The 56,660-nt window shown below is 72.0% G+C and carries 47 protein-coding genes (1 of these 47 cut by a window edge); 28 read left to right on the top strand and 19 right to left on the bottom strand.

Annotation, left to right across the window (positions count from 1 at the left end):
• On the bottom strand, positions 1-201 hold the 5' end (the start) of the coding sequence (locus tag ACWEN6_RS09545) for a sugar kinase (RefSeq protein WP_452569784.1). 768 nt of this gene lie to the left of the window's left edge; 201 of the gene's 969 nt are visible here — the first part of the coding sequence; the start codon lies at positions 199-201; its stop codon lies off the left edge, out of view.
• A 76-nt stretch (positions 202-277) separates the two neighbouring features.
• On the opposite strand from ACWEN6_RS09545, the gene ACWEN6_RS09540 reads away from it, so the two are divergent.
• Entirely contained in the window at positions 278-463 is a 186-nt protein-coding gene (locus ACWEN6_RS09540; RefSeq protein ID WP_354915542.1) for a tautomerase family protein, read from the top strand.
• A gap of 68 nt (positions 464-531) precedes the next feature.
• Here the strand turns inward: ACWEN6_RS09540 and ACWEN6_RS09535 are convergent, their stop codons facing one another.
• Positions 532-2,040, bottom strand: coding sequence for a sodium:solute symporter family protein (locus ACWEN6_RS09535; RefSeq protein WP_452569783.1), 1,509 nt, complete (start codon positions 2,038-2,040; stop codon positions 532-534).
• A gap of 165 nt (positions 2,041-2,205) precedes the next feature.
• Here ACWEN6_RS09535 and ACWEN6_RS09530 point away from each other — a divergent pair, with 165 nt between their 5' ends.
• The 6 genes from ACWEN6_RS09530 (at position 2,206) to ACWEN6_RS09505 (ending at position 8,858) form a co-directional block, all read left to right on the top strand.
• Positions 2,206-4,761, top strand: a complete 2,556-nt coding sequence (locus tag ACWEN6_RS09530; protein ID WP_452569782.1) for a DNA translocase FtsK 4TM domain-containing protein — start codon at positions 2,206-2,208, stop codon at positions 4,759-4,761.
• A gap of 99 nt (positions 4,762-4,860) precedes the next feature.
• Positions 4,861-5,604, top strand: a complete 744-nt coding sequence (locus ACWEN6_RS09525; RefSeq protein WP_452569781.1) for a helix-turn-helix domain-containing protein — start codon at positions 4,861-4,863, stop codon at positions 5,602-5,604.
• A 126-nt stretch (positions 5,605-5,730) separates the two neighbouring features.
• Positions 5,731-7,143: a 30S ribosomal protein S12 methylthiotransferase RimO gene (gene rimO, locus ACWEN6_RS09520; RefSeq protein WP_452569780.1), complete on the top strand. Its 1,413-nt coding sequence runs from the start codon at positions 5,731-5,733 to the stop codon at positions 7,141-7,143.
• Entirely contained in the window at positions 7,140-7,745 is a 606-nt protein-coding gene (pgsA, locus tag ACWEN6_RS09515; protein ID WP_354915529.1) for a CDP-diacylglycerol--glycerol-3-phosphate 3-phosphatidyltransferase, read from the top strand. The genes rimO and pgsA overlap by 4 nt, the downstream gene beginning before the upstream one ends.
• Positions 7,742-8,239 carry a CinA family protein gene (locus ACWEN6_RS09510; protein ID WP_452569779.1) on the top strand — a complete coding sequence of 166 codons (498 nt, stop codon included), beginning with the start codon at positions 7,742-7,744 and terminating at the stop codon, positions 8,237-8,239. The genes pgsA and ACWEN6_RS09510 overlap by 4 nt, the downstream gene beginning before the upstream one ends.
• 253 nt (positions 8,240-8,492) lie before the next feature.
• Complete coding sequence (locus ACWEN6_RS09505; RefSeq protein WP_354835180.1) at positions 8,493-8,858, top strand: helix-turn-helix domain-containing protein; 366 nt, start codon at positions 8,493-8,495, stop codon at positions 8,856-8,858.
• A 91-nt stretch (positions 8,859-8,949) separates the two neighbouring features.
• Here the strand turns inward: ACWEN6_RS09505 and ACWEN6_RS09500 are convergent, their stop codons facing one another.
• From ACWEN6_RS09500 to ACWEN6_RS09490, 3 genes are read right to left on the bottom strand one after another with little or no spacing between them, the layout of a single operon-like run.
• Complete coding sequence (locus ACWEN6_RS09500) at positions 8,950-9,741, bottom strand: DNA-formamidopyrimidine glycosylase family protein (RefSeq protein WP_452569778.1); 792 nt, start codon at positions 9,739-9,741, stop codon at positions 8,950-8,952.
• A 3-nt stretch (positions 9,742-9,744) separates the two neighbouring features.
• A complete protein-coding gene (locus ACWEN6_RS09495) occupies positions 9,745-10,194 on the bottom strand; it encodes an RrF2 family transcriptional regulator (RefSeq protein WP_354835176.1) in 450 nt (149 codons plus the stop codon).
• 20 nt (positions 10,195-10,214) lie between these two features.
• A complete protein-coding gene (locus ACWEN6_RS09490; RefSeq protein WP_452569777.1) occupies positions 10,215-12,110 on the bottom strand; it encodes an endonuclease/exonuclease/phosphatase family protein in 1,896 nt (631 codons plus the stop codon).
• A gap of 246 nt (positions 12,111-12,356) precedes the next feature.
• On the opposite strand from ACWEN6_RS09490, the gene ACWEN6_RS09485 reads away from it, so the two are divergent.
• Together ACWEN6_RS09485 and ACWEN6_RS09480 are read left to right on the top strand one after the other, a co-directional pair.
• Positions 12,357-13,535, top strand: a complete 1,179-nt coding sequence (locus ACWEN6_RS09485; RefSeq protein WP_452569776.1) for an ROK family transcriptional regulator — start codon at positions 12,357-12,359, stop codon at positions 13,533-13,535.
• A 117-nt stretch (positions 13,536-13,652) separates the two neighbouring features.
• Positions 13,653-14,765, top strand: a complete 1,113-nt coding sequence (locus ACWEN6_RS09480; RefSeq protein WP_452569775.1) for a hypothetical protein — start codon at positions 13,653-13,655, stop codon at positions 14,763-14,765.
• A 71-nt stretch (positions 14,766-14,836) separates the two neighbouring features.
• Here the strand turns inward: ACWEN6_RS09480 and ACWEN6_RS09475 are convergent, their stop codons facing one another.
• From ACWEN6_RS09475 to ACWEN6_RS09460, 4 genes are read right to left on the bottom strand one after another with little or no spacing between them, the layout of a single operon-like run.
• The gene (locus ACWEN6_RS09475; RefSeq protein WP_452569774.1) at positions 14,837-16,318 is read right to left on the bottom strand and encodes a glycoside hydrolase family 3 protein; all 1,482 of its coding nucleotides are present in this window, start codon (positions 16,316-16,318) and stop codon (positions 14,837-14,839) included.
• A 44-nt stretch (positions 16,319-16,362) separates the two neighbouring features.
• A complete protein-coding gene (locus ACWEN6_RS09470; protein ID WP_452569773.1) occupies positions 16,363-17,214 on the bottom strand; it encodes a carbohydrate ABC transporter permease in 852 nt (283 codons plus the stop codon).
• A complete protein-coding gene (locus ACWEN6_RS09465) occupies positions 17,211-18,227 on the bottom strand; it encodes a carbohydrate ABC transporter permease (protein ID WP_452569772.1) in 1,017 nt (338 codons plus the stop codon). The genes ACWEN6_RS09470 and ACWEN6_RS09465 overlap by 4 nt, the downstream gene beginning before the upstream one ends.
• A gap of 2 nt (positions 18,228-18,229) precedes the next feature.
• Positions 18,230-19,570 (bottom strand): extracellular solute-binding protein, encoded by a 1,341-nt coding sequence (locus tag ACWEN6_RS09460; protein WP_452569771.1) that lies wholly within the window; start codon positions 19,568-19,570, stop codon positions 18,230-18,232.
• Between the two features lie 221 nt (positions 19,571-19,791).
• Between ACWEN6_RS09460 and ACWEN6_RS09455 the strand changes: the two genes are divergently transcribed.
• Positions 19,792-21,006, top strand: coding sequence for an ROK family protein (locus ACWEN6_RS09455; RefSeq protein ID WP_452569770.1), 1,215 nt, complete (start codon positions 19,792-19,794; stop codon positions 21,004-21,006).
• A gap of 248 nt (positions 21,007-21,254) precedes the next feature.
• The gene (locus ACWEN6_RS09450; RefSeq protein ID WP_452569769.1) at positions 21,255-21,920 is read left to right on the top strand and encodes a M15 family metallopeptidase; all 666 of its coding nucleotides are present in this window, start codon (positions 21,255-21,257) and stop codon (positions 21,918-21,920) included.
• Positions 21,921-21,931: 11 nt separating this feature from the next.
• Here ACWEN6_RS09450 and ACWEN6_RS09445 read toward each other — a convergent pair whose 3' ends face one another.
• The gene (locus ACWEN6_RS09445) at positions 21,932-26,602 is read right to left on the bottom strand and encodes an ATP-dependent helicase (protein ID WP_452569891.1); all 4,671 of its coding nucleotides are present in this window, start codon (positions 26,600-26,602) and stop codon (positions 21,932-21,934) included.
• Positions 26,603-26,791: 189 nt separating this feature from the next.
• On the opposite strand from ACWEN6_RS09445, the gene ACWEN6_RS09440 reads away from it, so the two are divergent.
• The 5 genes from ACWEN6_RS09440 to ACWEN6_RS09420 all read left to right on the top strand — a co-directional run bounded on the left by ACWEN6_RS09440 (position 26,792) and on the right by ACWEN6_RS09420 (position 31,035).
• A complete protein-coding gene (locus ACWEN6_RS09440) occupies positions 26,792-27,280 on the top strand; it encodes a VOC family protein (protein WP_354835153.1) in 489 nt (162 codons plus the stop codon).
• A gap of 397 nt (positions 27,281-27,677) precedes the next feature.
• Positions 27,678-27,872, top strand: coding sequence for a DUF3046 domain-containing protein (locus ACWEN6_RS09435; protein ID WP_452569768.1), 195 nt, complete (start codon positions 27,678-27,680; stop codon positions 27,870-27,872).
• Between the two features lie 834 nt (positions 27,873-28,706).
• Positions 28,707-29,798, top strand: coding sequence for a recombinase RecA (gene recA, locus ACWEN6_RS09430; RefSeq protein WP_452569767.1), 1,092 nt, complete (start codon positions 28,707-28,709; stop codon positions 29,796-29,798).
• Positions 29,799-29,903: 105 nt separating this feature from the next.
• Positions 29,904-30,815 (top strand): recombination regulator RecX, encoded by a 912-nt coding sequence (gene recX, locus ACWEN6_RS09425; RefSeq protein WP_452569766.1) that lies wholly within the window; start codon positions 29,904-29,906, stop codon positions 30,813-30,815.
• 79 nt (positions 30,816-30,894) lie between these two features.
• Positions 30,895-31,035, top strand: coding sequence for a hypothetical protein (locus ACWEN6_RS09420; protein WP_452569765.1), 141 nt, complete (start codon positions 30,895-30,897; stop codon positions 31,033-31,035).
• Here the strand turns inward: ACWEN6_RS09420 and ACWEN6_RS09415 are convergent.
• Positions 31,028-31,996 carry a TIGR03557 family F420-dependent LLM class oxidoreductase gene (locus ACWEN6_RS09415; protein WP_452569764.1) on the bottom strand — a complete coding sequence of 323 codons (969 nt, stop codon included), beginning with the start codon at positions 31,994-31,996 and terminating at the stop codon, positions 31,028-31,030. The genes ACWEN6_RS09420 and ACWEN6_RS09415 overlap by 8 nt on opposite strands.
• Positions 31,997-32,451: 455 nt before the next feature.
• On the opposite strand from ACWEN6_RS09415, the gene rny reads away from it, so the two are divergent.
• Positions 32,452-34,071 (top strand): ribonuclease Y, encoded by a 1,620-nt coding sequence (rny, locus tag ACWEN6_RS09410; protein ID WP_452569763.1) that lies wholly within the window; start codon positions 32,452-32,454, stop codon positions 34,069-34,071.
• Positions 34,072-34,216: 145 nt separating this feature from the next.
• Here rny and ACWEN6_RS09405 read toward each other — a convergent pair whose 3' ends face one another.
• From ACWEN6_RS09405 to ACWEN6_RS09385, 5 genes are all read right to left on the bottom strand, one after another.
• On the bottom strand, positions 34,217-36,118 hold the full coding sequence (locus ACWEN6_RS09405; protein ID WP_452569762.1) for a S9 family peptidase: 1,902 nt from the start codon (positions 36,116-36,118) through the stop codon (positions 34,217-34,219).
• A gap of 175 nt (positions 36,119-36,293) precedes the next feature.
• On the bottom strand, positions 36,294-37,172 hold the full coding sequence (locus tag ACWEN6_RS09400) for an amino acid ABC transporter permease (protein ID WP_452569761.1): 879 nt from the start codon (positions 37,170-37,172) through the stop codon (positions 36,294-36,296).
• Positions 37,169-37,852, bottom strand: a complete 684-nt coding sequence (locus ACWEN6_RS09395) for an amino acid ABC transporter permease (RefSeq protein ID WP_452569760.1) — start codon at positions 37,850-37,852, stop codon at positions 37,169-37,171. Before ACWEN6_RS09395 ends, ACWEN6_RS09400 begins: the two co-directional genes overlap by 4 nt.
• Positions 37,853-37,913: 61 nt before the next feature.
• On the bottom strand, positions 37,914-38,771 hold the full coding sequence (locus ACWEN6_RS09390; RefSeq protein WP_452569759.1) for a glutamate ABC transporter substrate-binding protein: 858 nt from the start codon (positions 38,769-38,771) through the stop codon (positions 37,914-37,916).
• 328 nt (positions 38,772-39,099) lie between these two features.
• On the bottom strand, positions 39,100-39,855 hold the full coding sequence (locus tag ACWEN6_RS09385) for an amino acid ABC transporter ATP-binding protein (RefSeq protein WP_354835133.1): 756 nt from the start codon (positions 39,853-39,855) through the stop codon (positions 39,100-39,102).
• A 194-nt stretch (positions 39,856-40,049) separates the two neighbouring features.
• Here ACWEN6_RS09385 and miaB point away from each other — a divergent pair, with 194 nt between their 5' ends.
• The 8 genes from miaB (at position 40,050) to ACWEN6_RS09345 (ending at position 50,676) form a co-directional block, all read left to right on the top strand.
• Positions 40,050-41,543 (top strand): tRNA (N6-isopentenyl adenosine(37)-C2)-methylthiotransferase MiaB, encoded by a 1,494-nt coding sequence (gene miaB / locus ACWEN6_RS09380; protein ID WP_452569758.1) that lies wholly within the window; start codon positions 40,050-40,052, stop codon positions 41,541-41,543.
• 1,012 nt (positions 41,544-42,555) lie between these two features.
• On the top strand, positions 42,556-43,731 hold the full coding sequence (locus ACWEN6_RS09375; RefSeq protein ID WP_452569757.1) for a CAP domain-containing protein: 1,176 nt from the start codon (positions 42,556-42,558) through the stop codon (positions 43,729-43,731).
• A 138-nt stretch (positions 43,732-43,869) separates the two neighbouring features.
• The gene (locus ACWEN6_RS09370; RefSeq protein WP_452569756.1) at positions 43,870-44,568 is read left to right on the top strand and encodes a hypothetical protein; all 699 of its coding nucleotides are present in this window, start codon (positions 43,870-43,872) and stop codon (positions 44,566-44,568) included.
• Positions 44,569-44,677: 109 nt separating this feature from the next.
• Positions 44,678-45,205: a methylated-DNA--[protein]-cysteine S-methyltransferase gene (locus tag ACWEN6_RS09365; RefSeq protein WP_452569755.1), complete on the top strand. Its 528-nt coding sequence runs from the start codon at positions 44,678-44,680 to the stop codon at positions 45,203-45,205.
• A complete protein-coding gene (gene miaA, locus ACWEN6_RS09360; RefSeq protein ID WP_452569754.1) occupies positions 45,205-46,128 on the top strand; it encodes a tRNA (adenosine(37)-N6)-dimethylallyltransferase MiaA in 924 nt (307 codons plus the stop codon). Before ACWEN6_RS09365 ends, miaA begins: the two co-directional genes overlap by 1 nt.
• An 11-nt stretch (positions 46,129-46,139) precedes the next feature.
• The gene (gene dapF / locus ACWEN6_RS09355; RefSeq protein WP_452569753.1) at positions 46,140-46,988 is read left to right on the top strand and encodes a diaminopimelate epimerase; all 849 of its coding nucleotides are present in this window, start codon (positions 46,140-46,142) and stop codon (positions 46,986-46,988) included.
• Positions 46,989-47,085: 97 nt separating this feature from the next.
• Positions 47,086-49,374, top strand: coding sequence for a tetratricopeptide repeat protein (locus ACWEN6_RS09350; RefSeq protein WP_452569752.1), 2,289 nt, complete (start codon positions 47,086-47,088; stop codon positions 49,372-49,374).
• Positions 49,375-49,959: 585 nt separating this feature from the next.
• On the top strand, positions 49,960-50,676 hold the full coding sequence (locus ACWEN6_RS09345; protein ID WP_452569751.1) for an HNH endonuclease family protein: 717 nt from the start codon (positions 49,960-49,962) through the stop codon (positions 50,674-50,676).
• A gap of 269 nt (positions 50,677-50,945) precedes the next feature.
• Here ACWEN6_RS09345 and ACWEN6_RS09340 read toward each other — a convergent pair whose 3' ends face one another.
• From ACWEN6_RS09340 to ACWEN6_RS09330, 3 genes are all read right to left on the bottom strand, one after another.
• On the bottom strand, positions 50,946-51,404 hold the full coding sequence (locus ACWEN6_RS09340; protein ID WP_452569750.1) for a PepSY domain-containing protein: 459 nt from the start codon (positions 51,402-51,404) through the stop codon (positions 50,946-50,948).
• Positions 51,405-51,606: 202 nt separating this feature from the next.
• Positions 51,607-52,902, bottom strand: coding sequence for a sensor histidine kinase (locus tag ACWEN6_RS09335; protein WP_452569749.1), 1,296 nt, complete (start codon positions 52,900-52,902; stop codon positions 51,607-51,609).
• Positions 52,899-53,579, bottom strand: coding sequence for a response regulator transcription factor (locus tag ACWEN6_RS09330; protein ID WP_452569748.1), 681 nt, complete (start codon positions 53,577-53,579; stop codon positions 52,899-52,901). Before ACWEN6_RS09330 ends, ACWEN6_RS09335 begins: the two co-directional genes overlap by 4 nt.
• Before the next feature lie 176 nt (positions 53,580-53,755).
• On the opposite strand from ACWEN6_RS09330, the gene ACWEN6_RS09325 reads away from it, so the two are divergent.
• The 3 genes from ACWEN6_RS09325 (at position 53,756) to ACWEN6_RS09315 (ending at position 56,388) form a co-directional block, all read left to right on the top strand.
• Positions 53,756-54,340 (top strand): hypothetical protein, encoded by a 585-nt coding sequence (locus tag ACWEN6_RS09325; protein WP_452569747.1) that lies wholly within the window; start codon positions 53,756-53,758, stop codon positions 54,338-54,340.
• A 149-nt stretch (positions 54,341-54,489) separates the two neighbouring features.
• A complete protein-coding gene (locus tag ACWEN6_RS09320; RefSeq protein ID WP_452569746.1) occupies positions 54,490-55,440 on the top strand; it encodes an SPFH domain-containing protein in 951 nt (316 codons plus the stop codon).
• A 135-nt stretch (positions 55,441-55,575) separates the two neighbouring features.
• Positions 55,576-56,388 (top strand): VOC family protein, encoded by an 813-nt coding sequence (locus ACWEN6_RS09315; RefSeq protein WP_354835105.1) that lies wholly within the window; start codon positions 55,576-55,578, stop codon positions 56,386-56,388.
• Positions 56,389-56,660 lie beyond the last annotated feature (272 nt).

Below are 56,660 nucleotides of genomic sequence, written 5' to 3'. Positions count from 1 at the left end.
GGCCGCGAACCGGATCAGCCGTTCCCCGAACTCGTCCTCGCCCACCCGCGTCACCAGGGCGACGTGCGCGCCCGCGGCCGCCGCCGCCACGGCGGCGTTCAGGGCGTCCCCGGAGAACGACAGGCGGAAGGTGTCCGCCTCGGTGAGGGGAGCGGACGCCGAGAACTCGACCAGAGGCTCGCCGATCACTATCACGTCCACGCCGGCTTTCTCCTTCTTGGTTCATGTAGTGGAATCTGATTTCATGTGATGCAACACATGGAACCCGGAGGGCATCATGCCGAACATCACTGTGGAACTGCTGTCGGGGCGGACGATGGACCAGCGCCGCGAGTTCGTGGCGGCGGTGACCGACGCCGCCGTGGGCATCCTCAAGGCCCGGCCCGAGGCCGTGCGCATCGTGTTCACCGAGATCGAGAAGTCCGACGTCGCCAACGGCGGCATCCTGGAGTCGGACAAATAGTCCTGCACGTCACGGTACAAGCCGGTGGGCGGGGTGAGAGATCCTCTCACCCCGCCCACCGGCGCGCGTCACGCGAGGGTGGCGGTCGGCCGATCGGGAGACGCCGAAGGAAGATCGGTGTTCAGTGAGTCGACCAGTTCGTCGCGGGACGGGGTGTTCTCCGGGCGCAGGAGCCCGATGACGACGTAGAGGATCAAGGACGTCACCAGCGGGGCGGCCACGACCAGCGTCTGATTCGTCGAGGCGATCACCCATTTGATCAGCGCCCACACCGCGAGGCCCGCCGCCCACGAGGTGATGGCCGCGGTGGGCCCGCTGCGCTTGAACCAGGGGAGCAGGCCGAGCATCAGCGGGATCGAGATCGGTCCCATCGTGGCGGCGACCACGTCCACGACGATCTTCAGCACCACGCCCTGTCCCTGGGTCGTGATCGCGATGGTCATGCTGACGACGACGAAGACGAAGGTGGTCACCCGGGCCAGCCGCAGCGCGCCCGCGGCCGGCAGCTCGCGCAGCCGGCGGACGAAGACCGGCAGGATGTCGCGGGTGATCACCGCCGAGATCACGTTGGCGTCGGAGGAGACCATGGCCATGGTGTGGGAGAAGAACCCGGCGAGCACCAGGCCGATGAGGCCGGTCGGCAGCAGTTCCTGCGCGAGCCGCACGTAGGACTGGTCGGAGTTGGTCAGGCCCGGGACGATGAGCGGCGCGGCGAACATCGGGATGAACAGCACCAGCGGCCAGAGCAGCCACAGGGCGCTGGACAGCAGCGCCGCCCGCTTGGCCTGCGAGCCCGACGGGGCGCCCATGTAGCGCTGGGCGAGGTTCCACATCCCGCCGTTGTACTCGAAGGTCTTGATCAGCAGGAAGGCGAAGAAGTACGTCGTGGTGTAGGGCCCGCTCAGCGGGTCGCCGTGCCCCTCGGGCAGATCGCCCCACATGGTCCACAGCGCCGAGATCCCGCCGAGGTGCCCGAGGACGGCCGCGAACATGACGACGCCGGCGACGGCCTGGATGACGAACTGGCCGAAGTCGGTGAGCACGTCGGCCCACAGTCCGCCGACCGTCACGTAGACCACGGTGACCGCGCCGGTGATGGCGATGCCGTACTGGATGGGGATGCCGGCGAAGCCCTTGAGCAGCACCGAGATGGCCACCCATTTGGCGGCGATGTCCACGACCTTCAAAAGCGCGCCGCTGTAGGCCATGACCTGCTGGGTGGGCAGGTTGTAGCGCCGGGTGAGGTACTCCAGCGGCGAGACCACGCCGTGCTTGGACCTGAGCCGGTTCCACCGCGCGGCGAACAGGAAGGCGCCGATGCCCACGCCGATGCCGATGGTCATCGCCCACCAGACGTAGACGGTGAGCCCGTAGTCGTAGGCGACGGCGGCGAACGCGACGAACATGACCGCGCTGTAACCCGACATGTGGTGGGAGATCCCCGACAGCCACCAGGGGATCTTCCCTCCGGCCGTGAAGTAGTCGATGACGGTCCTGATGCGGTTCTTCGACCACACGCCGATGACGATCATCACGGCGAAGTATGCGCCCAGCACGGTCCAGTCGAGTGCGGACATCACTTCTCCTTCCAACGTCCTGTTGGATGGAGGTTCCATTACATGAAACACGATGTCAATACATAAAACACAACTCCTGTGCAGACCAGGACGTTCCCCGACGATCACGACGGCCCCCGGCGCGCCTCCCCGCGGCGCCGTCGTCCCATGCGTACCCTCGGTACCATGGCCACCCGTACGTCGAAAAGCACCCCGAAGGGGTCGGCGAAGCGGTCCACGTCATCGCGCCCGTCCTCCGCCAAGCGGCCCGCCGCCGCGCGGTCCGCGAGCCCACGCGCCGGCGGGCGCCCACCCGCCCGGCGTCCCGCCGCCCAGCAGCCCGACCCGATCGGCTGGGTCTTCCTGGCCATCGGCAAGCTGTTCGTCGGCGTGTGGCTGCTGTTCGCCAACGGCATCGGCACCGCCGCACGGGCCTTCGGGCAGCAGGCGCGTGAACTGGACCCCGCCCACCGCCGCGACGGCCTCGGCCTGGCCGTGCTCGGCGGCGCCATCGTCCTGGCCGCCATGACATGGCGCACCACCAAGGGCGCCGCGGCCACCGTGGTCGACGCCGTGCTGCGCGGCGCGGTCGGCTCGCTGGCCTGGTCGGTGCCCGTCCTGCTGGCGCTGGTCGCCTGGCGCCTGCTGCGTCACCCCGACCAGAACGCCGACACCGGCCGCATGATCATCGGCTGGACCGCCCTGCTGGCCGGCCTGCTCGGCATCATCCACGTCGCGCACGCCACGCCCTACCCCTCGGGCCCGGCCGCCACCGACGGCATGGACAAGGTGTCGGCCGCCGGAGGCATGGTCGGCTTCATCGTCTCGGCGCCGCCCGCGAGCATCCTGCCGGCCTTCATCACCATCCCCCTGCTCCTGCTGCTGTCCGGCTTCGGGGTCCTGGTGGTCACGGCGACGCCGGTGCACCGCGTGCCCGAGCGCCTGGCCGAGATCCAGCACATGCTGTTCCAGAAGGGCTCCGCCGGCCCCGAGGCCACGCCGGGCGAGCGTCCCGCCCGGGCGCCCCGCGCCCCGCGCAAGAGCCGCACGCGGGGCCCCGGCAAGCACGGCGAGGCCGACGTCGAGGTCGGCGAGCACGTCAAGCCCTACGACACCCCGGTCATCGCGGACGGGGCCGGCAAGATGGCCGACCACTCGCCCGAGATCGTCCCCGGCCTGGTGGACGAGGAGCCCCCCGAGGCGCCCCGCCTGCCCGAGCCGCCCGAGCCCACCCCCGCCCCGCGCAAGGTCGAGCAGCTCGTCCTGTCGCCGCAGGCCGGCCCGTACGCCCTGCCCGACCTTCAGGTGCTGCGCGCCGGCACCCCGCCCAAGCCGCAGACCAAGGCCAACACCACCGTGGTCAACGCCCTCACCAGCGTGATGGAGCAGTTCGCCATCGACGCCCAGGTGATCGGCTTCACCCGCGGCCCGACGGTCACCCGGTACGAGATCGAGCTCGGCCCGGCGGTCAAGGTCGAGAAGGTCACCGCCCTCACCAAGAACATCGCCTACGCCGTGAAGTCGGCGGACGTGCGCATCCTGTCGCCGATCCCCGGCAAGTCGGCGATCGGCGTCGAGATCCCCAACACCGACAAGGACCTGGTCAGCCTCGGCGACGTGCTGCGCTCGCAGGTCGCCCAGGCCGACCACCACCCGATGATCGTCGGGCTGGGCAAGGACGTCGAGGGGCGCACAATAGTGGCCAACCTGGCCAAGATGCCCCACCTGCTCATCGCCGGCGCCACCGGCGCGGGCAAGTCGGTCTGCGTCAACGGGCTGATCTCCTCGGTGCTGATGCGCGCGACGCCCGACGAGGTGCGCATGGTGCTCGTCGACCCCAAGCGCGTCGAGCTCAACACCTACGAGGGCATCCCCCACCTGATCACCCCGATCATCACCAACCCGAAGAAGGCCGCCGAGGCCCTCGAATGGGTCGTGGGCGAGATGGACCGCCGCTACGACGACCTGGCCGCGAGCGGGTTCCGACACGTCGACGAGTTCAACAAGGCCGTGCGCGCCGGCAAGCTCGTGCCGCCGCCCGGCAGCGAGCGCGTCTACCAGCCCTACCCCTACCTGCTGGTGATCATCGACGAGCTCGCCGACCTGATGATGGTCGCCCCGCGCGACGTCGAGGACTCCATCGTCCGCATCACCCAGCTCGCCCGCGCCGCCGGCATCCACCTGGTCATCGCCACCCAGCGCCCGTCGGTCGACGTGGTCACCGGCCTGATCAAGGCCAACGTGCCGTCCCGGCTGGCCTTCGCCACCTCCTCCCTGGCAGACTCCCGGGTCATCCTCGACCAGCCCGGCGCCGAGAAGCTCGTGGGCCAGGGCGACGCGCTGTTCCTGCCGATGGGCGCCAGCAAGCCCATGCGCCTGCAGAACGCGTTCCTCTCCGAGAAGGAGATCAACGAGATCGTCGCCCACTGCAAGGCGCAGATGCAGGTGGAGTACCGCGACGACGTCGCCGCCGTGGCGAGCGCCAAGCGCGAGATCGACGAGGAGATCGGCGACGACCTCGACCTGCTCGTCCAGGCGGCCGAGCTGATCGTCACCACCCAGTTCGGCTCCACCTCGATGCTGCAGCGCAAACTGCGGGTGGGCTTCGCCAAGGCCGGCCGCCTGATGGACCTGCTCGAGAGCCGGAACGTCGTCGGGCCGAGCGAAGGGTCCAAGGCCCGCGAAGTGATGGTGAAACCCGACGAACTGCCCGGCCTGCTCGCCGACTTGCGGGGAGAGTGACCCCTCCGCGACCGACCCCCTCGGTTACTGGTTGAATGTGAATGACTACGCATCGTCGGATTACGGGCGCGTAGCGCAGGTGCACGGCGAGGGGGACGTATGAGCATTGGAGTGACGCTGGCCGCGGCACGGAACGCGGCGGGGATGACGGTCGCTCAGCTGAGCGGCCGCACGCGGATAAGGGAGACGGTCATCTACGCCATCGAGCGGGACGACTTCTCGCTCTGTGGGGGCGACTTCTACGCCAGGGGTCACGTCCGCAACATCGCCAAGACGGTGGGGCTCGACCCCGACGCCGTGGTGCACCAATTCGACGAGGAACACGGCGGCGTCCCCCTCCCCGTGCGGGCCGCGGCCGTCTTCCAGGCCGAGAGCCAGATCAAGCTGCGCGAGCGCCGCAGCCCCAACTGGTCCACCGCGATGGCGATCGCGCTGGCCATCGTCGCGGTCTTCGGGGTCACCCGGGTCATGAGCCGGCCGGGCGAGAACCTCGCCACCGGCGCCGAGCTCAAGAACCCGCCCGCGCCCAAGCCCACCGCCACGGTCAGGGCCTCCACCCATCCCAATGCGGCCCGACCGGCGAGCGACCTGGTGACGCTGCGGGTGAAGGCCAACAAGCCGTCCTGGGTGGAGGTCAGCGACGACAAGGGCAAGGCGATGTTCCGCGGCACCATGCGCGCGGGCGACGCCTCGACGTGGAAGACCCGCAAGCACATGCGGGTCACCATCGGCAACGCCGGCGGCGTCGACCTGGAGGTCAACGGCAAGCACCTCGGCGTCCCCGGCAAGCCCGGCGAGCTCGTGCGCAAGTCCTTCGGCCCGGAGGAACCGGGGTCGCGGTGACCGGCGCCGCCCGCCACGGACGCGCCCCGGAGTGAGGCCCCGGGGCGCCGCGCGCGACGGTCCGGCGGGGAAGTACGGGGGGAGTGCGTCACGCGGTGGCCAACTCCCGATACCGTAGAGCCCATCATGTCTTCCCGCCGAACCGCATCGCTGATCACACTGGGTTGCGCGCGCAACGAGGTCGACTCCGAGGAGCTCGCCGCGCGCATGGAGGCTGCCGGGTGGCGGCTCGACGACGGCGACCCCGACGTCGTCATCGTCAACACCTGCGGCTTCATCGACTCGGCGAAGAAGGACTCCATCGACACGCTGCTCGCGGCCGCCGACTCCGGCGCCAAGGTCGTCGCCGCGGGCTGCATGGCCGAGCGTTATGGCAAAGAGCTGGCCGAGGCGCTGCCCGAGGCCTCCGCCGTCATCTCCTTCGACGACTACACCGACATCGGGGCCCGGCTGGACGACGTGCTGTCCGGCCGGCCGCTGGTGCCGCACAGCCCGCGCGACCGGCGCACGCTGCTGCCGATCTCGCCGGTGGAGCGGTCCGCGGGCGGGGCGCACGCCCACATCCCCGGCCACGGCGAGCTGCCCGAGGGCCTGGCCCCGGCCAGCGGCCCCCGGACGCTGCGCAAGCGGCTGTCCGGCGGCCCGGTGGCCTCGCTGAAGCTCGCCTCCGGCTGTGACCGCAGGTGCACGTTCTGCGCCATCCCGGCCTTCCGCGGCGCGTACGTCTCGCGCGGGCCCGAGGAGATCCTCGCCGAGGCGGCCTGGCTCGCCGGCGAGGGGGTGCGCGAGCTGGTGCTCGTCAGCGAGAACTCCACCTCCTACGGCAAGGACCTCGGCGACCTGCGCGCCCTGGAGAAGCTGCTGCCGCGGCTCGCGGCCACCGACGGCATCGAGCGGGTCCGGGTGAGCTATCTCCAGCCCGCCGAGCTGCGTCCCGGTCTCATCGAGGTGATCGCCGGCACGCCGGGCGTCGCCCCGTACTTCGACCTTTCCTTCCAGCACGCCAGCGGCCCGGTGCTGCGCCGCATGCGCCGCTTCGGCGACCCGCGGCGCTTCCTGGACCTGCTCCAGAGCATTCGTGAGCTCGCCCCGGAGGCCGGTGTGCGCTCCAACTTCATCGTCGGCTTCCCCGGCGAGACCGAGGCCGAGTTCGGCGAGCTGGCCGGTTTCCTGGAGGAGGCCCGCCTGGACGTCATCGGCGTCTTCGGGTACTCCGACGAGGACGGCACCGAGGCCGCCAAGATGGGCGGCAAGCTCGACCAGGACACCGTGGACGAGCGGGTGGCGGCGCTCACCGAGCTGGCCGAGGAGCTCACCGCGCAGCGCGCCGAGGAGCGCATCGGCGCCGACATCGAGGTGCTGGTCGAGGACGACCTCGGCGACGGCGGCTACGAGGGACGGGCCGCCCACCAGGGCCCCGAGGTGGACGGCTCGGTGACCGTCCAGGGCATCGGTCTCGCGCCGGGGCAGATCGTGCGGGCGACCGTCGTCGACGCCGAGGGGGTCGACCTGATCGCCCGCATCAAGGCCGGACCATGACGAACACGCCGGAGACCGGGACCGAGCCGGTGACCACGCCCGTGGTCCGGCGGGTCAGCCCGTGGAACATCGCCAACGTGCTCACCGTCCTCCGGCTGGTGGTCGTCCCGTTCTTCGTCGCCTGCATGCTCGTCGACGGGACGGGCTGGCGGTACGCGGCCCTGGTGGTGTTCCTGCTCGCCTCGCTGACCGACCAGCTCGACGGCTGGCTCGCCCGGCGGTACGGGCTGATCACCGACTTCGGCAAGATCGCCGACCCGATCGCCGACAAGGCGCTCATCGGCGCGGCGCTGGTCACGCTGTCGGCGGCGGGGGAGCTGCCCTGGTGGGTGACCTGCACCATCCTCGGCAGGGAGGTCGGTGTCACGGCGCTGCGGGTGGCGGTGATCCGCCACGGCGTCATCCCGGCCAGCTACGGCGGCAAGGTCAAAACGGTCCTGCAGATCGCGGCGATCGCGCTCTACATCCTGCCGGGGGTGCCGCAGTCGCTGAGGTGGGGGCTGATCGGCCTCGCCCTCGCGGTGACCGTGGTGACCGGGCTCGACTACGTCATCCGCGCCATGCGGCTGCGCAAGGTCGCGGAGAAGGCCCGCGGCGGGTGAGCGCCGGGCTCGCCGCCGAGGTGCTGGCCCTCCTGGTGCGCGGGCGGGCCACGGTGGCCGTGGCCGAGTCGCTGACCGCGGGGCTGATCGGCGCCACGCTCACCGTCCCGGGGGGAGCCTCCGCCGCGTTCCGCGGCGGCGTGATCGTCTACGCGACCGATCTGAAGGCGCGCCTGCTCGGGGTCCCCGAAGATCTCCTCGATCGGGAAGGGGCCGTCCATCCGGACGTCGCCGCGGCCATGGCGGCCGGCGTGCGGCGAGTGACCGGCTCGTCGTATGGGCTCGCGGTGACCGGAGTGGCCGGTCCGGACGAGCAGGACGGCCGGCCCGTGGGCACCGTCCATCTCGCCGTCGCCGGTCCGGATGGCGACATATGGCACCGAGACGTACTTTTACCTGGTTCACGGGAAGACATCCGCAGAAGCACCGTTACGGAGGGTTTGGATCTCCTGAGAGGTGTGCTGGAGGCGTATGTGGGGGAACAATCAGGATGATTACCGCGTTACGTCACCAGCGAACATGCTCCCCATGGTCTGCCGCCCCGTTGGCCTATGCAGGTACGGTGGAGCTGTGAGTGAGGTTCGTGACCCATCGGTGAGGAGCAGGTCCGGCGTACGCCCGGCAAAGGGGCCGAGCGAACCAATGATGACGGCGAGGAGTATGTACGAAGGGCACCCGAAGAACGGGCGATACGAACCGACCGCGCGGAGCGCCGTGAAAGCTCCCGCGCCTGGGAGGGAGCGACAGATGGTCCTGCTGCGTCAGCTGCTCGGTGACGTACTGCGGCGGCTGCGGGTGCGGCAGGCGCGCACCTTGCGTGAGGTCTCCACGCTGGCACGTGTCTCCCTTGGCTACCTGTCCGAGGTTGAGCGTGGCCAGAAGGAGGCGTCGTCGGAGCTGCTCGCCTCGATTTGCGGCGCCCTGGGCGTTCCGCTGTCGCAGGTGCTCCGGGAGGTCTCCGACCAGTTCGCGCTGGCCGAGCTTCAACACGCACCCGTGCTGGCCGATGCGCCCGAGCACGAGCGTCTGCCCATGGCCGAGACCGTGTCCACCACGATCTCCGGTCCCGAGTTCGACGGCTTCCCCGAAGTCAAGGACATGGTCGCCGCGTAGGTCACGCCCGCAGCGTTCCCGTCCTGAAGTTCGGACCGTCACGCACTCCGCGTGATGGTCTGTGTCATCGCGCTGCCTGTGACCGGGCCCGCTAGCGGGGCTGGCACACCGGGCAGTAGAAGATCGCTCTCTCGTATGGCTGCGCCCCGAGCTCATCGCCGATCACCTTGTTGCCGCAGCGAAGACAGGGCCGCCCGGCCCGGCCGTACGCCCACAGGCGCCGTCCTGGGCGTCTGTCGCCGGTGGTGACCGGACCGCCGGACTGGTTCTTTCCCGCGTCCATCAGCCGGTGGGCCAGCCCCATCATTCCCGCGAGGTCGTCCACCTCCCCGGCCGGCCGGTACGGCGAGACGCCCGACAGGAACAGCGTCTCGGCCCGCCAGATCGTGCCGATGCCTGCGACGTTGCGCTGATCGAGCAGAGCCTCCCCGATGGTCGTCCCCGGCCGCGCCGCGATGTTGCGCGCCGCCCGCGCCGCCTGCTCCTGGTCCCACTCCGGGTCGAGCAGATCGGGCCCCAGATGCCCGACCACCCGGTCCTCCTGGTCGGTGCGCAGCAGGTCGACCATGCCGAGCCGGACCCCGACCGCCTGCCATCGCTCGTTGGCGAGGACCAGCCGGATCAGATGCCCGGCCCGCAGCGGCGCCCCCGCCCGCTCCACGCGCCAGCTTCCGTCCATGCGCAGGTGGGTGTGGACGGTGAGCCCGCCCTCGACCCTGGTCAGCAGGTGCTTGCCGCGGGAGGCGGTCGTGAGCACGGCGCGGCCGGTCAGGTCGGCGGTGGCGTGCCGGGGGACGCGGAAGTCGGAGCGGGTCAGCACCCGTCCGTCGAGGGCGGCCCGCAGCCTGGCCGCGGCCCGGTAGATGGCGTCGCCCTCGGGCATGGGTCAGTCCCAGGCGGCGGGGTCGGCCGCCAGTTCCATCACGCGTTCGGGCAGGGCGTCGGAGGCGATCTGGTCCAGGGTGACCTCCTCCAGGATGGCGCGCTCGCTCGCCCGCAGGGCGATCCACACCTGCTGGAGCGAACGGGCCGCGCCCCGGTAGCCGACGTGCTCGGGCCGCTCGCCCCGGACGTTGGCCAGTGGCCCGTCCACGGCGCGGATGACGTCGGCCAGGGTGATCTCGGAGGCGGGCCGGGCGAGGACGTAGCCGCCCTCGGGGCCGCGCTGGCCGCGGACCAGCCCGGCCCGGCGCATCTGGAGCAGGATGTTCTCCAGGTACTTCGGAGGCATTTCCTGTTCCTTGGCCAGCTCGCCCACCGTGGTGGGGCCGCTGCCGGAGGCGGCCAGCTCGGCGGCGGCGCGAAGGGCGTAGTCGACACGGGCGGAGAGACGCATGTTGTCGATTATCCCGCCTGCTAAACCCCGGTTACACGCAACCTGACCACGAGTGGCCGATGATCTGAGAATTCCACCCCCGGCGCCCGTGCCGCCGTGACCGCCAGCCCCGGTCCCACGAGCACGTGGTCGATGCGCTCGACCGGCGCGTCGGCGGGGGAGGTGAGTGGGTCGCCCAGGGCCGTGAGCGGGTCGGACAGGCCCGCGGCCGACAGCACGCGCATCGAAGGGTCGCCCGGCCTGGTGTTGAGGTCACCGGCCAGCAGGACCGGCCTGCCGCCTCCCAGGTCGCGGACGACGGCGGCCACCTCGGGCGCCTGGCCGGGCGGCGCCTGCAGGTGGGTGCCGACGATCCCCACCTGCCTTCCCGCCACCTCGACGACGGCCGCCTGCGCCTGGGCGCCGGTCGGATAGTCGTGCCGGCCCAGCGGATGCGAGACGACCTGCCGGACCGGCAGGTTGGTGATGATCGCGTCGCCCCACAGCGGGTCGGCGGCGGGCGCGAAGTGGTAGCGCATGCCGAGCCCCCGCGCGATGCGCGCCAGGTCGTCGTGGCCGCCGTTGAGCAGCCATCCGCGGTCCACCTCGCTGAGCAGGACCACGTCGGGACGCTCGGCCCGGGCCCAGGCCGCGATGCGGTCAAGGTCCAGGGTGCCCTTCAGCCCGAACCCCATCCGGATGTTGTAGGCGATCAGCGTGAACTCGCTCCGCGGAATGGGCCGTGTCTCCGGCAGGGGACGCCAGGTGAGCGCGGCGACGGCGGCCGCCGTGACCAGCGCCGTGACGACGACCGTCCGGGGCCGGGGGCGGGCGAGGTGCTGGACGGCCCGCCCGCGCGCCGCCGCGGCGGCGATCGCGGCCACCGTGCCGGCGAGCAGCACGGGGACCACGCCGTTGGGGAAGCCGAGGTCGGCGTCGTAGGCGGCGTAGTACAGGAAGACGGCGACCAGGAACACCAGCGCGCCGCCGAGCAGCGCGATCCCGCCGCGCCGGGCCGTGCCGTGTGAGGAGGCGGGCGAGGTGCCGGGCAGGGCCGCCATGCCCAGGCAGCCGCCGAGCGCGACCGCGGCGAACAGGGCGAACGGAAGCGCCGACGAGACGGCCAGCGCCGCCACCGCCGCCGGGAGCAGGACGACGACGACCCAGCGCCGGTAGGGCGGGCGCGCGGCGTAGGAGACCATGACGAACTGGGCGCAGACCAGCGCCGCCGCGACGACGGCGATGCGCCACGGGCCGCCCTGCTCGCCTCCGGGATGCTCGGCCAGGCCCAGCGTCGCCAGATACATGCCGTGCAGCGCCAGCGCGGGGCCGAACGCGAACCACACCCCCGGTGGCGCGGGGTCGCCGGGCGCGGGCGCCGGCCACGCGAGCCGGAGGAAGGCGGCGCCGACGGCCAGGACGGGGAGCCAGGGCAGGACGCCGTCCCGCCAGACCAGGTCCACCTGGTCCAGCGCGAGATGGACGGTGGCCGAGGCGGCCATGCCGGTGGCCAGCCCGGCCGGGACGGTGCGGCGCGGCAGCCTCAGCGCGCATCCGTACAGGAAGACCAGGCCGAAGCCGACGCCGGCGCCGGCCAGGTAGAGCTGCGGCGCCCCTCCGTCGGCCGCCTGGAGCGCCAGCCGGTCGGCCACCAGCAGGGCCGCGCCGCCGAGCGTGACCGGCCGGGGTCCCCACCGCCGGGCGAGCGGCGCCGCGGCGAACGGCAGGAGGAACCACAGGGCCGCGAACAGGCCCATTCGCTCGGGGGGAGTGTCGCCCGCGCGGCCGAACAGCGTGATCAGCGACGGCAGCAGCACCCGCAGCACGTCGGTGAGCAACACGACGCCGAGGGCGAGGACGACCATCGATCTGTGGTGCGCGGCGAGCGGGCGGAGCGGGATCCGGAAGGCGGGGGAAGTGTCGGTGGCGGCGCCCATGAATGCTCCTCAGAAAGACATGAGTGATCCTCGGGTCAATGCGGGGCCAAACGCAAGACGGCCGGTGCGGCGAAGGCCGGGACAGCGGATGGCGGCCGGCGAACGGCGGAACCGGAGGTGCGGTGGCCTTTCGCGCGGGAACGCTGCCGCTAAACTGGCAGGAAGCTTTACTGAGTACTGGTTGTGTCACACCACGCGCGCGTTTTGTGATGAAACCAACGGGGACCGACGACAAGAAAGCCTGCGATGGAGCGACGTCCTGGCGTGCCCAGGTTGCTACGGGAGATCAACGACCGGGCCGCGCTGGAGCTGCTGCTCGCCTCCGGCCCGATGACCAGGGGCCAGATCGGGGAGATGACCGGCCTTTCCAAGGTCACCGCCTCCCAGACGCTGTCGCGGCTGGAAGAGCGCGGCCTGGTCGAGGTGGTCGGGGAGCAGGCCGGTAACCGGGGGCCCAATGCCGCCCTTTACGGGGTGATTCCGTCGTCGGCCTATGTGGCCGGGCTCGATGTCGGCCCGGAAACGGTGACCACCGCCATCGCCGATATCAATGGCGAAATGGTGGCCGAGGCCACCATTTCCCCCAATGGGCACGACGATCCGGTCGCGATGGTGCACAACGCGGTGGTGAAGGCCTGCCGCTCGGGCAAGGTCGCCCTTTCCCGCCTCAGGGCCATCGTGATCGGCACCCCCGGCGTGGTCGACCCGCGCTCGGGCGACGTCCGGTTCTCCTTCGACCTGCCGGGCTGGCATGAGGGCAGCCACCAGGCCCTGGCCCAGGACCTGCGGCGGCCGGTGTCCATCGAGAACGACGTGAACCTCGCGGCGATCGCCGAGCGCGCCGAGGGCGCCGCCAAGGGTGTGGACGACTTCGTGCTGCTGTGGGTCGAACGCGGCGTCGGCCTCGCCGTCGTCCTCGGCGGCCGGCTCCACCGGGGGCGTTCGGGCAGCGCGGGCGAGATCGGATACCTGCCGGTCCCCGGCGTGCCGCTGGCCGAGGACGTCAAGGCCGTCCCCGGCCGGATGCCCGCCCTGGCGGGCGGCCTGCACGCCCTGATCAGCGCCGAGGCCGTGGCCGAGTTGGCCGGCCCGTACGGCTTCGCGGGTGGCTCGGCCGCCGACGCCGTCCACGCGGCCGTCGAGGGCGGGGACGCCGGGGCGCGGTTCCTGGACGAGCTGGCCCACCGGCTGGCCCTCGGAGTCGCGTCGGTGTGCGTGGTCCTGGACCCGGCCCTGGTCGTGCTCAACGGCGAGATCGGCCGGGCCGGCGGGGCCGCGCTGACCCACCGCGTGGAGGAGGCGGTGGCGCGCATCTGCCCGATCAGGCCCGAGGTGGTGGCCAGCGAGGTCAAGGGCCGCCCCGTGCTGCGCGGCGCCGTCCTGGCCGCCCTCGAACAGGCGCGCGAGGAGATCTTCGCCTCCTGATCCCCGCGACCGCCCCTTCATGTCCGCCGGCTGAACTCCCGATGAACTGATCCACCATGCGAGCCGCTGTCCCCGGCGGGCCGGGAGAATTGAACCGGTTGGTGGGGAGGGAGTTCGGTGGCGGCCGTACTGGAGTGGCTGGCGCGCCTGGTCGGCTTCTTCGGCGGCGCCGGCCCGGTCATCTTCTCGATCGTCCTGCTGGTGGCCACTCCCTTCGTCGACCGGTTGCTCGTCCGGCGCAAGCGCGTGATCTTCCGGGTTCTGTACAACTCGAAGATCGGCGTGGGGCCCGAGACGCTGCACGACGGCGCCGACCCCGCCGCGCACGGGCCGCCACAGCTGCGCCAGGTCGCCCGGCTGCTCGACCGGATGAGCATGGTCGTCATCCGCATCCGCAACGGCGGCACCTACGACATCGAACCCGAGGACTTCGAGCGCCCGCTGTCGTTCACCTTCGGCGGGCGCGTGGTGTGGAACGCCAGGATCTCCGAGGCGAGCACCCCGGAGCGGCGCGAGGAGCTGAGGAACGGCCTGCGCTTCTTCCCCGCCGAGGACAGCCGGCCGGTCCGGGACAACCTGCTCACCGTCCGGCAGCGGCTCGGTGAGCGCCTCGAGATCTACGACGGCACATGGACCGACTGGAAGCAGGTGCCCGGCGCCGGCGGGAGGTCCCTGCCGATCCGCATCGTGGGGCGCGGGCAGAACTCCGGCACGCGGCAGTTGTTCGAGAGGCAGGTGCTCGGCCCGGGCACCGGCGAGGGCCTGCTGTCGTCCAACTCCTGCCTGGAGAATGACCGCAACCCCCGCCGCGCCGGTGATCCGCTGCGAGCGCGACGACAACGCCGAGATCATCCAGAAGATCAGCACGATCCCCGGCGCGATCGGCTACGCCGACGAGGTGTCGATCGCCGAGGCGCGCTGAGCGGGCAGCGTCACCGCGCTGACCCTGGACGGCCGGGCGTTCGCCTCCGCCACCGCCGCCAGGCCGGGCGAGGGCTACCCCTTCTGGACCACCGAGTACCTGTACTTCCGCGGCCCGCTGGAGCCGGGATCGCTGAAGGCGTCCTTCGTCGAGTTCGTCCGCTCCCACGTCCGCGCGCAGGCCAGGCTCAGCGCCACGGGCTTCCAGCCCTGCACCGCCTCACCGGCCACCCGGGAACTGTGCGACCTGCGCTGACCCGCCGACCTGTGCTGTCCTCCCCCGACCCACTGTCCTCCCTGACCCACTGATCTGCCCTGACCCGCTGATCCGCTGCCCCGTGCTGACCCGCTGGCCTGCGCTGATCCGCGCCGCCCGGTCGTCAGGCGGTGAGGAGCTCGGCGGCGGCCTGGGCGTTGGCGCGGGCGGCTCCGTACGTCGCGAGGTAGGCGCCGGCCGTGGGACGCCAGATCGGCAGGCCCATCTCCACGACGATCGCGTCGGGACGCACGGCGAGCAGCTCCGAGACGATCTCCTGGCTGGCCCGGTGGCGGTGGGCGTCCTTGACCACGATCACCAGCGACCGGCCGCGGGCCCGTTCGAGCAGGCCGCTCGCGTCGGCCGCGTCCGGCTTGACCCGGGTGATCTCCGCCTCCGGCAGCCAGGGGGCGAAGCCCCAGGGCACGTCGCCGACGGCGATCGTGGGCGGGGTGTCCACCTCGACGACCAGCGGATCCACCAGCGGGGCGGCGGTGCCCGACAGCCGCACCGCCCGGCGGGCCGCGGTCAGGCCGATCACGTTGCCGTCCCTGGCCTCCTCGCGCGGCGCGCCGAACCAGCCGCGCAGCCGCGCGACGCGCTCGGCGGCCTCCTCCAGGCGGGCGAGCGGCAGGCGCCCGTCGCGCACGGCGGCCACGATCTCGTCCTTGATCGCCTCGATCTGCTCGCGCGTCGGCAGCGGCCCCAGGCACAGCAGGTCGGAGCCGGCGGCCAGCGACAGCACCGCGCCCCCGCCGAGCCCGACACTCTCGGTGATCGCGTGCATGTCCAGGGCGTCGGAGATGACGACGCCGGTGTAACCGAGCTCACCCCTGAGCAGCTCGGTCAGCGCCGGGGCCGAGAGCGTGGCGGGCGCCGCGCCGGTGAGGAACGGGACCCGCACGTGCGCCGTCATGATCGACCGGGTGCCGGCCTCGATGGCGGCGCGGAAGGGGACGAGTTCACGCTCCCACAGCACCTCGCGCGAGACGTCCACCACGGGAATCTCCAGGTGGGAGTCCTGCCGGGTGGCGCCGTGGCCGGGGAAGTGCTTGACGCAGGCGGCCACGCCGGCGTCCTGCAGCCCGGCGACCGCCGCGACGGTGTGCCGCGCCACCAGAGCGGCGTCCGACCCGAACGACCGGGTGCCGATCACGGGATTGTCGTCGGCGGTGTTCACGTCCGCGTCGGGCGCCATGTCCAGGTTCACCCCGCAGCGTGCGAGGTCGTCGCCGATCGACCGGTACACCCGGCGGGTCAGCTCGACGTCGTCCACGGCGCCCAGCGCCGCGTTGCCCGGGTACGGGCTGCCGACGTGGTAGGCGAGCCGCGTGACGTCGCCGCCCTCCTCGTCCAGGCTGATGACCGGGTCGCCCGCCTCGCGCAGCCGCGCCGTAAGGCCCGCGAGCTGCTCGGCCCCCGCGACGTTGAAGCCGAACAGCGTCACCCCGCCGAGGCCGTCCTCCAGATCGCGCAGGATCCAGTCGGGGACGGTGGTCCCGGGGAAGGCGGCCAGGAGCGTGCCGGCCGCCAGGCGGCGCAGCCCCCGGTCACCGCCGCCCACGGGAGACTCGCCCTGGGACGCGCCCGCGGAGAACTCAGACATGGCTGTACTCGACTCCTTCGTTGCGATAAATGGGCCGACTGTCGTCAGCCTTTCACGGCGCCGGCGACCAGGCCCGAGACCATGCGCCGCTGCACCAGCAGGAAGAACGCGATGACTGGAATGGTCATCAGCGTCGAGGCGGCCATGATGCCGCCCCAGTCCGTCGAACGCTGGCTGGTGAAGAACCCCAGCGCCACGGGCATCGTGTAGGTGCCCTGATCGTTGATCAGCGTCAGCGCGAAGACGAACTCGTTCCACGCGGTGATGAACGAGAAGATGCTCGTCGCCACCAGGCCCGGCGCGACGAGCGGGAACAGCACCCTCCAGAAGGTGACGAAACGACCCGCGCCGTCGATGGCGGCCGCCTCCTCCAGTTCCTTGGGCACCGCGGCCACGAACGTCCGCAGCATCCAGATCGCGAACGGCAGCGTGAAGCCCACGTTGACGACGATCAGGCCGAGAAGCTGGTTGTACAGGCCGAGCCGCTTGACCATCAGGAACAGCGGGATCAGCAGCGCCTCGCCCGGCACCATCTGCACGATCAGCAGCAGGATCAGGAAGCTCGTGCGGAACCGGAACCGGAAACGCGCCACGGCGGTGGCGGCGAGCAGCGCGAACACCGACCCGACCAGCACGGTGCCGACCGCGACGACGGCGCTGTTCATCAGGTACCGCCACACCGAGTGCCCGGCGACGCCCCTGGTCAGCACCCGGGACACGTGCTCCATCGTCGGCGACAGCGGGAAGGGGATGAACCGCGTCGTGAAGATCTCGTCGTTGGGCTTGAACGCCGTCGCGACCATCCAGTACACAGGGAACACGGCGAACAGGAACACCGCGACGCCGGCCGCGTTCAGGGCGGCCGTCTTGAGGCGCCTGGCGGTTTGCGGGTTCATCGCACGTCCTCCGTTCTGACGATCTGGCGGACATAGACGGCGGTGATCAGCAGCATGATCACGGTGAGGATGACCGCGATGGCCGCGCCGAAGCCCATCTTGGGCGGCGCGCTGAACGCCTCGGTGTACGCCCACAGCGACAGGTTGAAGGCGTCCCGGTTGGTCGTGCCGCCGGCCAGCACGTAGAGCTGGGTGAAGATTTTGAAGTCCCAGATGACCGACAGGACGAGCAGGACCGAGAACACCGGCCGCAGCAGCGGGAAGGTGATCTTCCAGAAGGTCGTCACCGGCGCCGATCCGTCCACCCGGGCCGCCTCGTACAGCTCCGAGGGGATGCTCTTGAGGCCCGCGAGCACCGACACGGCGATGAACGGGAACGACGCCCACACCACGGCGACGATCAGCACCAGGTAGATCGTCGAGGCGGAGTTGAGCCAGGGCTGGCCCGACCAGTCCGACCGCCCGAACACCAGGCTGGACAGCCCGTCGGGCAGCAGGTTCAGCGTCCAGTTCACCACGCCCGCGTCGGCGTCGAACAGCCACTTCCAGATGATCGCCGTGGCGGTGGGCGGGGTCGCCCAGGCCGCCATGATGCCCACGACGACGAAGGTGGACATCCTGCGGCCCAGCCGGTTCAGCAGCAGGCCGACCAGGGTGCCGAGCAGCAGCGTCAGCGCGACGGTGACCACGGCGAACACCACCGTGTTGCGGAGGGAGGTCCAGAACAGCTCCGACTGGAAGACCTGGGTGTAGTTGTCGGTCCCCACGAACTCGGCCGGCCGCGGGTTCGGGCGGATCTGCCGCAGTCCCACCTTGTGGAAGGACATCTCCACCATCTGGTACAGCGGGTAGAGCAGCAGGACCCCGATGACCAGCAGGCCGGGCAGCAGCAGCACGTAGGGGACCGCCCGGGCGGACAGCCGGCGCGGCCGGCGGGCGGGGCGGTGGGACGCGCGCCCCGCCGGGGCGGGAGGGGTGCCCCCGCCCCGGGCGATGGTCGAGGTCTGCGCCATCGTCACTGCTGCTGGTTGAGGATCGTCTCGAGTTCGGTGTTGGCGTCGCCGAGGGCCGTGTCGATGTTCTTCTTGCCCTCGATGACGGCCCGCGCCGCGTTCTGCAGCACGGCCTTGGTGTCGTTGGCCTGCGCCCAGTCGGGGTCGGCAGGGAAGCCCTTGGCCACCTTGAAGGTCTCGGCGAACGGCGCCTGCACCGGGTCACTGGCGTACTCGGCCAGGGCGTCGGGGTAGAGCGGGAGCAGGCCCCCCTCCTTGGCGTACCGGGTGCCGTACTCCTTGCCGGCGGCGAGCTTGAGGTACTCGGCGGCCAGCTCGGGGGTCTTGGCGTCCTTCCAGATGGCGATGTCGTTGCCGCCCTGGAACGCGGGCGCGGGGCCGCTGCCGTCCTTGTTCGGAAGCGAGAAGAAGGCCATCTGGTCGTCGCCGACCTTGCCCTTGCTCTGCTCCTTGATGGTGGCGATGTCCCAGCCGCCGGTGACGTACATGCCGACCTTGCCGGCCGCGAAGCGCTGGCTGATCTCCACGGAGTTCAGGTTGAGCCGGCCCTTGCCCGACACGCCGTCCTTGGCGACCAGGTCGGTGTAGAACTGGAAGCCCTCCTTGAAGCCGGGCTCGGTCAGCTTGCCGACCCACTTGCCGCCCTCGAAGGCCGCGAAGTCGCCGCCGGCCGACCAGACGAACGGCGAGAGCGACATGTTGGCGTCCGAGCCGCCGTTGAAGGCGAAGCCGTCGACGTCCTTGCCCTTCTTGGCGACGATCTTCTTGGCCGCCGCGACGAGGTCGTCCCAGGTCTTGGGCGTCTCGATGCCGAGGTCTTTGAACCAGTCCTTGCGGTAGAGGACGGCGCGGGTGCCGCCGCCCCAGGGAGCGGCGTAGACCTTGCCGTCGATGGTCTCGTAGCCCCACAGGTTCTGCGGGATCTGCTGGAAGTCGGGGCTGGACTTCACCACGTCGGAGATGTCGGCGAGGGCGTCCTCGGCGACCCAGGCGGCGACCTGGTCGTTGCCGAACTCGGTCACGTCCGGGCCCACGCCGCCGGCGAGCGCGGCGGTCCACTTCTTCTGCGCGTCGGGCCAGGGGATCCACTGGAGGTCGACGTCGGCGCCGGTCTGCTCCTTGAACTTCGCGTTCAGCTCCGACATGTACTTGTCCTGCACGTCGTTGGGGGCGCCGAGCCGCCAGACGGTCAGCTTCTGGCCGGCGAACGCCGGCCCTGAGGAGGCCGAGGCCTGGGGCGCGGCGGCCTGGCCGGCGGGCTCGCCGCCGCCCCCGCAGGCGGCCACACCAATGGCGAGAGCGGCGGTGGTGGCCGTCGCGGTGGCGATCCTTGCGATGTTCACGTGTGGGTTCTCCCTTCCCGGCTTCGCGTCGGGCTCGCGCTCTTCGGAGCAGGGGCGCGCGGGGTGAGCCGCACGCCACGGCGAAGGCGCCGTCCTCGCGCTCTGCGCTGCGACATCCCCAAGGCCCTGATCGCTTGCCCGCGGGGTGACTGCCGCTAAACTAACAAGAAACTTTCTTAAAAAAAACCCTGTTAGCGGATCGTGACGAGAGGGGCGGCCCCATGCCCAGACGACACCCCGGAACGCCGCGGCTGCTGCGCCGGCTCAACGACCGCGCGGCGCTGGAGCTCCTGCTCGCCCAGGGACCGCTCACCCGCGGCGAGCTGGGGGAGCACACCGGCCTGTCCAAGGTCACCTCCGGCCAGCTCCTGGCCCGGCTGGAGGAGCGCGGCCTGGTCGAGGTCTCCGGGCGGCGTCCCGGCGGCCGCGGGCCGAACGCCGCGCTGTACACGGTCGTGCCCTCCAGCGCCTACGTCGCCGGGCTGGAGGTGCTGCCCGGCCAGGTCACCGCCGGCGTCGCCGACATCACCGGCGAGCTCATCGCCGAGGTCGCGGTGGACCCGCGCGAGACCGGCGAGCCGGTCAAGACCGTGCACAGCGCCGTGGGCCGAGCCTGCGACGCGGCCGGCATCGCGCTCGGCAGGCTGCGGGCCCTGGTCATCGGGACGCGCGGCGTGGTCGACCCGCGCACGGGGGACGTGCGCTTCTCCTTCGACCTGCCCTCCTGGCACGCGGGCGTGCTCGCCGACCTGCGGGCGACCCTCGGGTCCTCGGTGACCATAGAGAACGACGTGAACCTGGTCGCGCTGGCCGAGCACGGGTACGGGGCGGCGCGCGGAGTCGAGGACTTCGTCCTGGTGTGGGCGGGTGTGGGGCAGGGGCTCGGCGTCATGCTCGGCGGGCGGCTGCACCGCGGGTCCACCGGCGGCGCGGGCGAGATCGGCTGGCTCCCCGTTCCCGGCGAACCGCTCCCGGTCAACGTCACAGAGCCGCAGTCCGGCTCCTTCCAGCGCCTGGTCGGCGCCGCCGCCATGGGCCGCCTGGCCGCCGCCCACGGCCTGTGTTCCGGGCGCGGCGCCGACATGGTGCGCGGCGCCGACATGGTGCGCGCCGCCGACATGGTCCGCGCCGCCGTCGAGACCGGCAGGGACGGCTTCCTGGACGAGGTGGCCGAGCGGCTGGCCATCGGGGTCGCCGCCGTCACCGTCGTCCTGGACCCGGGACTGGTCGTGCTCAGCGGGGATGTGGGGAGGGCGGGCGGTCAGGCGCTCGCCGGGCGGGTCGAGAAGGCCGTCGCCCGCATCTGCCCGAGCCGGCCGAAGGTCGCGGTCACCGAGGTCGAGGGCAACCCGGTCCTGCGAGGCGCCTTGGCCGCCGCCCTGGACCAGGCCCGCGAGGAGGTCTTCTCCAGCACCGTCGACGGCATCCCGTACTGACGCCTCACCGCGGCCGCAGGCCCGCGCGGACCGAGAAGAAACCGCTGCCGGCGGCATGTCCTGCTGACGCCTCGCGGCGGCCGCAGGCCCGGGCGAATCGAGGAGAAGCCAGTGCCGGCGGCATGCCGTACAGATGCCTTGGGGCGGCCGCAAGACCAGGCGAATCGCGGAAAAGCCGGTGTCGGCGGCATGCCGTAGGGACGTCTTCGCGGTGCGGGGTACCAGGTAAACAGGGTTAAAAGTCGGTTATGTCAGACTGGCTGGCCATGCGCAACATCGTGCTCATCTCTGACCCCCGCGTGACCTCCATCCCCGTCGAGGAGAACGGTGAGGCGCTGGCCGACGTGCGCGGCGTGCTCGGTGTCGACGGCAGGCTCGCCGACCCCGCCGGCGCCTACGCCCACCTGCGCGAGGGGCTGCTGCTGCGGCTTTCTGACGCCCAGCGGCAACTGCCCTACGGTTACCGGCTGCTCGTGGTCGAGGGATACCGGCCTCCGGTGCTGCAGCGGCGCTACTTCGAGCAGTACAAGGACGAACTGAGAGCCGCCTTCCCGGAGATGTCGCCGCAAGAGCTGCACGTGGCCGCCAGCCGGTACGTCTCGCCCATCGAGGTCGCCCCGCACACGGCGGGCGCGGCGGTCGACCTCACCCTCGCCACCGACGACGGCGTCGAGCTGGACATGGGCACCCCGGTCAACGCCAACCCCGAGCAGAGCGACGGCGCCTGCTACACCGACGCGCCCAACATCTCGGCCGCCGCGCGCGAGCACCGCAAGATCCTCGGCGCGGCCCTGGAGTCCGCCGGCCTGGTCAACTACCCCACCGAGTGGTGGCACTGGTCCTACGGCGACCGCTACTGGGCCATGACCACCAACACCCCCGCCGCCCTCTACGGCCCCCGCACCCTGACCTGAGCCCCGGCGCGTCAGGCGCGCAGACGCAGGCCCCGGGGGGTGGGGTGGAAGCCGGCGGTCTCCAGGGCGGCGGCGAGGGGGGAGTCGGCGATCGCGGCGCCGTCGGCCTTCTCGACCGTGAGCTTGCCGAGCGCCCCGTCGCGGACGGCGAGCGCGAGGGCGTCCACCGCCGGCTGGAGGCGGTCGTCGTCGGCGAAGGACAGCAGGGTCTTGCCGCCGCGCTCGACGTAGACGATGAGGCGGCCGTCCACCAGCACCACCAGCGCCCCGGCCTTACGACCGGGCTTGTGCGTGAGGTCTCCAGGATGCGCCGGCCACGGCAGCGCCGCCCCGTACGGGCAGGCCGGGTCGGTCGCCGCCAGCACCACCGCCCGCCGCTCGGCCGCCGAAGGGCCGGCGGCGGACGGACCGGCGGCGGAGGCGCGCATGCGGTCGACGGCGCCGGGGAGGGCGAACTGGGCGCCGCCCAGACCCTCCACGAAATAGCCGCGGCGGCAGCGGCCGGTCTCCTCGAAGGCGCGGAACACCGGGTAGACCCCGGCGAACCCACCGGTGAGGCGCTCGGCCGCCACCGCGCCCTTGGTCACCACGCCGTGCCGTTCGAGCAGCACCTCGGCCTGCGCGTGGGCGCGTTCGGTGGCGTCAGCAGAGGCCCCGGGCAGCAACCACCAGCGGCCGCTCACCGTCGGCGGCCCCGACCGGGTCGGGAGCACGGCCCTTCGCCTGCGCGCCGTCGTCGGCCGGTGCGCGGGCCGACCGGAGCCGAGCGCCGCGCGCAACGGCGCCAGCGTGTCGCCTGAGACGCGCCCGGACCACACCAGGTCCCACAGAGCGCCGGCGAGCGCGATGTCGTCGAGCGAGCCGGCCCGGGTGGACAGATCGCGGAAGAACAGCGCCCCACCGCCGCCCAGGGCGTCGAGGATCTTCTCGTGCAACGGGGTCATCGTGACCTCGGCCGGTGCGGGCAGCAGCAGCGGAGCGGTGTCGGCGAAGAACAGCGCCACCCAGCCGTCGCCGCCCGGAAGCGACCCCTGCCCCGCCCACAGGACCTCCCCCGAGGCGGTCAGCTCGTCCAGCAGCGCCGGCTCGTAGCCCGGCACCCGGCTCGGCAGGACCAGCGTCTCCAGCGCGGACGCCGGCACCGCGGCGCCCTGCAGCCGCTCGATGGCGTGCACGAGGGCGTCCATGCCGCGCGCCGACCGGCCCTCGGTGATGCCGTGCCAGGCCGGGGAGAACGCGGCCAGCGCCTCGGGCGGGACGGGCTCGACCTCCTTGCGCAACCGGGCCAGCGACCTGCGCCGCAGCGACCGCAGCACACCCGCGTCGCACCACTCCTCACCCCAGCCGCCCGGCCGGAACTCGCCGGGGACCACCCGGCCCGAGGATGCCAGCCGCCTGAGCGCGTCGGTCACGACGGCGACGCCCAGCCCGAAGCGGGTGGCGGCGGTGGCGGCGGCGAAGGGGCCGCGCGTGCGGGCGTGCCGGGCGAGCAGATCGCCGAGCGGGTCGGCCACGGGCTCGAGGAACACGTGGGGGAGACCCATCGGCAGCGGCGCGCCGAGCGCGTCCCTGAGCCGGGCGGCGTCCTCGACGGCCGCCCACTGCTCGGCCCCGGCGACCCGGACCCGGATCGCCCGCCTGGCCGCCTCGAGGTCGGACGCCCAGGCCGGGTCGCCGCCGCGCACGGCGATGTCCTCCGGTCGCAGCGGGCCGTGGGTGCGCAGCAGATCGGCGAGGTCTTCGGCGTCGCGCAGCGGCCGGTCGAGCCGCGCCAGCTCGCGCTCGGTGTCGGCCACGACGTCGGGGTCGAGCAGCTCGCGCAGATCGGCCTCGCCGAGCAGTTCGGCGAGCAGGTGGGTGTCCAGGGCGAGCGCCTGCGCGCGCCGCTCGGCCAGCGGGGCGTCCCCCTCGTACATGAAGGCGCCGACGTAGGCGAACAGCAGCGAGGCCGCGAAGGGCGACGCCTGGGCGGTCTCGACCTCGACCACGCGCACCCGGCGGGCGGCGATGTCACGCATGAGCCGCACCAGCCCCGGCACGTCGAAGACGTCCTGCAGGCACTCGCGCATGGTCTCCAGCACCACCGGGAACGAGCCGTATTGGCTGGCGACCTTGAGCAGGCCGGCGGCCCGCTGACGCTGCTGCCACAGGGGGGAGCGCCTGCCCGGGTTGCGCCGGGGCAGCAGCAGGGCCCGGCCGGCGCACTCGCGGAACCGGGAGGCGAACAGCGCCGAGCCGCCGAGCTCCTCGGTGACGATCTGCTCGATCTCGTCGGCGTCGAACACCGCGACGTCGGTGGGCGCGCCGTCGAGGGTGTCGGGGATGCGCAGGACGATGCCGTCGTCGGAGTGCAGGGCCTGCACGTCCACGTCGTAGCGCTCGCGCAGCCGCCTGCCGATGGCCAGCGCCCACGGCGCGTGGACCCGGGCGCCGAACGGGCTGTGCACGACCACACGCCAGTCGCCGAGCTCGTCGTGGAAGCGCTCGATCAGCAGGGTGCGGTCGTCGGGCACGTACCCGGTGGCCTCGCGCTGCTCGGCCAGGTAGGACAGCAGGTTGCCGGTGGCGAAGGCGTCCAGCCCGGCCTCCGCGAGCCGGTCGGTCCCGCCTTCGGACAGCTCGCGGGTGAAGGCGCCGAGGGCCCGGCCGAGCTCGGCGGGACGGCCCGGGGTGTCGCCGTGCCAGAACGGCAGCTTGCCCGGCTGGCCGGGCGCGGGGGACACCAGCACGCGATCGGCGGTGATGTCCTCGATGCGCCAGGATGTGGCGCCCAGCACGAAGACGTCGCCCACCCGGGACTCGTAGACCATCTCTTCGTCCAGCTCGCCGACCCGCCTGCCCCCCCGCCCGGTGTCACCTCCGGCGAGGAAGACGCCGAACATGCCGCGGTCGGGGATGGTGCCGGCGTTGGTGACCGCCAGCCGCTGGGCTCCGGGGCGGCCGGTGACCCGGCCGGTCACGCGATCCCACACGATGCGCGGGCGCAGCTCGGCGAACTCTTCGCTGGGGTAGCGCCCGGCCAGCATGTCGAGGGTGGCCTCCAGCGCGGTCCTCGGCAGGGTGGCGTACGGGGCGGCCCGCCTGACCAGGCTCTCGAGCTCGTCGACGGTCCACTCGTCCAGCGCGCACATGGCCACGATGTGCTGCGCGAGCACGTCGAGGGGGTTGCGCGGGTAGCGCAGCTCCTCGATCTCGCCCGCCTTCATGCGCTCGGAGACGACGGCCGTCTGGAGCAGGTCGCCGCGGTACTTGGGGAAGATCACGCCTTTGGAGACCGCTCCCACCTGGTGACCGGCCCGGCCGATGCGCTGCAGGCCGCTGGCCACGCTCGGCGGCGCCTCCACGCACGCGACCAGGTCGACCGACCCCATGTCGATGCCCAGTTCGAGGCTGGAGGTGGCGACCACGGCCGGCAGGCGCCCGGACTTCAGGGCCTCCTCGATCTGGGCGCGCTCTTCTTTGGACACCGACCCGTGGTGGGCGCGGACGATCTCGGGCACCGCCCCGGAGGAGGCGCCGGCCTGAGCCATCATCGCCGCCGGCGTGGAGATCGACGCCGCCGGCGTGGCGATCGAGGCCGCGGGCGTGGCGATCGACTCCGCCGGCCTCGGCGTCCCGGCGCCGCCCTCCGGTGGGGTGGTCCACAGGTCGTCAGGAGGGAAGGCCCCGGCCGGGCCCTCGTTCGACCGTTCGTAGGCGAGCTCGTTGAGGCGGGTGCACAGACGCTCGGCCAGGCGCCGGGAGTTGGCGAAGACGATGGTCGAGCGGTGCGCCTGGATGAGACCGAGCAGGTGCTCCTCGACGTGCGGCCAGATGGACCGCCGGGCCGCGGGCTCCAGCCAGGCCGTCTCGTCATCGGGGGGCGGGCCCTGCCGGGGGGCGGCGTCCAGCTCGGTCATGTCCTCCACGGGGACGACCACGTCGACCTCGATGACCTTCTCGGACGGCGGCTGGACGACCGTCGTCGGGCGCGAGCCCCCCAGGAACGTCGCCACCTCGCTCACAGGACGCACCGTGGCCGACAGGCCGATGCGCTGCGCCGGGCGGGCCAGCAGCGCGTCCAGCCGCTCGAGGGTCAGCGCGAGATGGACGCCGCGCTTGCCGGCCGCCACCGCGTGCACCTCGTCGACGATGACCGTCTCGACATCGCGCAGCGCCTCGCGGGCCTGGCTCGTCAGGATCAAATAGAGCGACTCGGGCGTGGTGATCAGGATGTCGGCCGGGGCGGCGGCGAAACGCCGGCGGTCCTCGGCCGTGGTGTCGCCCGAACGGATGGCCACCGAGATGTCGGGGGCGTGCAGCCCGAGGCGCCGCGCCGTCTGCTTGATGCCGGTGAGCGGGGCGCGCAGGTTGCGCTCGACGTCCACGGCCAGCGCCTTCAGCGGCGAGACGTACACCACCCGGCACCGCCGGAGAGCGCCTTTGTCCCGCGCGCGCCCGCGCGCACCCTTCCCTCGGCCCACGCCGCTCTGGCGGCCTTCACCGGCCGGGGCGCCCGTGCCGCCCTCGTGGCCCCCGCCGGCGTCATGATCGGAGCCGGCCGCCATGCGGTCGGCGGCGAGGCGGTCGAGCGACCACAGGAACGCGGCGAGCGTCTTGCCCGACCCGGTGGGCGCGACGACCAGGGTGTTGTCGCCGCGCGCGATGGACCGCCACGCGCCCTCTTGGGCGGCCGTCGGCATGGCGAAGGCGTCGGTGAACCACTGCCGGGTCACCGGAGTGAAGTGGTCGAGCGCGGATCCGGTCACCGCTTCATCATGCAACTCGCCACCGACAGAACGCGCCACCCCGTCCGGCTGACGTGCTCGTCACCGGGCCCGCCACGCCGTGCGGGCTTGACATGGCCTACGCCCGGAACGTCATGTGGACCTATGGGCATCGACTACGCGGCCATCGAGGCGACTCGAGAGCGGATCCGCGGGCACTACCTCCAAGCACGACGGCCAGAGAGCAGCGCACGTGGCCTGCACCACTTCGCACTGATCTGTTCGGACGTCGAGCGGACCATCCAGTTCTACCAGGACGTGCTGGAGTTCCCGCTGACGGAGATCTTCGAGAATCGTGACTACAAGGGCTCGAACCACTTCTTCTTCGACATCGGCAACGGCAACCTGCTCGCCTTCTTCGACCTCCCCGGGCTCGACCTCGGGCCGTATCAGGAGGTGCTCGGCGGCCTGCACCACATCGCGATCTCCGTCGAGCGCGGCAAGTGGGAGAGGCTGAGGGAGAAGCTGGACGCCGCCGGGGTGCCCTACCAGGTGGAGAGCGACGCGTCGATCTACTTCCGCGACCCTGACGGGGCGCGCCTGGAGCTGCTGGCAGACCCCCTGGGAGAGATGTACGGCTCCCGCGTCCTCTGAGCGGCGCGGACGCTTCGTACCCGCCACCACGACCGGCACAGCCAGGCGGAGCCGGCAGACCACAGACGGACCGGCGGTTCGGGGGACCACGGGCGGTCCGGCGCCTGGGGGACTACGGGTGGGCCCGCGCCTGGGGACTACGGGCCGGCCGGCGCCCGGCGGGCCACGGGCGGTCCGCCGGCCGGTCCGGAGCCACAGGCCCTCTGGGCACGCCGGGCCGGGACCATGGGCCTTCTGGTACGTCGGGCCGGAACCAACGGGCGGTCTGGCACGTCGCGCCGGAGGCTACAGGGCGGCCTGGGTACGGCGGGTCGGAGGCTACGGGGCGGCCTGGGTACGGCTGGCCGGAGGCTACGGGGCGACGTGGGCACGGTGGGCCGGGGACCATACTGGGACCATGCGCTTGACGGACTTCTGGAGCCGGATGAACCGCCATTTCGGCGAGAGGTACGCCGAGTCCTGGGCGCGTGACTACGTCCTCGCCGAGCTGGGCGGCCGCACCGTGCTCCAGGCCCTCGCCGAAGGTGAGTCCGCCAAGGACGTGTGGCGCGCGGTCTGCGGAGTCACCGACGTCGACTCCCGGCTGCGCTGACCCCACCCGGCTGGGCAGCCGACCGACTCGCGAGCCGCGCTCACCAACCTCTGGGCTGAGCATGTCGACGACGACCACGCCGCGCCCGCTTCCTCGCGACCGTCGGTCCACCTGGCCAGGCCGAGCCGTCACCAGAGCATCCAATGGGCCCACCCGCAAGCAGGTGTGTGGCCCAGCATGGCTGCCCACCCCCGTCGTCAGACCCTGACGCAGGTGACAGTCGGTGTATAGGCGGCGAACGACCGGGTGGGCAGCCATGCCGGACTCCCCGCCTGCTTGCCGGGCGGGCCCTTCTGATTCTCGGTGTCGGGGCTCGTTGCGCTGCGTGGAGGAGGTGTTCGCCGCAGTCGGCGGCAAGGGCCCGGAGATCTTGCTCGGGTTTGCGGCGCAGCCGTACTGCTGGATTTTCGCTGCGTGGTTGGTGTGAGCGACTGATGGCACCGCGTGTACGAACGACCGGGAGGGCAGCCATGCTGGACTTCCCGCCTGCTTGCCGGGTGGCCCTTTTCGTCTGTCTGATGTCAGGTTGTTCGCCGCGATCGGTGACGAGGGGGCTGAGACCCTGCGCGGCGCTCCCACGCCATCCGCGGGTGTGCTTCGCGGGTGGGGCTGGTTCTCCGCCTTTTCGATCAGTCGATCTCGCCGGCGGCACGAGGGGCGGCAGGGCTCAATGGTGTGGACCGTGCCGTTGAGCTGTGATCGAACAGTCGTTCGGCTATATTGGGCATGCCGGCGCCGCCGGCGCCCTGGGCCCGTTCCGGGAAATTGTCGGTGGCACCCCGTAGCTTGCCAGCGACGGAAACGACTTCGACTCACCCTCCAGGGGGGCACTCCATGGCAGCCAACGACCGCGAGAAGGCCCTTGAGACCGCGCTCGCCCAAATCGAGCGGCAGTTCGGCAAGGGCTCTGTCATGCGCCTCGGCGATGACGCCCGAGCTCCTATCGAGGTGATCCCCACCGGGGCCATCGCACTCGATGTCGCTCTCGGCATCGGCGGCTACCCCCGCGGGCGCATCGTCGAGATCTACGGTCCCGAGTCCAGCGGTAAGACCACCGTGGCGCTGCACGCCGTCGCCAACGCCCAGCGGGCCGGCGGCATCGCGGCGTTCATCGACGCCGAGCACGCCCTCGACCCCGAGTACGCCCGCAAGCTCGGCGTCGACACCGACGCCCTGCTGGTCTCCCAGCCCGACACCGGCGAGCAGGCCCTCGAGATCACCGACATGCTGATCCGCTCCGGCGCGATCGACCTCGTGGTCATCGACTCGGTGGCGGCCCTGGTGCCCAAGGCCGAGATCGAGGGCGAGATGGGCGACAGCCACGTCGGCCTGCAGGCCCGCCTCATGTCGCAGGCCCTGCGCAAGGTGGCCGGCGCCCTCAACAACACCAGCACGACCGCCATCTTCATCAACCAGCTCCGCGAGAAGATCGGCGTCATGTTCGGCTCGCCCGAGACCACGACCGGCGGCAAGGCGCTGAAGTTCTACGCCTCCATCCGCCTGGACGTCCGCCGCATCGAGACGCTCAAGGACGGCACCGAGCCGGTCGGCAACCGCACCCGGGTCAAGGTCGTCAAGAACAAGATGGCCCCGCCCTTCCGGGTGGCCGACTTCGACATCCTCTACGGCTTCGGCGTCTCCCGCGAGGGAGGCCTGATCGACATGGGCGTCGAGCACGGCTTCGTCCGCAAGGCGGGCGCCTGGTACACCTACGAGGGCGACCAGCTCGGCCAGGGCAAGGAGAACGCCCGCAACTTCCTGAAGAACAACCCCGACATCGCCAACGAGATCGAGAAGAAGATCAAGGAGAAGCTCGGCGTCGGTCCTCGCCTCGACACCCCGGTCGAGTCCGCCGCGCCTCCGGTCCCCGCCGCTGCCGCCCCGTCCGGGCGTGGCTCCAAGGCGCCCAAGCCGGGCGACGTCTGATCGAGCCGATCCGCCATGCCGATGCCTGATCCCAGCCGTCTTGCCATGCCGATGCCTGTTTCGAGCCGATCCGCCACGTCGATGTTCGATCCGAGCTGATCCGCCATGCCCGCGCGCGACGACGAACCCGGCCGGCTACGGCCGGGAGACTGGGGTGCCTGGGTCGAAGACGAGGCGGCGGGCAAGCCCGCTCGCCGTCGCCGCCGAGGCGGCCGGGGCGACCAAGGCGACTTCCCGGCCGGCGACTCCGGCGCCCCCCTCTGGGCGCCGGATCCCCCCGACGGCTTCCCATCCCATGGCGGGTCCGGCCTCCACGATCGTCTCTCGTCCCATGGGGGGTCCGGCCTCCATGACGGTCCCTCGTCCCATGGGGCATCGGAGAGTGAGGTGTTCGGCGGCCGTCCGGGTGGGGGTTCGGCCCGGGGGCGGGATGGCTCAAGGCGGGACAGGAGGTCGGCTCGGTGGAAGGGGTTGGACGGGCCGGTCGAGGGGTCGCCGGCCGCTGAGGGGCCGGCGGCGGATCCGCAGGCGGTTGCCCGGGCGGTCTGTCTGCGGCTGCTGACGCTGGCGCCTCGCACGCGCGCCCAACTCGCCGACGCGCTGCGCAAGCGCGACATTCCCGACGAGGCGGCGGAGGCCGTTCTCGCTCGCTTCTCCGATGTCGGCCTGATCGACGACGAGGCGTTCGCGGAGGCGTGGGTCACCTCACGGCATGCCGGGCGGGGGCTGGCCCGGCGAGCGCTCGCCGCCGAGCTGCGCACCCGGGGCGTGGACGAAGAGACCGTGCGCGACGCCGTCGACCAGCTCGACCCCGACCAGGAGCTGGAGACCGCGCGCCGGCTCGTCGCCCGCAAGCTCTCCGGCACCCGTCACCTCGAACCGGCCGCGCGGGTGCGGCGGCTCGCCGGCATGCTCGCCCGCAAGGGCTATTCCGGTGGCCTCGCCTACCGCGTCGTCCGTGAGGCCCTCGAAAGCGAAGGCCACCCCACGGACGACCTCCCCGACGCCTTCGACTGACCCGCTGTGGCGGCGGGTCACCTCTCGGATGTCTTCGAGTGACCCACTGTCACGATCCGTGGCAGGATCGTAGTGCCACGTGATCGCGGCGGTGGGGAGGAACCAGCTGGAGCCGGTCGTGAGGGCTTATGTCCGACAGGTTATCCATCGCAAGCGGCTGCGGACCTCGATCGGGTTCGAGGTGGATGTCGACCTCGATCTCGGGCGGGTGATCAGCTGAGGTCGCGGAGGGCTGGGAGAAGTTCTTTCTCGGCCCAGGCGAGGAACTCGCGCTGGTGGTCCGCGCCGATCTGCACCAGGGCCACGTGGGTGAAGCCGGCGTCGGTGAACTCCTTGACGGCGCGGACGACCGCGTCGACGTCGGAGCCGCACGGGACGTTCTTGGTCACGTCCTCCGGGCGGACGAACTGCGCATAGGCCTCAAAGTTCACCGGACCCGGCAGCTCTGACAGCACTTTCCACCCGGCTGAGAACCACTTCCAGAGCCGGTGGGCCCGTTCGGTGGCTGCCTGGACGTCGGTGTCGTAGGAGACCGCGAGCTGGCCGTACACGGGCTTGCCGGCGCCGCCGGTGGCGTGGAAGCGGGACACCAGGTCGGCGTCGGGCTGGACGGCGATGAGTGCGTCGCCGTACTCGGCCGCGAGGTCCACCGACTGCGCCCCGGAGGCGGCGATGCCGACGGGCACCGGCTCGGCGGGCAGGTCGTACAGCTTGGCGGAGTCGATCGTGAAGTGGTCGCCGCGGTAGCTGACGTACTCGCCGCCGAACAGGGCCTGGATGATCTCGATGGCCTCGCCGAACATCTCGTGGCGGATGTTGACCGGCGGCCAGCCCCGCCCGACGACGTGCTCGTTGAGGTGCTCGCCCGCGCCGAGGCCGAGGGTGAACCGCTCGTCCGACAGCGCGCCCATCGTCGCGGCCTTCTGTGCCACCACGGCGGGGTGGTAGCGCATGATCGGGCAGGTGACGTAGGTCATGAAGGGGATGCGCTCGGTGGCGTTCGCCACCGCTCCCAGCACCGACCAGGCGTAAGGGGAGTGGCCCATGTCGTCCAGCCACGGGAAGTAGTGGTCGGAGATCGTCTCGTAGTCGAACCCCGCGCGCTCGGCGGCGACGGCGTCCTCGACGAGCTGCTTGGGCCGGGTCTGTTCGCACATCAGCGAGTAACCGATCTGTACCATGGCCGCCCCATACCCCGGCGTCCCCGGATCGTGCCGGACGCGCGGAAAATTGCCCGAATCGGGTCGAGGACCAGACGGACCATCAAGGAGACCTCCGTCACTCGACAGAAGATCGTTTTCGCTACTTACCGCTGCATATCGGGATAAATCCGGCGCAGCGCCGTCGAGCGCCCGTTCCTGTGAGAGGACAAAAGTGGCTTGACGGGCGGACTTTGCTTGCTCGTTACCTCTCTGACGCTTAATCTCGACCACAGTGAGGAGTTACTCCGCGCAGTGCGGATTGCCATAACGGTGCACGACGGACGATCAAGACCGATCACACCCAGCGGACCGGCGCCTTGGCGCCGACGCGTTGGACATATTCGTCTGACCAGGATCGCCCGGTCGGGCTGGTCCGTGCTGTGCGTGTAACCCTCGCGTGCTGAAGCTCGCGACGCGAGGAGGGGTGGGCGCGCATGAGTTCGACAGTCGTGATCATGCTGGCGATAGCCGTTGTCCTGCTGGCGCTTGTCGCGATTGTCACGCTCGTCGTGCTGATACGCCGCACCGGTGTCGGCCGGTCCGGCACGCGGGGGCCCACCGCCGAGGAGATCGCCGACGTCCAGTCCGAGCTGGAGCAGGCCCGCCGCGAAGGCGTCGAGATCCGCGTGAAGGCCGAGTCGGACGCCGGGGAGATGCTCCGCCGGGCCGAGGCCGCCGCCGAGGGCGCCCTGCGGATGCGCAAGGAGGTCGAAGATGAGACCCGTTCCCTCAAGCACGAGCTGAAGGAGCTCAGGTCCGACCTCGAGCGCCGCGAGAACCGCCTGGCGGAGCGCGAGCAGCGTCTGGACGAGGAGGCCCGCAGGCAGGCCGAGCGCGGCAGGGAGCTCGCCGAGACCGAGTCCCAGCTCGCCGACCGCCGCGCCGAGCTCGACCACGTCGAGGACAAGCGCCGCGAGGTGCTCGAGCGGGTCGCCGGGCTGACCGCCGATCAGGCCAAGGCCGAGCTGGTGATGACCATCGAGAACCAGGCCAAGCGCGAGGCGGCGCTGATCGTCCGCGAGATCGAGGGCGAGGCACGCAAAGAGGGCGAGAAGCGCGCCTGCAAGATCGTCACGTTGGCCGTGCAGCGGGTGGCCACCGAGCAGACCGCCGAGTCGGTGGTCAGCGTGCTGCACCTGCCCGGCGACGAGATGAAGGGCCGCATCATCGGCCGCGAGGGTCGCAACATCCGGGCCTTCGAGTCCACCACCGGCGTCAACCTGATCATCGACGACACTCCCGAGGCCGTGCTGCTGTCCTGCTTCGATCCGGTGCGGCGCGAGACGGCGCGGCTCACCCTGGAGAAGCTCGTCCTGGACGGCCGCATCCACCCCCAGCGCATCGAGGAGGCCTACGAGCGCAGCAAGGAGGAGGTCAAGGACCTGTGCGTCCGGGCCGGCGAGGACGCGCTGGTCGAGCTCGGCATCACCGACATGCACCCCGAGCTCATCACCCTGCTCGGCCAGCTCCGCTACCGCACCTCCTACGGGCAGAACGTCCTCAAGCACCTCATCGAGTCGGCGCACATCGCCGGCATCATGGCCTCCGAGCTGCGTCTGGACCCGATGCTGCTCAAGCGCTGCACGGTGCTGCACGACATCGGCAAGGCGCTCACCCACGAGGTCGAGGGCAGCCACGCCCTCATCGGCGCCGAGATCGCCCGGCGCTACGGCGAGCACGAGGACGTCGTGCACGCCATCGAGGCGCACCACAACGAGGTCGAGGTCCGCACGGTCGAGGCGGTGCTGACCCAGGCCGCCGACGCGATCAGCGGCAGCCGTCCCGGCGCGCGCAGGGAGTCGCTGGAGGCCTACGTCAAGCGCCTGGAGCGCCTGGAGGAGATCGCGCAGTCCTACGACGGGGTCGAGAAGGTCTTCGCGATGCAGGCCGGGCGGGAGATCAGGGTCATGGTGCGCCCGGAGGCCATCGACGACATCCAGGCGCAGGTGATCGCCCGCGACGTGGCCAAGCAGGTGGAGGAGGAGCTGACCTACCCGGGCCAGATCCGCATCACCGTCGTCCGCGAGTCGCGCGCCACCGAGTTCGCCCGCTGACCTCAACCGCGCCGGCCTCCGCCCGCCGACCGGGCCGCGGTGATCTAGGCAGTGCCGGCCTCGTGCCCGCTGACTCCGTGCCCGCCGAACCGGCTCCGCTCACGTGGAGGGGCCCCTCAGACGGGGATGGACGCCGGCGGGAAGGTCAGAGGCGGAACAGGCGCTGATAGAAGGACAGCTCGGCGGCGAGCGCGGCGCTCTTGGTCTCGGCTCTGCGGAACTCGTGCCCCTCGCCCTCGAAGGCCAGGTAGACGCACGGTACCCCGCGCTCGTTCAGCGCGGCCACGAACGCCTCCGACTGCGCCGGGGGCACCACGGGGTCGTCCTGGCCCTGCAGCAGCAGCATCGGGCAGTCGATCTGACCGCTCCGCGCCAGCGGCTCGCGCGAAGCGTAGAGCAGAGGGTCCGCCGGGCCGACGAGCCACTCGGCGTACCGCGACTCGAAGTCGTGCGTCGAGGCGGCCAGCGGCCCCAGGGTGCTGACGCCGGCGATCGCCACGCCGCCGCAGAACAGCCCGGAGGAGCAGCAGGCCGCCATGGTGGTCCAGCCGCCCGCGCCGACGCCCCTGACGGCGATGCGGGCCGGGTCGGCGTGCCCGTCCGACAGGAGCCACTCGGCGGCGGCGATGGTGTCCTCCACGTCGATGACGCCCCAGTGGCCCCGCAGCCGGTCGCGGTAGGCGCGGCCGTACCCGGTGGAGCCGCCGTGGTTGACGTCGATGATGCCGATGCCCCTGCTGGTGAAGAACGCCTTGCGCAGGTCCAGGGCCGAGGTGGCGTGGGCGGCGGGGCCCGCGTGGACGAACACCACGTACGGCGGCGCGGCCTCCCCGACGCTCACCGTCGGGTTGGCGGGCGGGTACACGTAGGCGTGCACCCGCCGTCCCGAACGGCCGCGGATCTCCACCGGCAGGCAGGACGGCAGGTAGGCGGGGTCGGGCAGCGCGCCGGTGTCGCTGCGCACGCTCTCGGCGAGGCCCGTGGCGGTGTCGACCCGCACCACCGACCGGGGCACCCGAGCCCCGTAGGCGACACCGCACACGGTGGCGCCGTCGGCGCTGAGGCACGGCACCCAGCCGTCGTAGGGCAGGTCGAGGTCGGTGAGCACGCCGGTGCGCGGGTCGAGCACACCGAGCCGCAGGTCGGGCCTGCCGTGCAGGACCGCGAGCCTGCCGTCGGCCAGCACGGCGTACGGGGCGCCGCCGAGCTCGGCGGGCGCCCACGCGAACTCCTCCTCGGCCGGGTAGAGCGGGCGCGGCGCGCCGCCGCCGATCTCGTACAGGTTCCACCACCCCGACCGGTCGGACAGGGCGTACAGCGTGGAGGCGTCCTTCCAGCGGGGGGCGAGCACGGACTCCGCGCCGCCCATGATCTGACGCGAGGCGCCGTCGGCGAGCCGGGTGACCCGCAGCTCGGTGCCGGTCCAGGGCATGCGGGGGTGGTCCCAGCAGATGTAGGCGAGGTGCTCGCCGTCGGGCGAGATGGAGGGAGAGGCGTAGAAGTCGCTGCCCGCGACGCGCTGCCGGGGCTCACCGCCGGCCCGCAGGGGGATCGAGACGATGGACCGCACGACCTTCCCGCCGCCGGCGTGACGCTCCTGGACGCACCACACCTCGTCGCCGTGCACGGTGAGGTCGGCGTAGCGCAGGGCGGCGGGCGCGTCCGGCTCGGGGGTGATCGCCACCGGCTCGCGCGCCGGCCCGGAGCCGTCGTCGCGGACCAGGTAGAGCCGCTGGTCGGCGTGGCCGGCGAACACGACGCCGACCCCTGGCGCCACGGCATAGGAACGTCCGCCGTACTCGTGGACGCGGGTGCGGGCGTCCCAGGGCGGGCTGAGCAGCTCGCGCCGGGCGCCGCCCGCCGCGTGGTGGACCAGGGTGCGCCGCCCGCCCTCTGTGGGGCGGTCCTCCTCCCACCAGATCTGTCCGGAGTGCGCGGTGGGGTATCCGGGACGCAGTCCGTAGCGGACGACGTCGGCGGTGGAGATCGGCGAGGGCCAGGCACCGAACGGCGACTGCGGGTGCCCGGACGTGCGATCGGGGGGCATAGCCGCATCCTGCCGGAAAACCCCGCTCCGCGTGGCGGCTACGACACTGATCGTGTTTCACGTATCGCCACAAAGCACGCCGAGGCGGGATGTTTTCCCCCGTCCGACGTACCTGGGGCGGAGGAACGCGAACGGCCGGGGTCCGCAGGGGACCCCGGCCGTCGGCGAAGGCGGGTCAGACTCCGGTCTCGACCCCGACGCCGACCGCCGCCGGGGCGGTGACGACGCCCGCGCTCGTACGGCGGCTGCGCCTGCTGCGCCGCTCGAGCACGTTGGCGACGTAGCTCAGCGCCAGGTTGATCGCGATGTACACCAGCGAGATGACGATCGCGCTCGGGATGAGGTTGCCGAAGTTGGCCGGGATCTGCTTGAGCCCGAAGTTCAGCAGTTCCTCGTAGGCGATGACCCAGCCGAGGGCGGTGTCCTTGAGCAGGACGACCATCTGGCTGACGATGGCCGGCATCATCGCCGTGGTGGCCTGCGGCAGCAGGATGAGCCGCATGACGCCGCCCTTGCGCAGCCCCAGGGCGTACCCGGCCTCCGACTGGCCCTTCGGCACGGCCTGGATGCCCGCGCGGAACACCTCGGCGAGCACCGACCCGTTGTACAGCGTCAGGCCGGCGACCACGGCGGCGAACGCCGGCACGCTGAGGGTGTAGCCGCTCATGGTCGCGACCCCGGCCTGGGCGAAGAAGATCAGCAGCAGCAGCGGGATGGCGCGGAAGAACTCCACGACCGCGCCCGCCGGCCTGCGGATCCAGGCGTGGTCGGACAGCCTGCCGAGCCCGAAGACGACGCCGAAGACCAGCGCGAGCACGGCCGAGACGAGCGCGGCCTGGAGCGTGGCGAGCAGGCCGGGAAAGATCTGCCCGGTCCACACGTCCAGCCGCAGGAACGGCTCCCACAGCCGCCCGGCGAACTGTCCCTTGTCGGCCAGTCCCTTGATCAGCAGGTAGGCGATGCCGAGCACCACGACGGCCGACAGGAGGGTCAGGACGTTGTTGCGCAGCCGGGCCCGGGGGCCGGGGACGTCGAACAGGACGCTCGTGCTCATCGGACCACCGCCATCCGCTTGGCCAGCCAGCCGAAGAAGAACCCGGTGGGCAGGGTGAGGACCATGTACCCGGCGGCGAAGCCGAGGAAGATCGGCAGCGTGCCTCCGTAGTCGTCGAACATCTGCTTCATGACCGCCGACGCCTCGATGTAGCCGGCGACGATCACAATGGTGGTGTTCTTGGTGAGCGCGATCAGGATGCTGCCGAGCGGCGCGATCACCGAGCGGAACGCCTGCGGGAGCACGACCATGCGCAGCGACTGGGTGAAGGTCAGCCCGATCGCGCGGGCGGCCTCCGCCTGGCCGGAGGGCACGGTGTTGATGCCGGCCCGCAGCGCCTCGCAGACGAACGCGGCGGTGTAGGCGGACAGGCCGAGCGTCGCCCACCAGTAGTAGTTGGTGGCCGAGTCACCCGACAGCGACAGTTGCAGGGTGTCGCTCAGGCCGAGCGCGCACAACAGCAGCACCAGCGTGAGAGGGGTGTTGCGCAGGGTGTTGACGTAGATCGTCCCGGCGGCGCGGAGCACGGGCGTGGGGGACACCCGCATCGCGACCAGGACCGTGCCGAGGATCAGCGCCAGGATCGCGCTCATCAGGGTCAGGCGGATCGTCGACCAGAAACCGGTGAGGATCGTGCCGAACTGTTCGACGAGGGGGCTGAAGTCGAGAAACGATTCCATCGGGCTCCACCGGAGACGGGGAGCGCCGGTGAGGTGACCTCACCGGCGCGTGGACAGGGGATCAGCTGCAGCCCTCGGCAGGCGGCGCGCCGGTCGCGGTGAACTTCAGACCGGTGCCCGAGAAGTGCTTGTCGAACAGCTTCTGGATCGTCCCGTCGGAGTACATCTCGGTGATGGCCTTGTTGACGGCCTCGCAGGTCTCCTTGTCGCCCTTCTTCAGGCCGACGCCGTACTTCTCGTCGGTGAACGGGGCGCCGGTGACCTTGAGCGAGGAGCCTTCGCGCTTGGCGTAGCCGGCGAGGATCATGTCGTCGGTGGTCACCGCGTCGATCGCGTTGCCCTTGAGCTTGGTGATGCACTCGTCGTAGGCGCCGGCCGGGACGAGCTGGACGTCGACCTTCTTGTTCTCCTTGTTGGTGCCCTCGGCGATGTTCTTCCAGGAGTTGGAGCCGCTGACCTGGCAGATGCGCTTGCCCTTGAGGGTGTCCAGGGAGTTGATCGAGGAGTCGTCGGCGCGCACCAGCGTGTCCTGGTGGGCGATGTAGAACGGGCCGGCGAAGGTCACCTTGGGCTTGCGCGCCTCGGTGATCGAGTAGGTGGCGACGACCATGTCGACCTGGCCCTGCTGCAGGAAGGTCTCGCGGTTGGCCGAACGCGCCTCCTTCCAGGTGATGCCCTCCGGCGGGACGCCGAGCTTGCCGGCCAGGTAGGTGGCCACGTCGACGTCGAAGCCCTCGACCGTGCCGTCCGGCTTCTTCAGGCCCATGCCCGGCTGGTCGTACTTGACGCCGATGGTGAGCTTCTTGTCGTCCTTGGCCTTCTGGAGAGCCGTCGTCGGGCCGCTGTTGCCGCAGGCGGCGAGGCTGCCGGCCAGTGCCGCGGCGGACAGGAGCAGGGCCCCGAACCGTCGTGAACGCATATGCGTGTACCTCAGCTTTCTTGGTGACGTGCGTAACAGCGTGACGAGCGCGACGTGCGACGTGCGTGACATGCGTGAGCTGCAAAGAGCGTGACGTGCGAACAGCGTGACCTGCGGTGTTCCAGGTGCGGAACGGCGTGACCGGCGGTGCGTGCGGACGAGCGGTTCTCGCACGGGCGACGTGCGGACGGACGGCCTTCCTCGCCCCACCTTGCCGACCCGTGATCGCGAGACGTTAGGTGCTCGCTCGGGCGATCTTGGAGTGCGGCGGCGCGGCGGTCCCGTGCCGCCTGCCGTTCGGGCCGCCCGTGCGCGTCCACGGCCCAGGTCAGTGTGTCAGGATCTTGGACAGGAAGTCCTTGGCCCTGTCGGTGCGGGCATTGGTGAAGAACTCGTCGGGGGTGTTCTCCTCCACGATCTGGCCCTCGGCCATGAACACGACGCGGTTGGCGGCCCGGCGGGCGAAGCCCATCTCGTGGGTGACCACCACCATCGTCATGCCCTCGCGCGCGAGCTCGATCATGACGTCGAGCACCTCCTGGACCATCTCGGGGTCCAGGGCGGAGGTGGGCTCGTCGAACAGGATCATCTTGGGGTCCATCGCCAGCGCGCGGGCGATGGCCACCCGCTGCTGCTGGCCGCCCGAGAGCTGGGCGGGGTACTTGCCCGCCTGGCTCGCGATGCCCACCCGTTCGAGCAGTTCCATGCCGCGCTTCTCGGCCTGCTCGCGCGGCACGCCCCTGACCTTGACCGGGCCGAGGGTGACGTTCTCGAGGATCGTCTTGTGCGCGAACAGGTTGAAGGACTGGAACACCATCCCGACGTCGGATCTCAGCCGGGCCAGCGCCTTCCCCTCGGAGGGCAGCGGCTGCCCGTCGAAGACGATCGTGCCCGAGTCGATGGTCTCCAGCCTGTTGATGGCGCGGCACAGCGTCGACTTCCCGCCCCCGGAAGGGCCGATCACCACGACGACCTCCCCCCGGGAGACCGTCAGGTTGATGTCCCTGAGCACGTGCAGGGCACCGAAGTTCTTGTTGACGTTCTCGACTCTGACGAGAGGAGTCGCGTCCCCGTTGTCCTCCATGGTGGACAACGTAAGTGGTCCGGGGCACTGGTCACTAACCAGGCGGTACCGATCGCATCACGGCCTGGTCACGACGGGACGCCCCGGCGGATGGAACGATTCATCAGGCGCGGGGACGCCGGCCGCCTGCGGGGCGGCGCCGGGGCGCTCCGCGTGCGCGCGGCCGCGAGGAGCGCCTACCCTTGTCTGTTGAGATGACTGTCACCGAGGAGCGCACCCGCACGTACGAGGTCATCACGTACGGGTGCCAGATGAACGTCCACGACTCAGAGCGCCTCTCCGGCCTGCTGGAGGACGCCGGGTACGTCCGCCCGGGCGAGGGCGAGACGGCCGACGTGGTCGTGTTCAACACCTGCGCCGTGCGCGAGAACGCCGACAACCGGCTGTACGGCAACCTCGGCCATCTGCGGCCGGCCAAGATGCGCAACCCGGGCATGCAGATCGCCGTGGGAGGCTGCCTGGCGCAGAAGGACCAGGGCGAGATCGTCCGCAAGGCCCCGTGGGTCGACGTGGTCTTCGGCACCCACAACATCGGCTCACTGCCGGTCCTGCTCGAACGGGCCCGCATCGCGCAGGAGGCCCAGGTCGAGATCAAGGAGTCGCTCGAGGTCTTCCCGAGCACCCTGCCGACCAAGCGCGAGTCGCCCTACGCCGCGTGGGTGTCCATCTCGGTCGGGTGCAACAACACCTGCACTTTCTGCATCGTCCCGGCGCTGCGCGGCAAGGAGAAGGACCGCCGCCCCGGCGACGTCCTCGGCGAGGTGCGCTCCCTGGTCGACCTCGGCGTCCTTGAGATCACGCTCCTCGGGCAGAACGTCAACACCTACGGGGTGGAGTTCGGCGACCGGCTCGCCTTCGGCAAGCTGCTGCGCGCCTGCGGCGACGTCGAGGGCCTGGAGCGGGTGCGCTTCACCTCCCCGCACCCTGCGGCCTTCACCGACGACGTCATCGCCGCCATGGCCGAGACGCCGAACGTCATGCACCAGCTCCACATGCCGCTGCAGTCGGGCTCCGACCGCGTGCTGAAGGCCATGCGCCGCTCCTACCGGGCCGAGCGCTACCTCGGCATCATCGAGCGGGTGCGCGCCGCCATGCCGGACGCCGCGATCTCCACCGACATCATCGTCGGCTTCCCCGGCGAGACCGAGGAGGACTTCCAGGCCACCCTGGACGTCGTCCGCGCCTCGCGCTTCGCCAACGCCTTCACCTTCCAGTACTCCATCAGGCCGGGCACGCCCGCGGCCACCATGGACGGCCAGGTGCCCAAGGAGGTCGTCCAGGAGCGCTACGAGCGGCTGGTCGCCCTGCAGAACGACATCTCCTGGGCCGAGAACAAGGCCCAGGTGGGGCGCACCCTGGAGGTGCTGGTCGCCGAGGGCGAGGGCCGCAAGGACGAGGCGACGCAGCGCATGTCCGGCCGCGCGCCCGACAACCGCCTGGTGCACTTCGTGCCCACCCTGCGCGACGGCGCCGACGCCGCCGCGCCGCGGCCGGGGGACATGGTCACCGTCGAGGTCACCTACGCCGCGCCGCACCACCTGGTGGCCGACGGCCCCGCGCTGGGGCTGAGGCGCACGCGCGCAGGCGACGCCTGGGAGGCCAGAGAGAGCGCGGCCTGCGGCACCGGCGGCGGCGCGAGCGCCCCGGGCACGGTGTCGCTCGGCATGCCCTCACTCCGCCGCGCCTGACCGAGCCCGCCCGGCACCCGTCGTGGTCTTCATCCCGGCCACGTGCTGGACGTGATCGGCGCCGGGTCGGCGGGTCGTGGTGCGGCGATGCCGGCGCCTGTCGCGGCGCCCGAGCCGGTGAACGGTCATGGACGGCGCACTAGTCGTGGAAGAGGCGCTCGCAGTAGTCCCTGCGGAAGTCGGTGAAGGTGGCGCAGGGGGTCGGCGTCCGGTCTCCTCCGCCGCCAGGTGCCTCGGGCCCGTCGAGCCGGCGGGGCGGGCGTGTCGGCGTGGGGCCCGGCCTCGCCTCTGGAGGCGGTCCGGGCAGGTCGCGGGGCGTGCGGGGTGTGTTCGGGTGGTGGGGCGCGCGCGGCGCGGGGCGCGGACGTTCCCGGGCCGTCGGCGGAGGTTTGGGACGGTCCACGAGCTCCAGCGGGCTCGGCCGGCGGTCGGGATACCGCCCTCCGTCCGGCGCCGGGCGCGAGCGACGGCGTCCGGCGTCCCTCCCCGACGGCCCGTGACCCGCTTGGCCGCCGCTCCCAGGACGGCCCGCCGCGAGGGTGCGGCCGTCTTCGTGCGCCGGTGGCCGCCGGGGAGGCGGCATCGCTCCGGTCCATCCGCGCCCGGCCGCGCCCGTTCGTGGTCCGGGCGCCACGGACGGCGGTTGACCTGGCCTTGTCCGGTGTTCGAATACTCCGCCGAGCGGAGCGCGGTCGCGCGGGAGCGCCGCGGGACCCGGACGGGGCGCGGGGGAGGCCTGCGCGCGCACGGGCCGGGAAGCCGGATCGGCCGGTGCCGCCGAGGATCCCGGCGCGCAGGCGCCGGCTCCGAGGATCACGCCGAGCCCCAGTAATCCGAAGATCACCGCCACGCCGCCGCGCGGCGTCACAGTTCGACATGAGATCGGTCCAAGTGATGACAAGTCGTGATTCTTCCGTGATTGAGGTGCGGTAATTCGTCCTATGGGGCTAGTGTGACGACCGCCCGCGGAAGCCGGAGTGCTTTCCCCCCGATAGGCCGCAGGAGTCACCACATGGATCGGCACGACCATCCGTCGCCGGGCCGCTACGACGAGTCCAGCTCTGCACTGCCCCCCGAGTACCTCTCGTCCGAGCCCCCCTCCCCATCGGGCTCCCGGAAGCGCACCCTCGCCATCTGCGCCGCGGCGGCCGTGCTCGCCGCCGCCGTCACCGCCGGAGGGGTCATCACCCTGACCGGCGGGTCCGAGCCGGTGAGCCAGCGCTCGTCCGAGCAGGGGCCGGGCTCCGGCGGCGTCGCGGCGGCCGGGGACGACGCGACGGACGACGCTGCGGACGACTCGGCGGACGACGCCACCTCGGACGACGCGTCCGACGGCGACGCCTCCTCGGGCGACGGCGGTTCGCAGGGTTCGACCGGTTCGGGCGGTGCCGACGGCTCCGGACAGGCCGACGAGGGCGGCACGCAGTCCGCGCCGCACGCCGACCAGGCCGAGCCGGTCGGAAAGGTCGAGACCAAGCAGAAGATGACCGGCCAGACCGGCACGAAGACCGATCAGCAGGCCGAGGGCCAGAGCGGCGGCCCCGGTCCGGACGGTCCGGCGGGCTACGTCGAGCCCTACCCGCAGCAGCCCGGACGGTCAGCGGGGCTCGGCGACGACCCCGGTCCCGGGCCGTCCGCGTCGCCGTCGGCCAAGCCTTCGGCGTCGCCGTCCGCGAAGCCCTCGTCCAAGCCCTCGACCAAGCCGTCCCCCCGGCCCTCTCCCCGGCCCTCCGCCAAGCCGTCTCCCCGGCCGACGCCGAAGCCGTCGAAGAGCCCGACCAAGTCGACGGGCGGGTCCTCGTCGGTCGTGGCCGCCGAGAACGAGGTGGCGCGCCTAACGAACGCCGCCAGGCAGGAGCAGGGCTGCGGCCCGCTGCGCATCGACGAGCACCTGCGGGCGGCCGCCCGCGGCCACTCCGACGACATGGCGGCCAAGGGGTACTTCGACCACACCTCGGCCGACGGGCGCTCCCCGTGGGACCGCATCAAGGCGGCCGGCTACAGCTCCAACATGTTCGCCGAGAACATCGCGCGCGGCCAGGCCACGCCGGCGGCCGTGGTGCAGGGCTGGCTGAACAGCCCCGGTCACCGCGCCAACATCATGAACTGCAAGCTCAAGGCCATCGGCGTGGGCGTGCACTTCGGCAGCGGCGGCCCCTGGTGGACCCAGGACTTCGGCGGCACCTGATCCCCGACCGCCGACGCCCGTGACGGGCCGGCCGGGTTCCCCACGGACCCGGCCGGCCCGTCCGCGTTCTCCCGCGCGATCCCGGCCCGTGTGTGCCCCGGCGCTCGCTCGGTGGACGGGCGGGGCTAGCCTGATCTTGTGCTCGTCGCCGCGGCCGTGTGCCCGCATCCTCCGCTGATCGCGCCCGAACTCGCGGGCGCGGCCGCGCCGGAGCTGGACGGGCTCAGGGAGGCGTGCGTGTCGGCGCTCCGGTCGCTGGCCGAGGCGGCGCCGGACGTGCTCATCGCCGTCGGCGCCGCCGAGGAGATCGCCGAGCCGGTCGCGTACGGCCCGGACGCCGCGGGGAGCCTCGCCCCCTGGGGCGCCGACGTCCGCACCGGCGCCGGGACGCCCGTCCTGCCGCTCTCGCTGACCGTCGGCCGGCTGCTCGCCGACCTGGCCGGCGCCGGCCCGGTGGCCGGGTACCAGGCGGTGCCCTCCGGCGCCTCGCCGCGGGAGTGCCTGCGCGCGGGCGCGGAGCTGGCGGGACGGGCCGGGCGGGTGGGCCTGCTCGTCATGGGCGACGGCTCGGCCAAGCTGACCGTCAAGTCCCCGGGCTACCATGATCCACGCGCCGAGGCCTACGACGAGGCGCTCGCGCGGGCACTCGGCGGCGCGGACGCCCGGGCCCTGGCCGCGCTGGACGCCGCCGAGGCGGCCGAGCTGTCGGTGGCGGGGCGGGCGGCGTTCCAGGTGCTCGCCGGCGCGGCCGGGGAGGCCCGGCCGCGCGGGGAGTTGCTCTACCACGACGCCCCCTACGGCGTCGGATACCTGGTGGCCCGCTGGAGCCTCGGGTAGGCCGTCCCTCCGATCGGGACGAGGGCGCCTCCGAGTGTGGTTACGGTGAAGACAGGGGGACGGCGAAGGCCGTTCCCGTGACCGACGACGCGCGGATGGACATGATCGAATGGTAGACGTCGCCTTCGGCAGCGTGCCGACACCGCTCGGTGACGTGCTGGCGGCCCTCACCCCGGACGGCGTGGCGGCCACGGCCTTCCAGGACGGCGACCGGGTCCGCCGTAAGATCCTCGACCGGCTCGGCGCCCGTGCGGTGGACGACCCCGGCCGCACCGCCCTTGCCCGCGAGGAGCTGGCCGCCTACTTCGCCGGGCGGCTCACCGGGTTCACGGTTCCGGTCGATTGGCGCCTGATGTCCGCGCTCCAGCGGCGCGTGCTCGGCACGCTTCACCAGAGCGTCGCCTACGGGAAGGTGACGACGTACGGCGAGCTGGCGGTGAGCAGCGGCGCGGGCGTCCCGGCCCGCGCCATCGGGTCGGTCATGGGAAGCAACCCCATCCCGATCATCGTGCCGTGCCATCGCGTCGTCGCGGGGAACGGCCTGGGCGGGTTCAGCGGCGGTGACGGCGTCGACTCCAAGCGCTGGCTGCTGACCCTCGAAGGCCATCTCCCGCCCACCCTCGACTGGGAGCTGTGATGAACGGCGAGCGGCGGCGCGGGCGTCCTCCGGTGGTGGCGGTCGTCGGGCCGACCGCGGCGGGCAAGTCCGACCTGGCCGTGGACGTGGCCCTGCGCCTGGGCGGCGAGGCGGTCAACGCCGACTCCATGCAGCTCTACCGCGGCATGGACATCGGCACGGCCAAGCTCACCCTCGCCGAGCGGCGCGGCGTCGCGCACCACCTGCTGGACGTCTGGGACATCACCGAGACGGCCAGCGTGGCCGAGTACCAGAGCATGGCCCGCCCACTGATCGACGCCATGGTGGCCAGGGGCACGGTGCCGGTCCTGGTGGGCGGCTCCGGGCTGTACGTGCGGGCGGCCCTGGACGACCTGCGCTTCCCCGGCACCGACCCGGGCATCCGCGCCAGACTGGAGGCCGAGCTGGCCGAGGCCGGCCCCGAGGCGCTCCACCAGCGGCTGAAAGAACGCGACCCGGTGGCCGCCGAGGCCGTGCTCGCGAGCAACGGCCGGCGCATCGTGCGCGCCCTTGAGGTCATCGAGCTGTCCGGGCAGCCGTTCTCGGCCACGATGCCCTCCTACGACGCGGTGTACGAAAGCGTGCAGATCGGGGTCGAGGTGCCGCGGCCGGTGCTGGACGAGCGCATCGCGCTCCGCGTGGACCGCATGTGGGCGGCCGGGCTGGTCGAGGAGGTCAGGACGCTGGCCGCGCGGGGGCTCCCCGAGTGCCGTACGGCCGGCCGTGCCCTCGGCTACGCGCAGGTGCTGCGGTTCCTCGACGGGGAGTGGACCGAGGAGCAGGCCCGCGAGGAGACCGTCAGGGCCACCCGGCGGTTCGCCCGGCGCCAGCAGTCGTGGTTCCGGCGCGACCCCCGCGTCGTCTGGCTGCCCTTCGACGCCCCGGACCTGCTGGAACGATCGCTGGCCCTCGTCGGGGCGTAGGATGTGGTGACATGCGCTTCGTCAAGGGCCACGGCACCCAGAACGACTTCGTCATCCTCCCCGACCGTGACGGCGGGCTCGACCTGCACGCCCCGTTGATCGCCGAGCTGTGCGACCGGCGGGCCGGCATCGGCGGCGGCGACGGCGTCCTGCGGGTGGTGCCGGTCAAGGTGAGCCCCGAGGCCGTGCAGATCGCCGAGCGCGCCCGCGAGGCCGGCGCCCCCACCTCCGCCGAGTGGTTCATGGACTACCGCAACGCCGACGGCAGCATGGCCGAGATGTGCGGCAACGGCCTGCGGGTCTTCGCGCGCTACCTCGTGGACGCCGGCCTGGCCGATCCGGGCGAGTTCGACGTCGTCACCCGGGCGGGCGTCCGCCGCGTACGGCTCGATCGCGAGGGCGACGTCACCGTCGACATGGGCATGCCCAAGGTGCTCGGCGAGAGCAAGGCCGGCATCGGCCTCAAGGAGTACGACGGGCTCGTCATCGACATGGGCAACCCCCACCTGGCCTGCGTCACCGGCGAGCCGGTCACCCAGCTCGACCTGTCGGCCCCGCCGGCGTTCGACCCGGCGGTGTTCCCCCAGGGCGTCAACGTCGAACTGCTCAACGCGGTGGGGGAGCGCCGGGTCGTCATGCGGGTCTACGAGCGCGGCTCGGGCGAGACGCCGTCCTGCGGCACCGGCGCGGTGGCGGCGGCGGTCGCGGCGGCCCGGCTCGGCGGCGACCCGCTGGGCACCTGGGCGGTCGAGGTTCCCGGCGGCCTGCTGTCGGTGACGCTCACAGAGAACACCAGCCTGCTGACCGGCCCGGCCGTCCTGGTGGCCTCCGGCGACATCCCCGCCGCTCACCTCCTCTGACACCGGCCGCCCGCCCGGCGGGGCGCGCGGCGAGTTATCCCCACCGCACCGCCCGCATGTTTGGGACATGCTCTGTGAACTGGCAGACTGACCTGCCATGGACGTGGACATCTGGGCCTGGGTCGCAGACACCCAGCGGCAACTGCACGAAGCGGGGAACACCGGGCTGGCGATCGCGCTGGGTGACCTGCCCGCGCAGGCTTTCGAGGGCCGGTACGCCCAGCTCGACGTGATGGCGCCGGCGGTGGCCCAGCAGGCGGAGACGCTGGAGTTGCCCTGGCTGGAGCTGTTCGCCCGCCACTGGCACCTGGTGAGCCGCATCGGCGACCGCGCCCAGGGCGCGGCCGCCCTCGGCGACGCCGAGGCGCTGGTCGAGTTCGCGCACCGCGAGGACACCAAAGAGTGTCCTTCCGTTCCGGCCGCCATCGAGGCGCTGGCCGTCGCCCAGGCCAACACCGACGGCCCCGGGTACGCCGCCGAGCGCCTGGCCGCGCTGGGCGCCGCGCTCGACGGCCTGCGGCCCGACTCCCCGGCCTATTGCGGGCTGGTCACCCAGTACATCGCGGCGCTGTCCGACAAGGGCGAGGTCGAGCAGGCGGTCACCTACTACGAGTCCGCCGCAGCCGGGCGCAGGAGCGCCGACGGGCAGGTGAGCTGGGAGCTCGCGGCCGCGGGTGTGCGGGCGCTGCTCGCCGCCGGCCGCACCATGGAGGCGCTCACCGAGCTCGACGCCGCCAAGGAGTTCCCGGCGGACGACCCGGTGGCGAAAGACCACCGCGAGGGGGTGCTGCGCGCGCTGGTGCTGGCCTCGGCGGGCCGCAAGGCCGAGGGGCTGGAGGCCCTTCCCGACCTGGACGTGGTCGGCGAGCACCCGCGCGACTGGGTCGAGTGGGCCAAGGCCGTCCGCCTGCTCGACGGGGTGATCAGCAACACCTGGCAGCTCGGCCGGGTGCTGCGTCAGTGGATGTCCTACTTCGAGGCGATGGGCGTGCACCGCGGGCGGGTCGAGCTGGCGCTCATCGCCGGAGAACTGGCCGTGGCCCGTCAGGGCGTCTGGCAGGTCCGCGCGCTCGCCGACCTCGCCGAGGCATGGCTGGGCGACCTGCGCGTCACCGAAGGGCTGCCCGAGCGGGTGGCCGCTCTGCGCTCCGCGGCCGACGCCGCCGTGCCGCCCCCGCCGCCGGGCCCGCAGCCCGAGCTGGTCGCCTACTTCGACGCCGCCGACGGCCACAACGCCGACCCCGAGCGCTGGGTCGGCTGGCTGTGGCCGCTGTCCGGCACCGACCTGGAGGCCACCCGCCGGCACACCACCACCCTCGGCTTCCTCGGGTACGCGCCGCTGGGCGCCGACATCCTGTGGAAGACGATCGTCGATGACGCCGACCCGGCCGCCGCGGACGACGAGGACGTCGCCTACCTCACCGGTGTGCTGATCGAGGCCGAGCAGGACGAGCGGCTCGAGCGCTTCGCGGCCATGCTGCCTCCGGCCTCGTCCCACCTGGCGCTTTCCCGTCTGCACCGCGCGCGCGAGCGCTGGGCCGAGACCGCGGCGGAGGCCGAGCAGTCGCTCTCCTCCGGCGCGCAGGGCACGGTCGCGCTGGAGGCCCGCCGGCTGCTCGCCGGGGCCGCCCAGCAGCTCGGGGACAACGTCAAGGGCGCGGCCATCCTGCGTGAGCTGGTCGAGTCCGACGCCGGCGAGGAGGAGGACGTCTGGCGCATGATCGTCATGGCGACCGCCTCGGAAGACTGGGCGCTCGTGCGCGAGGGCGCGGCCAAGCTCGGCATGCCGATCGAGTCCGCCGAGGGCCCCATCGAGGAAGAGTGGCACCTCGTCCGGGTCGTCCTGCCCGTCTCCGACGGCAGCCGCCGGGAGGTGCTCTCGGTGCGCACCGGCCCGGCCACCGCACGGCTGCTCATCCCGCAGCCCCGCGGCATGGACTACAACGCCGGCGACATCGTGGTCATCGACCCGCGCCCGCTGGAGCCGGTTCCCGACAGCGCCGAGGAGCAGGAGAACTACGTCATCCCGTTCGCCGGCGTGGCGATGCTGCGCCCGGGCGGCTACACCAGCTGGTTCTTCGACGGCGCCGCCCCGAGCGAGGAAGACTGGACCGAGTTCAACGAGGTCCTGGCCGAGCGCGGCTGGCCCATGTGGGTCTACAGCGACGAGAACTACTCGGTCACCCACCCCTCCAGCGGCGAGCGTCTCCAGGGCGTCTACGGCTGGATCGCCGTGCCGCCGGGGGTCGAGGCGGTCGAGCTCGACGCCCTGCTCGACGACGCCACCGAGCGCTGGAGCCACCCTCTGGCCTGGCTCGACCTGGCCAGGAGCGCCGGCATCGAGGTCGAGCGCCACGAGCGCATCACCAAGGAGTACGGGCTCTGACCCATTGCGGCGTCCGACCTGCGGTGGCGTCTTGTCCGTTGCGGCGTCGACCTGCGGTGGCGTCTGACCCATCGCGGCGTCGACCTGCGGTGGCGTCTGGTCCACGGTGGCGTTCGATCCACCGGGGTTTACGCCGTACCGCCGCGTGTGATCCAGAACGGGCTCTGATCCTTCGCGGCGTCTGAGTCCAGTGCGAATCCGATCCACCGCGGCGCCCCTGAGCACCTCAGGGGCGCCGGCTGGCCCCCGGCCGAGCGTCACGCTCGCCGGGGGCCGCTTCGTCATCCCCGCGTCGCCGGCGCGGTTGCGGCTCGACGGGCGGTTCCGCCGGTGGTCAGGGGCGTGATCGCCTCCTGAGGCCCGCGATCGTCCTGAGCTCCTCCGGCGCGGCATGCTTGATCGTTTCGGAGGTCGGTAGTGACGTCGGGGTGGCCTGCCGGTCAGCGGATCTTGCTGTCGGAGTTTGCCGTAATCGCTACTTTCGTGGGTACTTGCTATACCTAGGCATTACTTCTCGTTTACCTGGGGGTGGCAGTGCGCCTGCGTGGATCTCGCGCGATCGTTGCCGGAGCGGCGGCGGCCGTCATGCTCACGGCATGTGGTTCCATCGATGCCGGCAACGCGGGGATCGGGACCGACGGCGGGCCGGGCGGAGACGGCGGCGGCGGCTCGACCGGTGTCAGCCCGCTCGACAATCCCAAAGGCACCGAGCGCGGCCTCGGGACGATCAAGTCCGCCAAGGACCGCGCCGCCGCGGTGGCGATCATCGAGAAGGTGCCGACCAAGGGACGCGGTCCCAAGACCGGCTACAGCCGCGACGAGTTCGGGTATGCCTGGGCGGACAACGCCGAGTCCATCCCGTTCGCGCACAACGGCTGCGACACCAGGAACGACGTCCTGGCGCGCGACGGCGAGAAGCTGAAGTACCGCTCCGGCTCCAAGTGCGTCCTGACCTCGATGACCCTGCACGACCCCTACACCGACAAAACGATCGAGTGGAGCAAGCAGGACGCCGCCGAGGTGCAGATCGACCACGTCATGCCGCTCTCGTACGACTGGCAGATGGGCGCGTCGCGGTGGAGCAAGTCCCAGCGCGTCCAGATCGCCAACGACCCGCTGAACCTGCTGCCGGTGGACGGCTCGACCAACTCCTCCAAGGGGGACTCAGGCCCCGCCACGTGGCTTCCCCCGTCCAAGAGCATCCGGTGCTCCTACGCCGTCCGCTTCGCCCAGGTGGCCCTGAAGTACGACCTCCCCGTCACCGCCCCCGACAAAGACGCCATGCTCACCCAGTGCCGCTGACCCAGCGGCCGGGCCACCGTCGCTGATCCAGGATGCGGGCGGCCGCGGATGCCCCAGAGGCCGGACCACCGTCGCTGACCGGGACGCGGGCCGTTGCGGATGCCCCCAGAGGCCGGACCACCGCCGGCCCGGGGACGCGGGCGGCTGCGGCGGGCTCGGGGGGCGGGAACGGTCGCCGGCCTGGTCGTGTCCGCCGGCTGTGGTGCGGATCTCCTCCATCCCGTGCCCCGCGGCGGTCGTCCGCCGCGGGGCAGGGGACGGATGCGGGATCAGTCGTCGTCGTGCTTCTGGCGGAACTTGACGATCGCGCCGGTCCGGACGGAGACGTAGACGCGGTACTCGACGCCGCGCTTGTGCAGCTCGACCTTCCAGACCCGCCGGCCGTGCTCCCATTCCCGCTCGACCTTGCCGACCCGGGCGCCGGGGACGCGCTTCTTGGCGATCCTGATCGCCTGCCGGTAGCTGATCGACGAGCCGGTGACCTGGCCCGCGGTCGTCGTCCCGGTCGCCGTCGAGACGGTCGAGCCCGTGGAGGCCGTCGAGGCGGTCGAGGCGGTCCTCACGCCGGTCCCGGTGGAGGTCAGGGCGCCGGTGGAGGTCCTCCCGGAGGAGATTCCCAGAGCCGATGCGGCCGAGGCGGCGACGGCTCCGGTGCCGAGGACGGCGACGATCCCGGCGCCGGCGATGGCGAGTCTGGCGGTCCTGCCGAAGTGGTGTGTGTTCGTCATGCGCCAAGGCTCCCGCCGGCCGCCCTAACCGCGCGCTGCGACGACATTAAGGCCCCCCTAAGAGCGACGGCCGAGCCCGTGTCCGAGGGGCCGGGCGGCGGGGCGGGAAGACGGCGAATCCGGTGCCGCTGCGCGGCGGGGAGACGGCGGTTTCGGCGCCGCTGTGCGGCGGGGGACCCGGTGGGCGTTCGCGGTCGCGGCGTCAGGTGACCGGTGAGGTGGGAGCGGCCAGGCGGAGGGTGATCCGGGCGCCGCCGGTGGGGGCGGAGCCCAGGGACAGGGAACCGCCGGACGCCTCGGCGGTACGCCGGGCGATGTCCAGGCCAAGGCCCGTCGAGCCGGCGCCGCTCCTGCCCCGCTCCAGGAGATGCCCGCCTTCCACGGCGAGACGGAAACCCGGCCCGGAGTCGGCGATCTCCAGCCGCGCGCCGCCGCCCTCGGCGGGCGCCAGCCGCACGGAGAAGGCCGCGCCCTCGGGGGTGTGGGCGAAGACGTTGCCGAGCAGCGCGTCCACGCAGGCCGACAGCTCCGCCGCGCTCACGGCCACCGTGAGCGGCCCCGGCGGCACGTCCACCTCCGTGATCCGTCCCTGGTCCTCGGCCAGCACCGACCAGAACCTCACTCGCTCGGCCACCACCTGGGCCGCGTCGCAGCTCGCCTGCTCGCGTGAGCGGCGGCGCACGTCCGTGATGACCGAGGTCACGGCGCGCTCCAGCGCGTCCACGCGGACGCCGAGCCGCGCCGCCTCCTCAGGATCGGCCAGCGATTCGGCCTCCAGCCGCAGCCCGGTGAGGGGCGTGCGCAGCCGGTGGGAGATGTCGGCGGCCGTCTCCCGCTCCTCCGCCAGCAGGTCGCTGATGCGTCCCGCGAGATGGTCCAGGGCCAGTCCCACCGCGCGCACCTCGGCGGGCCCGCCGGGGGTGGTCCGCGCCTTGAGGTCCCCCGTGGCCAGCCGGTGCGACACGCGGGCCAGCCCGCTCATGGGCCGGGTCAGCGCCAGGGCCAGGCGGTCGGCCACCAGGATGCCGACGCCGATCAGCGCGAGCCCGAGCAGCAGCATGCCCAGCCACACCTCGCGGACGCCGCGGTGCAGGTCGTCCTCGCCGAGGAACGCCCGGACCACCGCCGTGCCGCCGGGCACTCCCTGCACCGCGACCAGCACCTCCAGCCCCGCCGGAGTCTCGGCCGTCAGGCTCTGCCCGCGCGCGGCCAGCTCCACGGCGGCCGACCGCGGCGCCGGCGCCCCCGCGAGCCGCCCGTCCGGCAGGAACACGGTGATCGCGTGCCCGCTCGCGGCGGAGGTGCGCTCGGCGGTCAGCGTGAGTCCCGCGAGGTCCGCCGTCCCGACCGCCGCCGCGACCGACTGCGCCTCGGCGGTCGCCTGAGTGACCGCGCTGCTCTCGGCCAGCGCCCGGACCAGCAGCGCGAGCGGCACCAGCAGCGCGATGAGCACCAGTGAGGTGGTGGCCGCGACCAGCAGGGCGAGCCAGCGCCTCATGACGGCTCGACCAGTTTCACTCCGACGCCGCGCACGGTCTGCAGGTAGCGGGGTTCTTGGGCGGTTTCTCCAAGTTTGCGGCGCAGCCACGACAGATGGACGTCGACGGTCTTGTCCGCCCCGCCGTAGGGCACCTGCCACACCTCGGTGAGCAGCTCCCGCTTGGTGACCACCTGGCCCGAGCGGACCGCGAGGTAGTGCAGCAGGTCGAACTCGCGCGGCGTGAGGTCCAGGGGGGTTCCGGCGAGGACGGCATCGCGGCTGCGGGGGTCCAGCCGCAGGTGGCCCACCGTCACCGAGGTGTCGGTGCGGCTCTCGGCGGTGCGCCGGAGCACCGCGCGGACGCGGGCGTCGAGCTGGGCCGCGCTGAAAGGCTTCACCACGTAGTCGTCGGCCCCCGCGTCGAGCAGGCGGACCATCTCGGCGTCGCCGTCCCGGGCGGTCGCCACGATCACCGGCACCCGGCTGACCGCCCGGAGCATGCGGAGCATCTCGGTCCCGTCCAGGTCGGGCAGGCCGAGGTCCAGGACGACCAGATCGGGACGCTCGGCGACGGCCATGCGCAGCCCCTCCAGCGCGTTCGGGGCGGAGGACACGGCGTGACCGCGGTCACGCAGACCTCGCATGAGGGCGGTGCGGATCGTCGCGTCATCCTCGACGAGCAGGACAGTGGCCATGGGCGGTTACGCTAACCGGTCCGGCTCACAGGTATGAACCGTGTTATGTCGCCTTTAACCCGGCCTTAGGCTTCGGCCAGGGAACATCGGCCGTATGAGTCCACGACCACGGAGGCACACGTGAACGGCCGCGAGGACACCTTCACGGGCGTGGGTGAGCTGAGGGGGCGGTCGGCGTGAACCGGCGGCCGCTTCTGGTGGTGGGGGGCTGGCTGGTCACCGCGGCCGTGGCCACCGGCGCCGGCGTCGTCGTGACCACCTTCCTCGGGGACGCCGTCACCGGCTCGGCCACCAGGGCGCTCTCGCCCGCCGACGTGCGGCGCTCTCTGGACGCCGCGGCACCACCCTCCGGGGGCCCGCCGCCGTCCGACGCCCCTGCCGCGGCCCCGTCCTCTTCCGCGGTCCAGGCCGCCTCTTCGCCGGACGCCGCTTCGTCCCCCGGGTCAGGGGCCGCCTCACCGGCGCCCTCCGCCACCCCGTCGGCCACCCCGTCCGTCTCGCCGTCCGGCCCGGTCGTCTCGCCGTCGACCCCGGCGGGGCCCGGCAAGGTCATCGCGGCGCGAGGGGGAGTGGTGGTGGCTCGCTGCGAGGACGGCCTGGTGAGGCTGCTGTCGTGGACGCCGGCCCAGGGCTACGAGGTCAAGGACGCCGAGCGCGGACCCCGGGACAAGGTGCGGGTGCGGTTCGAGGGGGGGTCCAGGACCGAGATCGAGGTCCACTGCTCCGGCGGCAGGCCCGTCTCCAGAGTGAAGATCGACTGAGGCCGCCGCTGCCTGCTCCGGGCCGCTCGTCCACAGCGCCGGGCGGCAGGAGGCGCTTTTCCACAGGGGCTTGAGAGGTGGCTCCGCCACCCGGGCCCGGTGTTCTAGGATCGGCCGACCGTAAAGCCTGAGTAAGGATTGGGTGGCCGATGAACGCACGTAAAAGCACCGGTGACGCGGCGCAAGGCGGGAGGCGCGGGCGGTTACTGCTGCGGAGCGTCCTGCTCGCGGTGATCGCCATCGTGGTCCTGGGGTTCGTCGCCACAGGGTGCACCAAGGTGAGCACGGCGCCCGACGAGGTGAGGCTCCACTACGCCGGGGGCCCCTTCGAGGCGATCAAGTTCGTGAAGTGCATCAACCCCTCCAGCGGCGCCGTCTACCTCGGCCCGGGCGACACCTCCTACTCCTATCCGTTCGGGCAGCGCACCTTCGACTTCTCCGGCTCGCCGGACGCCGAGTCCAAGCCGATCACCATCGTCTCCAAGGACAACGTGGAGATGGAGGTCGCCGGGTCGGCGACGTTCACGCTCAACACCTCGTGTGAGACCCTGCGCCGCTTCCACGAGAAGATCGGGCTGAAGTACGGGTCGTATTTCGAGGGCTCGCAGTCCTCCGACGGCTGGCGGCGCATGCTGAACTTCTACTTCAAGCAGCCCCTCGACCGCGCGATGGACGCCGCCTCGCAGGAGTTCGAGTGGAGGAAGCTGTTCAACGATCCCGACGCCAAGCAGCAGTGGGAGCAGCGGGTCGGCCAGCTGGCCCGGCAGTTCATCAAGGAGACCGCCGGCGCCGACTACTTCTGCCAGCCCAACTTCGGGGGCTCTGGTGACTGCGGGGATGTCGTGCTGACCATCCAGAAGCCCGAGCCGCCGCAGACACTCATCGACGCCCTCGCCGCCGAGCAGGCGGCCAAGCAGCAGAACCTCGCTCAGCAGCAGATCAACACCAAGGTCAAGACCGAGCTCGAGTCTATCAAGGACCTGGTGAAGGTGCTCGGCCCACAGGGCGCCATCCTCTGGAAGGCCATCCAGGACGGCAGGGTGCAGGTGGTGCCGGTGCCGCAGAACGGCTCCATCAACATCACCCCCCAGTCACGCTGACCCCACGGCATATGCGTTGATATGTGGGGGTATGTCCAGATAGTGGCAAGCTTGGGGGTCCGGCGCGAGCACGGTCCGGCGTGGATGGAAGTATGCCCCTGAGAGCATGGCACCGTCTCTGGGGGGAGATCTGTGATGTCGGAGCGCTGGCGCTACCCGGACGGCGCGCCCTGCTGGCCGGAGCTCACCACGCACGACGTCCCGCGAGCCGCCCGCTTCTACGCGGACGTCTTCGGGTGGACCTGCCGCGATCTCGGTCCCCAGGTCTGGCACTACACGATGTGCCTGGTCAACAACGTGCCGGTGGCCGCCATCACCCCGCCGGCGGTCGGTCTGCAGAACGTCGACCCGGCCTGGAACACCTACCTCGCGACCTCCGATGTCGAGGCCTCGGCCGTGCGGGTCGAGGCCAACGACGGCAAGCTGGTCATACTCCCCACCACCCTGCCCGGAGAGGGACGATTCGCCCAGGCCGCCGACCCCGAAGGCACGCTGTTCGGGCTGTGGCAGCCGGGCACCCACATCGGGTCGCGGCTGTACGGGGAGGTCGGCGCCATGTGCTGGAACGAGGTCAACGCCAGGAACGCCCGGGTGACCGATGACTTCTACCGTTCGATCTTCGGCTACAGCCAGTGCCAGGTCGGCGACGGGGTCGACTACGACTACGTCATCTGGAAGGTCCGGGAGGTACCGGTCTGCGGTCGGTTGCGCGTCCCGTACGAGTACGAATGGGTGCCCCGCCACTGGATGCTGTACCTGCGGGTGAACGACTGCGCCGAGGCGGTCGCCCGCGTCGTCCGGGCGGGCGGGTCGGTGCACATCCCCGAGTACGAGTCGCGCAGCGGGCCGGTCGCCGTCGTGTCCGATCCCTTCGGCGCCGACTTCGCCCTGTGCCAGCACCCCTACAACGAACACCCTGTCGGCACCATGCCCTTCTCCTCCGTCTGACACCCGCTCCGGCGGTGGCGGGGGCGTCCGATCGTTCCCGCCAGGCCGCCCGGAGACACATCGGGAGGTCCGGTCGGCCCGGCCCCGCCCTTCCCCCCGCGGCACGGACATCTGAGCTGAGGTCATCTCGCGGTGCCGGGCGGACGGCCCGAGCCGTTTCGCCGGGGACGGGACCGTGCTCTCCCCGCGGGAGTGTCGTCTGCAGGGGTGGGCACGGCGATCTCTGTGGAGGACGACCTCGGCCGGTTCATCCCGAGGTGGCCCAGGTCTCG

The organism is Sphaerisporangium sp. NPDC004334 (assembly GCF_053602655.1).
Note: the sequence above shows the minus strand (reverse complement) of the source record. Positions and strands in the feature narration are given on the sequence as shown.

Coding starts and splice junctions, on each gene's coding strand:
- recA (WP_452569767.1), top strand. CDS start 28,707: ATGGCAGCCAACGACCGCGAGAAGGCCCTTGAGACCGCGCTCGCCCAA.
- dapF (WP_452569753.1), top strand. CDS start 46,140: ATGCGCTTCGTCAAGGGCCACGGCACCCAGAACGACTTCGTCATCCTC.
- ACWEN6_RS09405 (WP_452569762.1), bottom strand. CDS start 36,118: ATGCCCCCCGATCGCACGTCCGGGCACCCGCAGTCGCCGTTCGGTGCC.
- miaB (WP_452569758.1), top strand. CDS start 40,050: ATGACTGTCACCGAGGAGCGCACCCGCACGTACGAGGTCATCACGTAC.
- ACWEN6_RS09340 (WP_452569750.1), bottom strand. CDS start 51,404: ATGACGAACACACACCACTTCGGCAGGACCGCCAGACTCGCCATCGCC.
- ACWEN6_RS09485 (WP_452569776.1), top strand. CDS start 12,357: ATGGAGCGACGTCCTGGCGTGCCCAGGTTGCTACGGGAGATCAACGAC.
- ACWEN6_RS09365 (WP_452569755.1), top strand. CDS start 44,678: ATGGTAGACGTCGCCTTCGGCAGCGTGCCGACACCGCTCGGTGACGTG.
- ACWEN6_RS09530 (WP_452569782.1), top strand. CDS start 2,206: ATGGCCACCCGTACGTCGAAAAGCACCCCGAAGGGGTCGGCGAAGCGG.
- ACWEN6_RS09345 (WP_452569751.1), top strand. CDS start 49,960: ATGCTCACGGCATGTGGTTCCATCGATGCCGGCAACGCGGGGATCGGG.
- ACWEN6_RS09320 (WP_452569746.1), top strand. CDS start 54,490: ATGAACGCACGTAAAAGCACCGGTGACGCGGCGCAAGGCGGGAGGCGC.
- rny (WP_452569763.1), top strand. CDS start 32,452: ATGAGTTCGACAGTCGTGATCATGCTGGCGATAGCCGTTGTCCTGCTG.
- ACWEN6_RS09330 (WP_452569748.1), bottom strand. CDS start 53,579: ATGGCCACTGTCCTGCTCGTCGAGGATGACGCGACGATCCGCACCGCC.
- ACWEN6_RS09465 (WP_452569772.1), bottom strand. CDS start 18,227: ATGGCGCAGACCTCGACCATCGCCCGGGGCGGGGGCACCCCTCCCGCC.
- pgsA (WP_354915529.1), top strand. CDS start 7,140: ATGACGAACACGCCGGAGACCGGGACCGAGCCGGTGACCACGCCCGTG.
- ACWEN6_RS09435 (WP_452569768.1), top strand. CDS start 27,678: ATGCGCTTGACGGACTTCTGGAGCCGGATGAACCGCCATTTCGGCGAG.
- ACWEN6_RS09375 (WP_452569757.1), top strand. CDS start 42,556: ATGGATCGGCACGACCATCCGTCGCCGGGCCGCTACGACGAGTCCAGC.
- ACWEN6_RS09395 (WP_452569760.1), bottom strand. CDS start 37,852: ATGGAATCGTTTCTCGACTTCAGCCCCCTCGTCGAACAGTTCGGCACG.
- ACWEN6_RS09495 (WP_354835176.1), bottom strand. CDS start 10,194: ATGCGTCTCTCCGCCCGTGTCGACTACGCCCTTCGCGCCGCCGCCGAG.
- ACWEN6_RS09335 (WP_452569749.1), bottom strand. CDS start 52,902: ATGAGGCGCTGGCTCGCCCTGCTGGTCGCGGCCACCACCTCACTGGTG.
- ACWEN6_RS09525 (WP_452569781.1), top strand. CDS start 4,861: ATGAGCATTGGAGTGACGCTGGCCGCGGCACGGAACGCGGCGGGGATG.
- rimO (WP_452569780.1), top strand. CDS start 5,731: ATGTCTTCCCGCCGAACCGCATCGCTGATCACACTGGGTTGCGCGCGC.
- miaA (WP_452569754.1), top strand. CDS start 45,205: ATGAACGGCGAGCGGCGGCGCGGGCGTCCTCCGGTGGTGGCGGTCGTC.
- ACWEN6_RS09415 (WP_452569764.1), bottom strand. CDS start 31,996: ATGGTACAGATCGGTTACTCGCTGATGTGCGAACAGACCCGGCCCAAG.
- recX (WP_452569766.1), top strand. CDS start 29,904: ATGCCCGCGCGCGACGACGAACCCGGCCGGCTACGGCCGGGAGACTGG.
- ACWEN6_RS09315 (WP_354835105.1), top strand. CDS start 55,576: ATGTCGGAGCGCTGGCGCTACCCGGACGGCGCGCCCTGCTGGCCGGAG.
- ACWEN6_RS09450 (WP_452569769.1), top strand. CDS start 21,255: ATGTCAGACTGGCTGGCCATGCGCAACATCGTGCTCATCTCTGACCCC.
- ACWEN6_RS09535 (WP_452569783.1), bottom strand. CDS start 2,040: ATGTCCGCACTCGACTGGACCGTGCTGGGCGCATACTTCGCCGTGATG.
- ACWEN6_RS09505 (WP_354835180.1), top strand. CDS start 8,493: ATGGTCCTGCTGCGTCAGCTGCTCGGTGACGTACTGCGGCGGCTGCGG.
- ACWEN6_RS09475 (WP_452569774.1), bottom strand. CDS start 16,318: ATGTCTGAGTTCTCCGCGGGCGCGTCCCAGGGCGAGTCTCCCGTGGGC.
- ACWEN6_RS09440 (WP_354835153.1), top strand. CDS start 26,792: ATGGGCATCGACTACGCGGCCATCGAGGCGACTCGAGAGCGGATCCGC.
- ACWEN6_RS09540 (WP_354915542.1), top strand. CDS start 278: ATGCCGAACATCACTGTGGAACTGCTGTCGGGGCGGACGATGGACCAG.
- ACWEN6_RS09350 (WP_452569752.1), top strand. CDS start 47,086: ATGGACGTGGACATCTGGGCCTGGGTCGCAGACACCCAGCGGCAACTG.
- ACWEN6_RS09400 (WP_452569761.1), bottom strand. CDS start 37,172: ATGAGCACGAGCGTCCTGTTCGACGTCCCCGGCCCCCGGGCCCGGCTG.
- ACWEN6_RS09500 (WP_452569778.1), bottom strand. CDS start 9,741: ATGCCCGAGGGCGACGCCATCTACCGGGCCGCGGCCAGGCTGCGGGCC.
- ACWEN6_RS09445 (WP_452569891.1), bottom strand. CDS start 26,602: ATGCCGACGGCCGCCCAAGAGGGCGCGTGGCGGTCCATCGCGCGCGGC.
- ACWEN6_RS09470 (WP_452569773.1), bottom strand. CDS start 17,214: ATGAACCCGCAAACCGCCAGGCGCCTCAAGACGGCCGCCCTGAACGCG.
- ACWEN6_RS09455 (WP_452569770.1), top strand. CDS start 19,792: ATGCCCAGACGACACCCCGGAACGCCGCGGCTGCTGCGCCGGCTCAAC.
- ACWEN6_RS09390 (WP_452569759.1), bottom strand. CDS start 38,771: ATGCGTTCACGACGGTTCGGGGCCCTGCTCCTGTCCGCCGCGGCACTG.
- ACWEN6_RS09385 (WP_354835133.1), bottom strand. CDS start 39,855: ATGGAGGACAACGGGGACGCGACTCCTCTCGTCAGAGTCGAGAACGTC.
- ACWEN6_RS09490 (WP_452569777.1), bottom strand. CDS start 12,110: ATGGGCGCCGCCACCGACACTTCCCCCGCCTTCCGGATCCCGCTCCGC.